We start from the raw sequence: 41,980 nt of genomic DNA, 5'->3' as shown, positions 1-41,980 counted from the left end.
TACCGCTATACTTGCTCATACCAGCCTCCCTGTACGTAAGTTCAACTCGACATTGAATGCTTACTGTACCCCCGGCGTATGCCGGAGGGAGGTTGGCTAGATGATTATCAGGTCCGGCATCGCGCCATAAATTGTTGACTGATTGATGGCTGCGCCAAGTCAAGGCAGATCGGATTGGTGAGGATTAGGGTGGACGAATGACACGTCCACTTCGCCTGGAATTCGCCGGCGCCCTCTATCACGTCACCTCGCGTGGTGATCGTAGTGAAGCGATTTATCGCGATGATGCTGATCGCCTGGCTTGGCTTGATATTCTCGCGCTCGTCTGCAAACGCTACAATTTTATTGTCCACGCGTATTGTCAGATGACGAATCACTATCATGTGCTGATTGAAACGGTGGACGGGAACCTGTCGCTAGGAATGCGTCAGTTGAATGGCCAGTACACGCAGCTTTTCAATCGCCGCCATCAGGTTGCGGGCCACCTCTTCCAGGGCCGTTACAAGGCTATCCTGGTGCAGAAGCAGGGCTACTTGCTGGAGTTGGCACGGTATGTGGTCTTGAATCCGTTGCGAGCGCGGATGGTGAGCTCATTGGGCGCATGGCCATGGAGCAGCCATCACCTGCTGGTGGGCGCGTGCAAGGCGCCAGCGTGGTTTGACCGGGAATGGTTGCTGGGGCAGTTTGGCTCGACCGGGAACGTAGCGGTCCAGCGTTACATCCGCTTCGTGATGGCTGGCATCGGGCGGGACAGTCCATTGCTAGGCGTGAATTACCAACTCATCCTCGGCGACGCCGCTTTTACCGCACGTTACCACCATGGCCCCCCGCATGGCGCAGTGCGTGGCATTTCCAGAACGCAGCGGCGTGCGCTGGGGTGGCCATTGGACGAATATCGGCGTCATTTTCCTGACCGGGATGAGGCGATAGCGCGCGCGTATTTCTCCACCGTGTATACCATGCAACAGATCGCCGATTTTTTCGGCATTTCAATGAGAACCGTGAACCGTGCGGTACAAAAATTCGAGGCGTAGGGTTAGTTTGGCAGATTGCCGGACCTGACCCCCGCCACCTTCAGCCGGGCTGCTGGCGCGCTGCGGCCAGCATGTCCAGCAGTTCTGCCGCCGTCTCGCGCCAGGTGCGCCAGCGGATGGTGTCGGGCTTGGGATGGCGGCCTGCGGCATGCTCGGCCAGCCAGGTACCGACGGCCCGCGCCAGGTCCGCGCCGTCCAGTCCACTGAAATAGCTGGCGCCATCGCGCGCCACTTCGCGGAACACGGGTATGTCGCGCGCCAGCAGCGGCAGGCCGCGGCTGGCCGCCTCGATCAGCGGCAGGCCGAACCCTTCCCCCTCGCTCGGTTGCAGCAGGCAGGCGCAGGCGCCGTACACTTGTTCCAGCGCCGCATCGTCCAGCCCTTGCAGCCAGTGCAAACGCCGTCCCTGCTCGGGGTGCTGCTGCAAGCGCTGCACGATGGTGGGGATGGTGCGGCGGGCAGCGGCCGGCAGCGGCTTCCACCCTTCGTTACCGACGATGACCAGTTGTACATCGACACCGGCCGCCCACAACGATTCGAACGCGGCCAGCGCCTGCAGGTGGCCCTTGCGCGGTTCGATGGTGCCCACCATCAGGAAGCTGGGCCGCGCGCGCAGCGCCGGCAGCAGCGGATGGGGCACGTCGTCCACGTTCGCCTGGCCCGACGTGCCGGCCAGGTCGGCGCCCAGGTGCAGCGCCGTCAGTTGCAGCGGCGCGCGCCGTACGCCCTCGGGCAGCGGGTGGCGTTCCAGCCAGCCGCGCATGTCGTCGGCCACGGCGTGCGAGATGCACACCAGCCGGTCCGCTTCGGCGGCGATGGTGGCCAGCCAGGCGGCGTGGCCGGCGTCGGCGCCGGGCGGGAAGAACTCGGGCCGCAGCACGGGCAGCAGGTCGTACAGCACGAAGCTGACGTGCACGCCGCGCGCGCGCCAGCGCGCATACAGGCCGTCGGCGGCGGCCCCGCCCACCGGGCCGGGCGCGAAGTCGGCGCCGTAATAGACGTCGCCGGCGCGCACGTCGGCCACCGGGTCATGGGTGGCGCGCGCATCAAGGCCCAGCAGGCCGTAGGCGTACTGGCGCGCGTAGCGGCATTGCCAGCGGCCGTCCTCCTGGACCAGGTAGACCGGTTCCACGCGCCAGCCCGGCGGCTGCAATTGCAGCAGTTCCAGCAGCTCGGCGCGCACCACCCGTTCGATGCCGGTGCGCAGGTCGTGGCGGGCGATGGTGGTCACGTCCACCAGCAACTGGCGCGGCGCCAGCGGATCGGGCGCGGCCGCGATGGCGCAGGCCAGCTGGCGCTGCAAGGCGCCGTCGTCGGCCAGGCCGTCCACCTCGGCCAGCGCCCGCAGCAGGGCTTGCCGGCCGGGGCGCACCTTGGCCAGTACTTGCGCGTACAGGGCGGCGCAATGTTCGGGGCTGTGCTCGCGCCGCAGCAGGGCGGCCGCGCGCGCGCCCATGGCCGCGCGCAGGGCGGCGTCGCCATGCAGCGTTTCCAGCGCGGCCGTCAGGGCGGCGGGGGCGAAGGCGTCGTCGAGCTTGAGCACGCAGTCGTCCGGCAGGGCCGCCATCGAGCCGTTGGCGTTGACGATGGTGGGCAAGCCGTAGTTCATGCAGTCGAGCACGGCGGCCGAGGTTTCACCGCGCGACACGGCGCGCAATTGCACGGCCGCGTCGGCCGCCTGCAGGTAGCGCTGGTAGTCGGCCTCGTCGGTCCAGCCGGCGATGCGGATGCGCCGTCCGGCCGCGCCGCTCAACATGGCCGTCAGTTCCAGGCCGTATTCGGAACCGTGGTTGGCGCCCACCAGCACCAGTTCGCAAGCGGGATCGTCATGCAGGCTGGAGGCCAGCCACGCCTGCACCAGCTCGTGCGTGAGCTTGGTGGGGGCGATGAAGCCGAAACTGCACACCAGGTAGGTGCCGGGCCGGATGCCCAGCGCCGTGCGGGCGGCCGCGCGTGCATCGTCCAGCGCCGCTGGCGTGGCGCGCGGCAGCGGCACCACGCTCCAGTCGCGGTCGGCCCGCGGGCCGTACCACTGGCGCGCCAGCACGCGCGCATGGTCGGAGTGGACGATCACGTGGGTGGCATCGCGCAGCACGGGCAGGTTGCCAGGGTAATCGCGCTTGGCCGCTTCGGCCGCGTCGGCGCCGCCACCGAGGCCGGCGCGCAGGGCCGGGTAGCCGTGGGCGGCCAGCGCCTCGCTCCAGGCATGCGGCAGCAGGCCCGATAACTGTTCGTACACCAGCACGCTGCTGAGGAAGAAGTCGTGCAGCACCACCACCCCCGGATGCTGGCGCAGCAGCGGGAACATATGGCTGTGGAACGGGCTGTTGCCGAACTGGTAGAGGATGTGGTCGTAGCCGGCGCCATGGTCGGCGAACCAGTCCACCGTGCGGCGCGGCAGCGCGGCCAGCGCGGGCGGCAGCGTCAGTTGGTCCTGCTTGAGTACCAGTTCGATCTCGAAGTGGTCCATCAACGCTGGCAGCAGCTGGGCCGCGTAGTCGGCGATGCCGGTGCGTTCCGGCGGCAGCGGCGAGACGAAGGCCAGCCGTGGCTTGCGCGCGGGCGCAGGCACGGGAGCGGCGGCGCTGGCCAGTGTCGCCACATGCTGCTCCATGGCGCGCAGCGCGCGCCGGGCCGAGATATCCCACGAGAATTTGGCGGCCTGCTGGCGGCCGTGCACGCGCAGCCGTTCCAGCATGGCCGGGTCGTCCAGCACTTCGGCCAGCTTGGCGGCCATGGCGGCTGGCGAACCGGCGTCGAACAGGGCCTCGGCGCAACCGATCACTTCCGGGATGCTGGTGTTGTCGGCCCCGATCACGGGCGCGCCGCAGGCCATCGCCTCCAGTGCCGGCAGGCCGAAGCCTTCATGTTTGGACGGGAAGATGAACAGGGTGGCGCTGCGGTACAGGGCGATCAGGGTGGCGTCGTCCACGTAGCCGGTCAGCACCAGTTCGTCGGCCGCCAGGCCGCAGCGGCGCGCGTGGGCCAGCAGCGCGGCGCGGTCATGCTCGCCCACCTTGCTGGCCACCAGCAGCTGGTGGGCGCCGCGCACGGCCGGCGGCAGCAGGCTGAAGGCCGTGATCAGGCCGTCGATATTCTTGCGCGCGTCGAAGCCGCCGGGCGCGTACATCAGCATGGCGCGCGTCAGGCCAAAGCGCTGGCGCAGCGCCGCTTGCTCGGCGTCGGCCAGCGGGGCCGGGTGGAACTGGGCGTCCACGGCGGTGGAAATGGCCACCACCTGTTGGGGCGGCAGGGCCAGCGCGTCCAGCGCTTCCTGGCGCGAATAGTCGGAGATGGCCAGCAGCAGGCCGGCCCGTTTGAGCGAAGCGATCTTGCGCTGGTAGTAGTCCTGTTGCGTGGCTGACGGCAGGTAGGCGGCCGGATTGAGCAGCGGGATCAGGTCGTACAGGATGGCGGCCGTGCGTTCGGCCCCGAGGTGGCAGCCGATCGAGGTGACGCTGTCGTCCACATAGCCTTCGAACAGGCTGGTGACGAGCACCATGTCCGGCTCCAGTTCGGCCAGCACGTGTTCGCGCAGCAGTTCGCTGGCGCGCGCCCGCGGGCCGTTGGCAGGCGCCAGCGCGGCCACCGGCACGGCCGGCTCGAACACGCACACGCGCTCGGACGGCACCAGGTCGGCGAAGGCGTGGCGCAGGTCGGGGATGGCGTCGGCCAGCGCGCCGTTCAGCAGCAGCCAGACTTCATGCTCGCCGGCGTTGCGGGCCACGGCCAGCGCCAGCGCCAGCGAATAGCGTCCCACGCCGCGAAAACGGCTTTCCGACTGGGCTCCTTGCAGGTCGATCACGATGCGCATCAGGGTTTCTTCCTCGCGGCCAGCGCTTGTTGCAGTTGTTGATAGGCGTGCAGGGCGCGCGGCGACAGCTGCTGTTCCGATTCGGGCACCGGGGCCGGCGCGCCCGTGTGGGCGGGCTGGTAGGCCAGGCTGTACAGGCGCGCCTGCAGCGCCGGGAAGCGCGCCACCACGGCGCGCACGGCGCGCGCGAAGCGGGGCCGGCGCAGCACGGCCCGCATGGCCGCCAGCAGCAGCGCGCGGGCGCGCTGGCGCGGCGCCAGCCGGAAGCGGAACTGGCGCCACGCGCCGCGCGCCGCGCGGGCCTGGTCGGTGGCCCAGCGCAGCGGCGCCGTGACGCGCCACGAACGGCTGTTGAGCATGTCGATGATGCGCTGTTCCAGCTGTACGCCGCGCGCTTCCAGTTGGCCCAGCCGGGCGCTCAGGTCGGCGTGCAAGGCCGCCTGTTGCTGCGCCAGCTTGTCGGTGGTACCGGCCAGCGATTCCACGCCGCCGGCCACCACGGCCACGCCGCCGCGCAGCGCTTCCAGCTCGCCGTTGGCCTGCGCCAGGCCGCGGTGCAGGCTGGCGCGGTCGCGCTCCTGTTGTTGCTCGTAGCGCTGGGCCAGCTGGCCCAGGCCCACCCCGTAGGGGGCCGCGAACGGCGCGTCGAACGCGGCCAGCACGTGCGGCGCGGCGGCGCGCTGGGCCACCACGGCGTAGTCGGGGCTGACCCCTTCGAGCACCGTGATCAGGCCCAGGGCCGTGGCCTCGTCATGCAGGGCCGGGTCTTCCTGCAGGCGCACCACGCGGTGGCGATCGAAGCCGCCATATTCGACGGCGAATGCCAGCAGGGCCGGCGGCAGCGGGCGCTCATGGGTAGGGTCGAGATAGAAGCTGGACGCGCCCACGGTCAGGTTTTCCGGATTGGGCGTCTCCAGCAGCAGCAGGCCGCCCGGCCGCAGCGCCCGGTGCGCCTCGGCGATCAGTTCCTGCACCAGCGCGAACGGCAGGTGCTCGACCAGGTGGAAGGCCGACACCAGCGCCAGGCTGGCGTCGGGCTGGGCGCGCAGCGCGGCCAGCGCGTCGATCTGTTGCACTTGCAGGCCGCGTTCGCGGCAGGCCGCCAGCATGCCGGCGTCCAGGTCCACGCCGCTGCCACGCAGGCCGCATTCGGCCAGCAGTTCCAGCCACTCGCCGCGGCCGCAGCCGAGGTCCAATGCCGGCGCGCCGAGCGCCGCCAGCGGCAGCAGGAAGGGGCGGTAGGCGCCCAGGCGTTGCTTGATCAGTTCGCGCGAACCGCGGTAGCGGTCCTCGAAGGCGCGGTAAAAGGTCTGGCTCATGTGCTCATCTCTCCGGGCGGCGCGCCATCACAGTTCGTCCACCATCTCGCCGGCGCGGCGGCGGAACAGGCGCAGGCCCAGCGCGCAGCTGACGACGGCCAGCACGGCCACCGGCAGCAGGCTGCGCCAGTGCGGCGCCTGGCCATGGACGAGGATGGTCTGGCAGGCATTGATCACGGCCGCCATCGGGTTCCACACCAGCAGTTCGCGCACGGCGGCCGGCAGCGTGGTCACCGGGTAGACGATGGGGGTGAACCAGAACCAGAATTGCAGCAGGATGGTGAAGAACTGGCCCACGTCGCGGAAGAACACGTTGAGCACGCCCAGGATCATGCCCAGCCCGATGGCGAACAGCACCAGCATGGTCAGCACCGGCACCAGCGCCAGGTAGGCCCAGCCGGGGAAGCTGCCCGACAGCAGCAGAAAGCCCGTGAACAGGCCGAAGATGATGCCGAAGTTGACCAGCGCGTTGAGCACCACGATGATGGGCAGGCAGATGCGGGGAAACTGCAGCTTCTTGATCAGGTTGGCGTGCTCGATGAACACGGACTGGCTGCGCGAGGTGATCTCGGCGAACAGGCCCCAGGTCAGCACGCCGGCGCACAGGTAGATGCTGTAGGCGAACGGCGCGCCGCTGCCGGCCAGGCGGCTGCCCATGACCTGCGAGAAGATCACCGTGTAGACGATGATCATGGCCAGTGGATTGAGTACCGTCCACAGCGCGCCCAGCAGCGAATTGCGGTACTTGGCCTGGAATTCGCGCCGCACGCTGCCCAGCACGAAACCGCGGTAGCGCCACACGCTGGCGAGCAGGGCGGGCATCCTCATGCGCGGCGCACCTGGAAACCGGGCGCGCTGGTGGCGCCGGGCCAGTGGCGGGCCAGCGTCAGGCCGGCGCGGCGCAACGCGCCGAGGCCGAAGCCGGGCGGCAGCGTGAGCAGGTCCAGCACCAGGCCCTCGCCGGTCAGGTCTATCGTGTGGCGCAACTGCCACTGCTGGTCATACACCTGCAACTGGCCGTCGCTGAAGTCGCGCGCGGCGCGCTCGGCCAGGGCCGACACGCCCACGCAGCGCTGCACGCCATCGCTGGCCACGCCGCGCGGGAAGCCGCCCGTCTCGAGCACGAAGCCGTGCTCGCCCAGCAGCCGGCTTTCGGCCGACGAGCAGGTCAGCAACTGGCCTTGTTCCCGCCACATGTTGTGGCCGCAATTGCCCAGCTGGACGCGGCGCACCAGCGCGCGCGTGGCCAGCGAGAACAGCAGCAGTTCGCTGGGGCCGCGGTTGTGCGCCAGCACCCACACGTGGCCGTCCTCGAACATGAAGGAATTGAAGTGGTGCACGTCGCCCTGGTCGCGGCAGGCCAGCGGATACCATTGCTCCCAGCGCTGGCCGTCGTAGATGGCCACCATGTCGTCGTGCGAGGCCGTGGCCCACAGCTTGCCGTCGTGCCAGGCGATCTCGTGCAGGTCGCGCAGCGGGAAGGGCGCCTGCAGCGTGCCGCAGGGGCGCAGCGCGCGGTCGAAGATGAGGATCTCGCCCCGTTCCAGTGCCGGGTCGACGGTGGACGACACCAGTCGCTTGCGCGCGGCCACGTACAAATGGTCGCCGTGGCGGGCCAGGCCGTAATACAGGCCGCGTCCGCTGTCGAGGCGGACGGCGTGGCCGGTGTCGGTGTCGAGCAGCAGCAGGGATTGCGAGGTGGTGACGAGTAAATCCATGACGAAATTGGAGGCAGCGAGGCAACCGGCGATTATAGCGTGAAATGCTGAACAGGCCGCAATGTTGCGTGCCTGCTAAGGTGCGGGGTCAGGTCCGGCATCACGCCACAAACCAAGGTTTGTGGCGTGATGCCGGACCTGACCCCGGACCGTTCAACATGCGGGCGCCTGGCGCTGCAGCTCGCAGATCGGGTCCAGGTTGCACACGCCGCTCCACACGATGGCGTCCAGGTTGCGCAGCACCGTGAAGGCGCTGGCGTCCTGCTGGCGGGCCAGGGTCTGGCGGAAGTCGCCTTCGCCGGCGCCGCCCTCGGCCACGCCGGCCGTGATGGTGTAGTCGCCCGGTGCCAGGCTGGCCTTGAACGAGAACTCGGCCCGCACCGCCTCGCCGGGCGCCACTGGGCCGATGCGCTGGCCCATGCAGTAGGTGTTGGTCATGAACACGGCTTCGCCGCGCGCGTTGCGGATCTGGAAGCCGATGTGGGGATCGGCGTAGCCCTGCGCGAAGCGGCTCTCGACCCGCACCGTGGCCACGCGGTCGCTGACGATGGTGGCGGCCGGCTGGTCGTCCACGTACAAGCCGACGGCGTCCAGCGTGGCGCCGCCATGGGCGAAGGAGCCCACGGTGGACGGGGCGGTGGCGTCGGCCGCGGTGGTGGCGCTCGCCGTGGGCGGCGTGCCGGCTGGTTCGGGCACGGTGGCCGCCTCAGGCGCCGCGACCGGGGCGCTGCTGTCGGCGGGCGCCTGCCGGCTGGCGCTGCCGTCGGCGGCGCGGCCGGCGGCGTCGGAGCCCGGTTCGGCAGTGGCCGTGCGCACCGGGGCCGGCGGCGGCGCCTTGCCTTCGCGCTGGTGCAGCACGTGGGCGTTGTACAGGTCGATCACTTCGCGCGGGCTGCTGTCGAGCGCGACGCGGCCGGCGCTGATCAGGATGGCGCGGTTGCACAGCGAATACACGGCGCCCATGGCGTGCGACACGAACAGCAGCGTGGTGCCGGCCTGGCAGTAGGCACGGATGCGTTCATAGCATTTTTGCTGGAAGAACACGTCGCCCACGGCCAGCGCCTCGTCGATCACGAGGATGTCGGGCCGCACGGCCGTGGCCACGGCGAACGCCAGCCGCACCTGCATGCCCGATGAATAGACCCGCACCGGCTGGTCGATATAGTCGCCGATCTCGGCGAACGCCTCGATGCCCGGCATCAGTGCCGTCACTTCCTCCACGCTCAGGCCGATCAGCTGGCCGGCCATGACGGCGTTCTGGCGGCCCGTGAAGTCGGGATGGAAGCCCATGCCCAGCTCCAGCAGGGCGGCCACCCGGCCGTGGGTGGTGACGGCGCCCGTGGTGGGCTGGGCCGTGCCCGTGATCAGCTTGAGCAGCGTGCTCTTGCCGGCCCCGTTGACCCCGATCAGGGCCACGGACTCGCCGGCCGCGATGTGGAAATCGATATCCTGCAGCACCCACTTGAGGCGGTGGCGCTGTCCCAGGAAAGGCGTGACCCATTCAAGCAGGCGCGACCAGCGGCCCGGGTATTGTTTGTATGCCTTGCCCAGTTGACTGACGTGTATGCTGCCCATGTGTTGAGTGGTGTTCGTGACGGGAAGGGGCCGCATTATAGCATCGGCAACAGCGCCGTCGTCCCGTGCGCGGCTTGCCTGGGGCGCGGCGGCGCTGGTATGATCGGCGCCTGCCGCCATGGGCGGATGTCGCCCGGAAAGGCCCCGATGAGCACCCAGAATATCTTCCTCCAAGCGCCCGCGATCGCGCCCGCCAACCGCGCGCTGCGCCGCCACCAGCGGCCCTGCGTGCTGTGGTTCACCGGCCTGAGCGGGTCGGGCAAGACCACCATCGCCGGCCTGGTCGAGCGCCGTCTGGCCGAACTGGGCTTGCACACCTACCTGCTCGATGGCGACAACGTGCGCCACGGCCTGTGCCGCGACCTCGGTTTCAGCGACGCCGACCGGGTGGAAAACATCCGCCGCGTGGGCGAGGTGGCGCACCTGATGGCCGATGCCGGCCTGATCGTGCTGAGCGCCTTCATTTCCCCGTTCCGCTCCGACCGGCGGCTGGTGCGCCAATTGATGGAACCGGGCGAATTCGTGGAAATCTTCATCGACACCCCGCTCGGCGAATGCGAGCGGCGCGACCCCAAGGGCCTGTACAAGAAAGCGCGCGCGGGCCAGATCGGCAATTTCACGGGCCTCGATTCCCCCTATGAACGGCCGGAACAGCCAGAGCTGCGGCTGGCCACGCTGGAGGAAACGGCCGAGCAATGCGCGCAGCGCGTGCTCGATTACCTGGCCGCCCGCCAGTTGCTGGCGCCCCCGGCCGCCTGAAAAATTCGTATCGGGAGGGTCAGGTCCGGCAATCTGCCAACATGGCATGATGCCGGACCTGACCCCGCCCCTCCGCTCCTCAGCCTTGCGCCAGCTTTTGCAGCGCGTCGGGCTTGATGATGATGAGCCGGTGCGTGCCCTTCTTGATGATGCCCTGCTGCGCCAGCGTCAGCAGCGTGCGGGTGACTGTCTCGCGGCTGGTGTTGATCATGTTGGCGATGTCCTGGTGGGTGGGCAGGTTCTCCACCACCACCTCCTCCTCGGCGCCATCCTTCTTTTCCTTCAGCAGTTCGAGGAAGGTGTAGATGCGCTTGGAGGTGTTGTGAATGCTCAGCAGCGCGCGGAATTCCGAGTCGCGCTGCACTTTCGCGGCCAGGAAGCGCAGCATCTGGTTGGCTACCGACGGCGAATGCGAGAACAGGTGCAGCGCCGTGGCGCGCGGCAGCAGCGCCACCAGCACCGGACTGAGCGCGACCACCGAGGCCGAGCGCATGGAACCGTTGATGACGGCGATCTCGCCGAAGAAGTCACCCGGCGCCAGCATGCGCAGGCCGATGGCGCGCCCATCCTCTGTCACGTCGATCACTTGCAGCTGGCCTGACAGCAGGAACAGCAGCGCGTCGCCGGCCGCGCCTTTTTGCAGCACCACGTCGCGCTTGTTGTACTGGCGGATGCGCAGGTCGGCCCGCACCCTGGCCATGTCTTCCTCGCTCAGGTCGGCCAGCAGCGGGATCTTGCGCAAGTGAATCTGGATGTTGACCGGCTGGTTCGGCTCGCCCGGCTCCCGCCCCTCGGCTGGCGGCACCGTGGCTGGCGTGGCCGGCGCGCCGCCGATGGCGGCGGTGTCGTCGGGAACGGCGGCGGCGGGGGACTTTTTACTGGAGGTCATGCGGGTTTCCAAGAATTTAGTAGTTCAACAGCAGTGGCGCGCAGCAGGCGGCGGCCGCGATGCCGGCCGCGTTCGCGCCCAGGTCGCGCCAGCAGAAGCGCCGTCCCGGCACCAGGTTCTGCAGCACTTCGATCACCCAGCCCGCCACCAGCAGCCCCACCAGCCAGTAGCCCAGTTCGCGCCAGCCGTGGGCCAGCCGCAGCGCCAGCAGCGTGAGCGCGGCGAAGGCGCCAAAGTGCAGCAGTTTGTCGTTCGGCAGCACGGGCAGCCAGCCGCTCGGCGCCAGGCAGCCGGCCGACACGGCGGCCAGCGCCAGTAAAAAGAAAATCAGTTCCCAAGCCATGGTGGCGTTGCTCTTTGCATAAATCGAAGGAGGGTGCCGCGGCTGGCGGTCAGAAACCATCCCAATGCCAGGTCAGCTGCAAGCTGCGGCTATTATATTGAAACAGCGAGATATTTTCCCTGTTCTGGGTCGAGCGCCATTCCAGTTGCAGGCTGTGGTGGGCTGGCAGTTGCATCGACACGCTGGCCGTCAGCAGGCGCGTGTCCTGCCGCCGGACCAGGTCGATCACGTTGGGCGAGTACACGCTCGCGCCGCGCCATACCTGGCGCGTCCAGCCCAGCTGGCCGCTGAAACGTTCGCCCAGATTGCTGTAAAGCAGTAGATTACCATACCAGCCATCGCGGTTGCCCCCCAGCCGGCCCGCCTGGCCATGGTCGGACAGCACACCCACCCCCGCCAGCGCCTGGCGCACGTTGTCGCGGTAGTTGAGCGTGCTGCCCAGTTCCACCGTGTTGGCGTCGTACTTGGTGCGGGTGGGGTAGGTGACGTGGCTCAGGCCGCTCGTGAGCGACCACTCCAGCGCCTCGGGCAAGTCCACCGGCGGCGTGGCGCGCAGTTGCACCTGGGCCTGGCGCTGATAATAGTGGCCGTTCAACTGCAGGGCGCTCAGGCCGGCCGTGGCCCGGCCGCGCCATTGGCCCAGCTGCCATGGCTGCTCCAGCCCCACCAGCGCGGACGTCATGTCCTGCTCGTGCTCGTGGTCGTGGCGGCGCACGCGCAGCTGGGCGAAGCCCAGCAGCTTGCTCTGGCCCAGGTTGCCGCTGTAGTCGGCCGACAGCAGGCTGTAGCCGTCCGCCTTGGGCAGGTATTCGGGCGTCAGCTGCCACTGCAGGTAGTTGGCGCCGCTGCCGGTGCTGAAGAAGGCGCTGCTGGCGCCCTGGTTGACGTTGTTGTCGTAACCGCGTCCGGCCGATAGCGACAGCAGGTCGCGCCGGCCAGGCGGCAAGGGGTGGCAGCCGCGCGCGCGGTGGCCCTGGATCACTTCCACGATGCCTGGCGGCGGCGCGAAGCGCCGTTCGATCTCCACGAACAGGCGCTCGGCTTCGGTGCCGTGTCCCAGCTCGCACTGGCTGATGGCCAGGTCCAGCCAGGCGCCCGCGTGCTGCGGTTCTTTTTCCAGGAAGCGCATCAGCAGCCGGGTGGCGTCGTCGGGGCGGCCGTCGGCCAGCGCCTTCATGGCGCTCACGTACAGTTCCTCCTGCTGCACGGGCGGGAATGGCGGGGCCTCGTCGGCCCGCGCCGCTGGCAGCGATAGCGTGGCCAGCAGCGCGGCCAGCAGGGACATCAGCGGCCGGCGCGTCATGCCACGGGCTCCAGCGTGTAGAGCTGCACGGGCTTTTCCTTGCCGCGCAGGCGGCGTTCGCCCAGGTGGAGGAAGCGGTGGCGGGTGGCGCTGCGCACCGTGCCCTCGCCGATGATCACGTCGTGCGGGAATTCACGGGCGGCCTGCTCCAGCCGCGAGGCCGTGTTGACGCTGTCGCCCACGGCCGTGTAGATGCTGCGGAATGCCGTGCCGTAGTCGCCGGCCATGGCCAGGCCGCTCTCGATGCCGATCCGCACCCGCAGCGGCAGCTTGCCGTCGGCCACCCGGCGCGCGCTCATGCGTGCCACTTCCATGAGGATCAGCTGGGCCGCGTCCAGTGCCAGGTCGGCGTGGTCGGCGATGGGCAGTGGCGCGCCCCAGAACGCCACCAGGCCATCGCCCGTGTATTTGTCGAGTGTGCCGTGCATGTCGAGCACGGGGCGGGTCAGGCAATCGAGGAAGTCGGTGGTCAGTTTGGCCGCTTCCTCCACCGGCAGCGATTCCACCTGGGTGGTGTAGCCTTCCATGTCGGCGATCAGCGTGGTGACCTGGCGCTGCTTGGGCGAGAGCGGGTCTTGCAGGTCGCTGCGCAGCAGTTCATCGACCACTTCCTTGGCCACGTACTGGCGCAGCGTGTGCAGCAGCTGGCGCGACTTGTGTTGCGTGAGCTGCCAGTGGAACGGCACGGCCACGGCCAGCAGGAACAGGTTGGACAGCAGCGGCCCGGCCGTGGAGAACTGGTCGTCGTGCGGCACGACGACATAGGCCAGCACCAGCCACAGCGCGGCGCTGGCGCCCAGCAAGGCCACATTGGTGGCGGCCGACCGGCGCGGCAGGGTGTAGCTGATCAGCTGCACCACGCTCAGGCAGAACAGCAGCGCCATCCATTTGCCGGGCCAGGGCGCGGGCGCGTGGCCAGCCTGGCGCGCCAGCAGGTTGTCGAGCACGGCCGCGTGCACCAAGAGGCCGGCCGTGGACGCCCCCAGCGGCGTGGACAGGCGGTCGCCGATGCTCAGCGCCGAGGAGCCGATCAGCACCAGTTTGCCGGCCACCTGGTCGGGCGTGAAGTTCTGCTCCAGCACATCGGCCGCTTTCAGGCCGGAGTAGGCCGACCAGGCGCGGCTGTAGGGTACGCGCAGGGCGCCCGTGGGCAGCTCGGCGGCGGGCCCGCCGGCGCAGCAGTCGAACAGGGCGCGCGCCAGGGTCGGATATTGTTTGCCTTCAAAGCTGGCGTACATGGGCACCCAGCGCAGCGTGCCGTCGTGGTCGGGCGCCACGCCGATATTGCCGGCGTATGCCGATTGCGCCAGCCCGGCGTGGTTGGCCAGGTAGCCGGTGGCCGGCACGGCGCCAGCGGCGGCCGGCATGCCGCCCACCAGCTGGCCGCCCCGCAGCGGATGAGGCTGATTTGCAAAATCGAACAACTGGGCCAGCACCACGGGGCCGTGGCGGGCCAGCATGGCCAGGCGCGCGTCGCCGTCGGCGTCGGCCGGCTTTTCCTGCAGGATGTCGAGCGCCACGCCGCGCGCGCCGTTGGCCAGCAGGGTTTCGATCAGGGTGGCCAGGCGCGCGCGCGGCCACGGCCACGGCAGGGCCGCCAGGCTGCTCTCGTCGATGTCCACCACCAGGATGCGCTGTTCGGGCGCCGCGCTGGCCCGCAGCCGGATGAAACGGTCACGCAGCCAGTCGTCCGCGAACCCCGTGCCCGAGGGCGCCAGCCACTGCGACCAGACCGTCAGCAGGACGGCGGCCAGCGCGATGCCGGTGCGAAACATGGAGGCGGATGGAATCAAATGGCGCAAGATAGGCTAACAAGTCGGTGCCGGCAAGGCTCGCGTGCCGGAGGCTGGGGCAGGAGAGGGGCGGCACCCCAGTAAAATAGTTGTCAAGTATAACGCTTTGCGGCCGTCAACACTATGGCGAGGGGGCGAAAAAGCGGCCGCCAGCCTGCCCGTATTCTTAATTGTATCCAAATGCAAGAATGTGACGGTAATCACATACTTTGGCGCCAGAATACGGACAATGCAGGGTGAGGGAGAATATATTATGTTGCGTCAGATTTTGGTCTCGTTAAGCGTGGGTGCCGGCTTGCTGTGGTCGGCCGCCGCCACGGCGGGCGAGGCCGGGAAAGTGGTATTTGTCACCGGACAGGTGCAGTTGGCCAAGAAGGCGGCGGTACTGGACGCGGCCGTGCAGGAGGGCGACGAGGTCGCCACCGGCGCCGATGGCTACGTCTATATCAAGACGGTGGACGCCGGCTTCCTGATCCTGCGCCCCAACAGCAAGGCGCGCATCGCCGCCTACCAGGTTGACCAACAACATCCCGGCAACACCCACGTCAAGCTCGAATTGCTGGGTGGCGTGGCGCGCAGCATCTCCGGCACGGCCGTGAAAAAGGCGCGCCAGAATTTCCGCTTCAACACCCCGGTGGCCGCCATCGGCGTGCGCGGCACCGACTTCATCGTCTACACCGACCAGGAAACCTCGCGCGTGGTGGTCGTTTCCGGCGGCGTGGTGGTAAGCGGCTTCTCCGGCGGCTGCGGTCCGGAAGGCAGCGGCCCGTGCGAAGGCAATACCAGCCGCGAACTGTTCGCTGGCCAGTCCGGCCTGCTGCTGCAGGTGCAGCGCGGCCAGAATATTCCGCAGTTGCTGCACAACCCGTCGCTGGCGCCGGACCAGAGCGTGCCGCCGCGCGGCGATGAACCCGTGGGCAAGGTGACGCCAGCGTCCAGTTTGCCGGTAGCGGTGCAGGATGTGAACCTGGATGCGCAAAAGGGCGCCGGCCTGCTCAACGCGGGCAAGTCCGCCAGCGGCAATAACACTGCCCAGACCGGCACCGACTCGGGCACCAAGGTGCCGCCCGCTGAAATCGTGGTCGATCCGGGCAAGCCCGTCGTGCCGCCCGCGCCGCCCAGCCCGCCCGAAATCCTGTGGGGCCGCTGGCAAGCCGTGGCCGACATTCCGCAGGATACGGCGGTCCTGGCGAAACTGCGCGATGGCACATTTGAGAACACCTACACGGCCGGCGGCGCCTATGTGATCGCGCGTCTGAAGAACAGCCAGCTGGTTATGCCCAAGGAAGGCTCGGCGTCGTTCGTGCTGACGGGCAGCGCGGCCACGCTGCAACTGGCGGGTCAGGATCCGGTGGCGGCGGCCATCAAGGATGCCCACCTGGATGTGAATTTTAGCGGCCGCAGTTTCTCCACCGGCCTGACGGTTTATACGCCCGATACGTCGATGGCGGTGGCGGGCCAGGGTTCCATTACGTCGCAAGGCGGTTTGGTCAGCGATCTGGGTTCCAACATGACGATCCGCGGTTATCTCGGTGGTTCCCAGGCCGAGCAGGCCGGTTACGTCTTCAAGACGATTAATAACCCCAAACTGACGGCCGAGGGTGCGACCAGCTGGAAGCACTGATCAGCAAGGATGCGGGACGGCGGGCTGGCATTCGCAAGAGTGCCAGCCCGCTGTCTTGCCAGGGGCGATTCGGCCGGCGCCGGTGGCGGTAATTACAATGCCTTATTAGTTAGTGGTGGCGTTACATGCATCACTATTCATGGTTGGTGAATTAAGCTTGCCTGTTCATCTACCCGATTCACGCCCCCCCCCGTCATATTTCCGCCTCATTGCACAAATTTTGTGCAGCGCATGAGCGTAATCTCAAAAAAAACACAAAATATTACAAAAAAGGGTAGATTCACTGTGCCAATGTGATGGCCGTCACAACATCTGCCCCCCTATCTGGCAATATACTCCCAGTTCTGCAAAAAAGGCATCTTCAGCGTTTGGTACTAAGCGCTGTCTGATGGCAGAGAACCTGGTTTAAACCACAATTTAAAGGAAATCATCATGGCTGTAGCCGCAGATTACACTACCGTAGCGCAAGAACTCTATCTGGCCTATTTCGGTCGTCCAGCCGACGTCGTCGGTCTGAACAACATGACCGCCGCCATGGCAGCTGGCAACGTGCCAACCAACACCGCTGATTTCGTCGCCGCTTACAGCACGAACTCGACCGTCAAGACCCTGGTCGACAGCTTCGGCAACAGCCCCGAATCGGCCAACCTGTACGGCTCCGGCACCACCGCCGCTTTCGTCAACGCCATCTACCAGAACCTGCTGAACCGCGCTCCTGCCGTCTCCGGCCTGCTGTTCTGGGTTAACGCGATCGACTCCGGTACGCTGACCAAGGGCGCCGCCGCCATGAACATCCTGGCAGCCGCAGTCAAAGACGGTGGCGACGCCACCGACCTGGCCAACGTCACCAACAAAGTGACCGTTGCGACCAACTTCACCACCACCATGTCCACCAGCGCCGCTGATATCGTGGCTTACTCGGGCGCCGTAGCCGCTCAAGCCGCTCGCGACCTGCTGAAGACCGTGGTAGCAACCTCCGACCTGACCACCATCCAGTCGTCGATCGATTCGACCCTGGCCACCATCGTTGCTGACAGCATTCCTAGCGTCAACAGCGTGCTGACCACCGGCATCGACAACATCGTTGGCGGTTCGGGCAATGACGTGATCACCGCTGTGATCGACACCACCAACACCCCTGCAGCCTCCACCCTGACCGCGCTGGACGTGATCAACGGCGGCCTGGGCAACGACACCCTGAACCTGAACATCATCAAAGGTCCTGATGCTGGTGGTTCGGTTGCCGCACTGCCTTCGGTGACCGTGTCGGGCGTAGAAAACCTGAACGTGCGTTCCGCTGTCGCCCTGACCGCCAACGTGTCCACCTGGACCGGTCTGACCGCCGCCAATGTGACCCAGGGCACCGACGTGGCCCTGACCGCTGCTGGCACCACCGCTGTCAACGTTGCTGGCACGACCGGCTCCGTCGCTATTGACGGCGGCTCGACCCAGACCGTGACCACCGGCGGCACCACCGTGACCCTGGGCGCGACCACCGTTGCGACCGGCGCCATCGCCGTGACCCACACCGCACAAGCTGCTAACGCGATCCAGATCGACGGCGGCACCACCGTGGCCGTGACCGCTTCGGGCGCCACCACCGGCGCCACCACCGTTGGCATGGGCGGCGCGACCACCGACCAGCCTTCCGGCGCGATCACCATCAACACCACCGGCAAGGCATATGCCGCTGCCGACAATAGCGTCACCCGCGGCGTCATCCAGACCACTGGCGGCACCACCGTGACCATCAACGAAACGGCAACGTCGTCGTCGGCTGCTGCCGCTACCGACACCTCCGTCGTTGGCCACAACGTCGTGCAGAGCGCTGTGACCGTGAACGGCGGCGCGTCGACCACCACCGTTTCCGTGACCCAGTCGGCTGCCGTTGACGGTGTTGACGCAGTGGCTGCAACTGTTGGTGTGAAGCAAATTAAGACCGTGACCTTCACGGCCATGGCTGTAAACGACACCATCGAGGTCGGTGGCCTGACCTTCACCGCCGCCAAGGCGCTGACCGCTGCTCAAGCTGCTGCCGCCTTCGCTAACCTGAGCGCTGGCGCCACCGTTGGCTCCGCACCTGCCGGCAACGGTATTTACTCCGGCACCTTCTCGGCTAGCTACACCACCGGCGCTGTTGTTACCACTGGCACTGTGGTCACTGTGGATGCTACCGCCAAGACCGCAGCAACGGCCGCCACGGCGCTGTCCTTTACCGATGGCGTTGCTGTAGGCAGCCCATCGATCGCCGACAAGACCGCCGGCCTGACCGCTGTTGACGCCGTCACCGGCGTGTTGGGCGTGACCGGCGGCGCAGTGGTCGTGAACGGCGCCATCACCGGCACCGACAAGATCGCTACCGTGACCCTGGACGGTTTCGGCGCATCGTCGTCCGTGACCTCGGACGCACTGACCACCCTGAACCTGGCACACAGCAACGCCGGCGTCACCGTGACCAACACCGCCGCCAGCACCCTGGCACTGGGCCTGAACGCTGTTGGTGACTCCGACGTGACCGCCACCGCCAACCTGGGCGCGACCTACACCGCCCTGAACATCAACGCCACCGGCGCTGATTCCGTGGTGAACGTCACCGCTGGCGGCGTGACCGCGCTGACCGTGGCTGGTGCCAAGGCCGTTGACCTGACCGGTTCGACCCTGGGCGCACTGAAGACCGTGACCGTGACCGGTTCGGCTGGCGTGACCGTGGACGCCTCGGGTGCCAACGTGACCGCTGTGAACACCTCGGCCACCACCGGCACCAGCGCCGTGAAGATCGACGGCACCAATGCAACCTATACCGGTGGCGCTGGCGTTGATAATGTGACCTTGGCAAACACCACTGTTGCTAAAGCCATCGACACGGGCGCTGGCGATGACTCCGTCACCCTGTCCTCCGGCACGCACTCGCTGACCGCGAACGTTAGCGGTGGCGCAGGTACTGACACGCTGGTGATGGACGCAGCCGATGCTGCATTCGTTACGCTGAACAACTCCTTCCAAACCAAGATCGACGGTTTCGAGAAGCTGAGCCTGAACAAGGCTGCTGCAGTTGCGACGGTTGACCTGGCCAACATGGACGGTATTAGCTATGTTGTGAGCGCAGGCGCAGCTACGGCCGCAGGCGCGAACACGACGTATGCTAGCGTCAAGTCCCTGCTGACCGCCGGCGATACCATCGCCTTCACCTACAATGGCAGTGCCAAAACCGCGACCATTGGTGCGACCGCTGGCGCTACTGCTACCATCGCTGAAGTTCAGTCCGCTATCGATGCGCAAGTTGGTTCGGGTAAGGTGTCCGCTGCGTTCGCCACGAATGACCTGGTGCTGACCGCTGTTGGCGACGCTGCCCACGACACCCTGACTGGTGGCAACTACGCCAACGCGGGTGGTACGCTGGCAACGCTGGATGGTGCCGATACTGCTGGCACCGCGTACTCGACCGCCTGGACCGGCGGCGTGGCGAAGCTGGCTACCGGTGAAAAGATTCTCTTCACCTACGATGGCACGCAGTATGAGGCGACGGTCACGATCGCCGGTGCTTCTGCGACTGCAGGCGAACTCGACGCGGCTATCGCCGCTGCTGTGGACAAAGCTACCGGCTTGGTCACCTTCGGTGCTGGCAAGGTAACGGCAACGCTGACGAATGCTGGCGCTGACATCACCTTCACCGCTGCCGCGCCATATCATACGTTGGTCGGCGGTGCACTGGATGCGGTTGGCGACAACGTCGCCGCAACTGACACCGCAGGTGCAGCCGCCTACAGCGTCTACGCAAGCGAAGTTGCGCTGTTGACCAAAGGCGACACCATTGCCTTCACCTACAATGGCACCGTCTACACGGCTACGGTTGGCGTCACGGCTGGCGCTACGGCGTCCGCCGCCGAAGTACAAGCTGCGGTTGATGCGGCCGTTGGCGCTGGTAAGGTCGGTGTGACCTTCACCAACGCCGGTGCTGACCTGACGCTCACTTCGGTTGACCATTCCAAGACGCTGGTCGGTGGTAACTTCACCGATGTTGGCGGTACTTACGCCACGACCGCAGGTAGCGACGCTGCTGGCACGGACACCACGCTGACGCTGAACCACATGGCCAACAACGGCACGCTGGAACTGACTGGTCTGGGCGCTGGCGCGATCGTTACCATGACCGACGCGACCGGCACCGCCGACACGTTCAACATTGTGACCAAAGTTGGTACTGCTGACCTGAACTTCGGTACTGTTGCCGTTGCCGGTGTGGAGACTGTCAACGTCACCGCTACCGACACCAGCACCACCGCTGCGATCAACACCTCGACGCTGAGCATCACCGACGCCGCCGCCAAGACCATCAAGGTCGTTGGCAACGCCAACGTGTCGCTGTCGCTGGATGGGACCGACGTGGCAGTGACCTCGATCGATGGTTCGACCATGACCGGCAAGCTGGTTGCCGCAACCGTGGCAGGTGCTACCGCTGCTGCAACCATCAAGGGCGGTTCGGCAGCCGACACGCTGACTGCTAACCACAGCGGCGACGTGCTGCTGGGTGGCGCAGGCAACGATACCCTGATCGTCCACGGCGGTCTGGTGACCCTGACCGGTGGCGCTGGTGTTGACACCTTCAACGTGGCATTCGCTACGTCGAACGTCAACAGCTACGCAACCATCACGGACGCGACCTCGGGCGAAACCCTGGTGTTCGCTGGTACCGCTGGCAATGCGGCAACGGGCGCTGAGCACTTCCTGGCATCGAAAGTTGCTCTGGCAAGCACCGCAGTGTTCCAGGATTACGCCAACGAGGCCGTGCACCTGAGCAGCGCGCACGATGTGTCGTGGTTCCAGTTTGGTGGCGACACCTACGTGGTGGAGAACGTCTCGGGTGGTGCTACCTTCTCGAACGGTAGCGACATCATTGTCAAGCTGACCGGCGCAGTCGACCTGAGCACCGCTGCCTTCAGCAATACCGCTCACACCATCACGCTGGGCTAATCAAGCCAGTCTGGTGGCAAGCTGAATCGCAGCCCTGTTCCTCCGGAACGGGGCTGTGACCGGCGAAACCGCCAAACGAACTTGGTTCCGGCAACGGACCGAAACCCCACAAGCTGTTCATCAGCTTGTGGGGTTTTTTTCATGGGCGCACGTCCTGAACAGTGCGCGCTTATCAACTGTTCAATAACAGTTGTCATTTAGTAGCGTTTATAATGGCGAGTCGCTGTGCTCGGCAGTACTTGCACAGGCACCCGGTCGCCAGCCTGCTGGCTCCAAATACCAAATAAAATTACCAAGGGAAGACTATGGCCGCAGCAGACTACACCGCCCTCGTACAGCAAATCTACATCTCCTATTTCGGCCGTCCGGCCGACCTGATCGGCCTGAAGAATGTATCGGCGCAGCTGGACGCGCTGCACGCGCCGACTGACCTGGCTGGCCTGCTGACGGCCAGCAAGACCAACGCCGCGCTCGCGACCCTGATCAATTCGTTTGGTACCAGCACTGAATCCGTCAGCCTGTACGGCACGGACACCCTGGCGTTCGTGAGCGCCGTGTTCGTCAACGTGCTGAACCGTGCAGCCGATTTCTCGGGCTTGTTGTTCTGGGCCGGCGAGATCGACGCGGGGCGCCTGAGCAAGGGCGCGGCGGCCCTGAACATCGCGCTTGGGGCCATGCAAAACACGAGCGCGCAGGGCTTGCTGGATGCGGCCGTGCTGGCCAACAAGACGACCATCGCCACCAATTTCACCAACGCGCTCGACACCACCGACGAAATCCTCGCCTACCAGGGGGCGGCCGCGGCCACGGCCGCCCGCAACATGCTGTCCACCGTCACCTCGACCACGGTGCCGGCCGACTTCCAGAGCACCGTCACCAGCACCCTGTCCTCGCTGGTGTCCAGCGCCACCACGGCGAAGGCGACCACCTACACCCTGACCAAGGGAATCGACGCCTTCACCGGCGGTTCGGCCGACGATATCTTCAACGGCGTCATCGATGGCACCACCAACGCCGTCGCCTCGACCTTCTCGGCGCTCGACACCATCAAGGGCGGCCTCGGCAACGACACCCTGAACTTGAACGTGCTGAACGGCAATGGCGGCGCCAACACGGCCGTGGCGGCCTTGCCCAACGTGACGGTGGATGGCGTCGAAAAGGCCGTGATCCGCGCCGCCGTCGGCCTGACGGCCGATGTTTCCGGCTGGACCGGCCTGACCAATGTGAGCGTGACCCAGGGCAAGGCTGTCACCCTGGTGGCCGCCGGCACCACTGACGTCAGCGTGAACGGCGCGGACGGCGCCATTTCCCTCAACGGCGGCGCGGACCAGACCGTGAGCACGGCTGGCGTCAACACCGACGTGACGCTGGGCTACACCACGGTGGGCACGGGCGCCGTGTCGGTCAGCCACAGCGCCCAGGGCAGCGGCAATATCAGCATCGATGGCGGCACCAGCGTCAGCGTGACGGCCGGCGAGGCAACCACGGGCACCATCAACATCGGCCAGGGCGGCGACGCCACCGACCAGCCTTCCGGCGCCATCAGCGTGACCACCGTGGGCAAGGCTTACCTCGCCACCGATACGGCCGTCGTGCGCGGCGCGATCCAGGTCACGGGCGGTACCAGCGTCACCATCAACGAGAAGGCCACCTCATCGGACGCCGCCGCCGCGACCGACATCAGCCTCGTCGGCCACACCGTGGTACAAAGCGCCGTCACTGTGACGGCCGGCGCCGCCACCACCAGCGTGTCGGTGACGGAGACGCCGGAAGTGTCGGCCGTGGACGCCGTGCCGGCCACGGTCGGCGTCAAGCAGGTCGACACGGTGACCTTCGTCGCCATGGCGGCCACGGAAACCATGACCGTGGGCGGCCTGACCTTCACGGCCGCCAAGGCGCTGACGGCGGCGCAGGTGGCCGCCGCCTTCGCCAACCTGAGCGCGGGCGCCATCGCCGGCGCCGCGCCGGCCGGCAATGGCAGTTACACGGGCGTGTTCTCGGGCAGCTACAGCACCGGCGCCGTGGTCACCACCGGCACCGTGGCCACCGTGGATGCGACCGCGACGGACGCTGCCACCGGCCACACCCCGATCGCCGTGTACGACACGGCCAATGCAGGCGACGTGGCCGCCGTCAACAAGACGGCCGGCCTGACCAACGTGGACGCCAAGACGGGCGTGCTGGGCGTGCGCAGTGGCGCCGTGACCATCAACGGCGCCATCGCCGGCGCCGACAAGCTGGCCAGCGTGACGCTCGATGGCATCGGCGCGGCCTCGTCCATCACCTCCGACGCGCTGACCAGCCTGACGCTGGCCCACAGCAACGAGAACGTCACCGTCACCAACAACGGCGCCACCGCGCTGACCATGTACCTGAACGGCCTGGGCGCGTCCGGCCACGTCAGCTCGGTCGCGCTCGGCTCGACCTACACCTCGCTCGTCATCAACGCCACCGGCGCCGACTCCTATGTGGACTTGACGGCCGGCGGCCTGACCACGGTGACCATCGGCGGCGACCATGCCCTGGACCTGAGCAATTCGACCATGGGCAACGTGCAAACCGTGAACGTGACGGGCGCCGCCAGTGTGACCGGCGACGCCACCGGCGCCGGCATGACGGCCGTGAACACCAGCGCCACCATCGGCACCAGCGTGGTGCAGTTGGATGCCACCCGCACCACCTACACCGGCGGCGTTGGGGTGGACATCGTCACCCTGACCACCACCGCGCCGAGCAAGGCCATTACGCTGGGCGCCGGTGACGACACGCTGGCGCTGGCCACGGGCACCACCACCGCCAGCGCCGTGCTGGATGGCGGCGCCGGCACCGACACGCTGGCCATGGCCTCGGCCGACGCGGCCAGCGCCTCGACCGGCACCGCGTTCGCCGACAAGATCACCGGCTTCGAGCACCTCAAGCTGGGCGCCGTGGCCAACGCGGCCAGCGACAGCGTGAACCTGGCCAACCTCGATGGCATGAGCTACGTCGTCAGCGCCGGCGGCGTGGGCACGGGCGCGCTGACGCTCACCCACATGGCCAACGGCGGCACGCTGGAGCTGACGGGCGCGGCCACCAGCACCACCGTGACCATGAGCGACGCCACCGGCACGGCCGACAGCTTCAACGTGATCACCAAGGTGACGGCGGCCGACACGTCGTTTGGCGTGGTGGCCGTGGCCGGCGTGGAAACGGTCAATGTCAGCGCGATCGACACCGACGTCACCGCCACCGGCTACGGCGTGCAGCACGCCGGACTGATCCTCACCGACGCGGCCGCCAAGACCGTGCACCTGAGCGGCAACGCCGGCCTGGTGCTGGCCCTCGATCCATCCGATGTGGCGCTGACCCTGATCGACGGCAGCGCCATGACGGGCAGCCTGCAGACGGCGACGGTGGCCGGCGCGGCGGCCGCAGCCGTGCTCAAGGGCGGCGCCGGCGACGACGTGCTGGGCGCCCTGCACGCTGGCGACACGCTGGTTGGCGGCGCCGGCGCCGACATGCTGGTGGCCAGCGCCAGCCTGGTCACGATGACGGGCGGCGCGGGCAACGACCTGTTCGTTATTGCCACGCCGCCGGGCAACGTCAACGCCTACGCCACCATCACCGACGCCACCGCCGGCGACATGATCGGCCTGGCGCAAGTGGGTTCGGTCACCTTCGCCCAGACCAAGCTGGCGCTGGGCGCGACGGCCGTGTTCCAGGACTATGCCAACGCGGCGGTCACGGGCACCAGCCAGGGCGACACCGTCTGGTTCCAGTTTGGCGGCGATACGTATATCGTGCAGCATGCCTATGCATCGACGGAGGCGGCGTTCATGAATGGCACTGACCTGATCGTCAAGCTGACCGGCCTGGTCGACCTGAGCCATGCATCGCTCAGCGCCGACCACGCCACGCTGCTGATCGGCTGACGCCACCGCACCCCCCGACGCCCCCGCGCAACCAGGCCCCAGCCTGGCGGCGCGGGGGCGTCGCTTTGTGATACCGTCTATCGTTTACCACCCCGTCCAGTACCACCCGCTGTCATGCCGAAAACCGATCAGCCGTCCGGCGCCACCCAATCCACCACCCTGCCGGACGACGGCGCGGCGTTACTGCGCAGCGTGCAATTCGTCGATGCCGAGTTGCGGCGCCTGGAACACCAGGCCGCCATCCTGCGCACCGCCCGCCATGCTTATGGCGAACGGCTTACCGCGCTGGGCATCGCTGTCCCCGCCGGGCACGCCGGTGCCGCGCCGGCCGTGCCGCAGCCGCTGAGCGAGGCGCCAGCCACCGCCGCGCCGCCGCAGGCGCCCAAGGTGTTGCTTGTCACGCACGATTGGAGCACGCTGGCCGAAATGGCCTGGCTGGCCAAGCAGGCGGGCTGCCAGGTTCACGTGCTGTGCCCGCACAACAATGCGGCCATCAAGAATAGTTTCCATGATCGCTGGTTCGATTCGGGGCCGACACTGGACACCTTGCTGGCCGCGTTGCGCGCGCTGGCGGGGCAGCGGTCGTACCAGTACATCCTGATCGGCGATGATCCCATCCTGTGGCGGATCTACCGCGATCGCCTGGAGGATTTGTGGCCCCTGTTGCCTATCCTGGACCACGCCGCGCTGCCCATGCTGGGCAAGGCAGGCTTCGCGGCGCTGTGCCGCGACCACGGCGTGTCCAGTCCCCGGTTCGAAGTGGTCACGCGGGCGGCCGAAGCGCCGGCCGCGTTGCAGTCGCTGGGATTGCCGGTGGTGGTGAAGGAAAACTATTCCAATGGCGGCGCCGGCGTGCGCATCTTCCGGGACGCGCCGGCGTACGCGCAATGCATGGCCGCGTACGATTACGCGGAGCCGCTGCTGGTCCAGCAATTCATCGATGGCGAGCTGCTCAGCATGGACGCCTTGTTCAAGCGCGGCAAGTTGCTGCAATACGCATGCGCGGTGGACGTGGAGCCGACGCTGGGGCCTTCGACCAAACGGCGCTATTTCCCCAATGATGAACCGATCGGCGCGCTGCTGCGCCGGCTGGGGCAGGCCGCCACCTTGCATGGCTTCGCCAACATTTCGATCCTGCGCGAGCGCGACAGCCAGCGCTGCTACCTGATCGAGGCCGATCCCCGGCCCACCAAGTGGGTGAGCTGCACCCGCTGGTTCGGCCATGATATCGTGGCGGCGTTCCGGGCCTTCCTGGCCGGCGATGACGCAGACGTGGAGGTGCCCGAGGCCGATTACGCGGCCGTCGATTGCTGGGAAGTGGAATATTTCCCCAACCATCTGGCCAAGCTGCTCAACGAGGGGCGCACCCAGGAAGCCATCCTGCACCTGCTCGATTTCAAGCGCAACGCCCGCCACACCATTTACGATCCGGTCCTGCTGGAGGAAAAAATGGATTGCATCCGCCGCGGCTTGCGGTTCACCTAGGCGATCATGGCGACGGAATGATACGGTGATATGCCGTACCATGTCGCCATGGGGGACTACACTATGTCGGATACCATCGCCACTGCCCGGCTCGAGGCAAGCATCAGCGCGGACCTGCACGCCATGCTCAAACGTGCCGCCCAACTGCAAGGACGGAGCGTGACGGATTTTGTGATCGCGGCGGTGCAGGACGCCGCGCAGCGGGCCATTGAACAGGCTGAAGTCGTGCGCTTGTCCTTGGCTGACCAGCAGTGCTTTGCGCAGGCGATGCTGTCCCCGCCTGAGCCGGCGCCCGCCTTGAAACGTGCCTACGCGCGACGCAAGAAGCTGTTGCGCACACAATGACGCGCGCGGCATTCCGGCTTGAACCGCTGGGCGCCGCACATGACCGTGCAGTATTCGACTGTGGCGCGGCGCCGCTGGATCGCTACTTGCGCGAACAAGTCATGCAGGATGTGCGTCGTCATATCGCCGCATGTTTTGTTGCTCTGACGGATCAACATCACATCGCCGCGTACTACACACTGGCGGCCGCCAGTATCGCATTGAACCAACTGCCAGCTGAGCTTGCCCGAAAATTGCCACGTTATCCTGCTGTGCCCGCTGTGCCCGCTGTGCGCTTAGGGCGCCTGGCCGTTGACCGGAGATTCAAGGGGCGGGGCTTGGGCGGAGCGTTGTTGCCCGACGCGATAGATCGCACGCAACGTGCCGAGATCGCCGCATTTGCGTTGCTGGTCGACGCCAAGGATGAGGCGGCAGCCGCGTTTTACCGCCACCATGGATTCATCGCGTTTTCCCAGTCGCGCCGGACATTATTTTTGCCGTTGGCCAACCTTAGCGCCCATTGAATCCATCTGTGTCGGCAGCAGATAGCGCGACAGATTGCGTGACGGACGCGCGGCGCGCGATTTTCTGTCCTGTCATGTAAAAAATGTGACGAGCATCACATTTCGCGGTGGCTTTGGTCTATAATCTCTCGCCAGACGTGAATTTCCCGACGTATAAGATTTCGGCGATGTGCGATGGGCCATCCCCAGCTTCATCACCGTGACCAGCACAAGTGACCCCATGAAAAAACTTCTCAATCCTCAAAATGAAATCCAGCAGGTGCTGCAGGGTTTTAGGCGCACCTTCTACACGGTGGGCACGTTCAGCGCGATCACCAACCTGTTGATGCTGGTGCCATCGCTGTACATGCTGCAGGTGTATGACCGGGTGCTGGCCAGCCGCAACGAGATCACGCTGCTGATGCTGACGCTGATCATGCTGGGCGCCTACCTGGCCATGAGTGCGCTGGAAATGGTGCGCAGCTTCGTGCTGGTGCGCGTGGGCGCGCGCTTCGACATGCAGCTCAACAAGCGCGTCTACACGGCCGCGTTCGAGCAAAACCTGAAGCGCGCCGGCGGCAACGCGGGCCAGGCGCTGCAGGACCTGACCAATATCCGCCAGTTCCTGACCGGTAACGCCCTGTTCGCGTTCTTCGACGCGCCCTGGTTCCCCGTCTACCTGATCGTGATTTTCCTGTTCGAGCCATCGCTGGGCGTGTTCTCCCTGTGCGGTACGGCCTTGCTGGTGCTGCTGGCCTACGTGAACGAAAGGGTGTCGCACAAGCCGCTGGCCGAAGCGAACACCATGGCCATCGCCTCGTCCAATCTGGCCACCAACAACCTGCGCAACGCGGAAGTGATCGAATCGATGGGCATGCTGCCCAACCTGATGGGGCGCTGGTTCAAATTGCATGGCCGCTTCCTGCACCTGCAGGCCGAGGCCAGCGAGAAGGCGGGCATGGTGGGCGCCGTGACCAAGTTCGTGCAAGTGTCGCTGCAGTCGCTGGTGCTGGGTTTTGGCGCCATGCTGGTGATTGAAGGCAAGATCAGTTCGGGCATGATGATCGCCGCCTCGATCCTGGTGGGCCGCGCGCTGGCGCCGGTGCAGCAGGTGATCGGCGTGTGGAAAAGCTGGAGCAGCACCCGCAGCGCCTACGAGCGCCTGACCAATCTGCTGGAGACCAATCCGGAGCGTTCGGCCGGCATGCCATTGCCCGTGCCCCAGGGGCAACTGAGCGTGGAGACGGTGACGGCCGCGCCACCGGGCACCCAGACGGCCGTGCTGAAAGGCGTGAACTTCGCCATCGCGCCGGGCGACGTGCTGGGCGTGATCGGCCCGAGCGGTTCGGGCAAGTCGACGCTGGCGCGCCTGCTGGTGGGCGTGTGGCCGGCCATGATGGGCAAGGTGCGCCTGGACGGCGCCGACATCTTCCAGTGGAACAAGGGCGAGCTGGGGCCCCATATCGGCTACCTGCCACAGGACATCGAACTGTTTGGCGGTTCCGTCAGCGAGAACATCGCGCGCTTTGGCGATATCGACGCGGACAAGGTGGTGCAGGCGGCCAAGCGGGCCGGCATCCACGAGATGATTTTGCACCTGCCCAAGGGCTACGACACCCTGCTGGGCGACGGCGGCGCCGGTCTGTCGGGCGGCCAGCGGCAGCGCCTGGGCCTGGCCCGCGCCATGTACGGCGACCCGGCCCTGATCGTGCTCGATGAACCCAATTCCAACCTGGACGACGTGGGCGAACAGGCGCTGGTGCAAGCCATCAACGATCTGCGCCAGCGTGGCAAGACCATCGTGCTGATCACCCATCGTACCAGCGTGATCGGCGTGACCAACAAGTTGCTGTTGCTGCGCGAAGGCGTGCTGGAAATGTTCGGCCCGACCAAACAGGTACTGGCCGCGTTGCAGGAAAACACACAGCGCGCGCTGCAGGCCCAGCAACAGGCCCAGCAACAGGCCCAGCAGCAGGCGCAGGCGGAAGCGCAGGCGCAACTGGCGCTGGCCCAGCAGCAAGCGGGCCAGGCCCAGGCGGCCCAGGCGGCGCGCGTGGCAGAGGCGGGCGGTGCGCAAGCGGCCGCCGACGTAGTGAAGGAACAGGAATGAGCATGAAGAACCTACTGAAAGACAAGGCCGAGGCCACCGAAGTCATCGCGCACGATGTCACGCCACTGACGGTCAATACCGACGAGCGCGCGTACAGCAAGCTGGGCTGGCTGATCGTGCTGCTGGGCGTGGGCGGCTTCCTGCTGTGGGCCATCTTCGCGCCGCTCGACAAGGGCGTACCCGTCAGCGGCACGGTGGCCAAGGAAAGCAACCGCAAGGCGGTCCAGTACCAGCCAGGGGGCACGGTGGACGAAATCCTGGTCAAGGATGGCGACGTGGTCAAGGCGGGCCAGACGCTGGTGCGCATGAACGATGTGCAGCCCAAGGCCCAGTATGAAGTGGTGCGCGCCCAGTACCTGACGGCCCGCGCCGCCGAGGCGCGCCTGCAGGCTGAGCACGCCGGCAAATCGACCATCACCTTCCCGGCCGACCTGCTGGCCGCACGCAACGAGCCGCAACTGGCCAGCGCGATGGCGCTGCAAAGCCAGCTGATCGCTTCGCGCCAGATGGCCATCCGCAGCGAACTGGCCTCGTTCGACGAGAACGTGGCCGGCCTGAAAAGCCAGTTGAGCGGCCTGGAGCAATCGCGCGACAGCAAGAAGGAGCAGCTCAAGTTCCTCAAGGAGCAGCTCGACAACCTGCGTGACCTGGCCAAGGACGGCTATGTGCCGCGCAGCCGCCTGCTCGATGGCGAACGCAGCTATGCGCAACTGGTGGGCTCGATCGCCGAGGATATCGGCACCATCGGCCGCACCCAGCGCCAGATCGCCGAGGTGGGCCAGCGCCGCAACCAGCGCGCGCAGGAATACCAGAAGGAAGTCGAGACGCAACTGGCCGACGTGCAGCGCGACCGTGAAATCAACGAGAGCAAACTGGCGGCGCAGAAGTACGAACTGGGCAATGTCGAAGTCAAGGCGCCGGCCGACGGCGTGGTGGTGGGCTTGAATGTGTTCACCAAGGGCGGTGTGATCCCGGCCGGCTTCCGCATGATGGACCTGGTGCCGACCGATGACCCCATGATCGTGGAGGCGCAGGTGGCCGTGAACCTGATCGACAAGGTGCGGGTGGGCTTGCCGGCTGAACTGATCTTCTCGGCCTTCAACACCAACAGCACGCCCCACATTCCCGGCGTGGTGACCCAGGTGTCGGCCGACCGCACGGTGGACGAGCGTACCGGCAACCCGTACTACAAGATCCGCGCCAAGGTCACGCCGGCCGGCCTGAAACTGATCGCCACCCACAAGCTCGATATACAGCCCGGCATGCCGGTGGAACTGTTCGTCAAGACGGGCGAGCGCAGCATGATGAGCTACCTGCTCAAGCCGGTCTTCGACCGCGCCAAGACCTCGCTGACGGAGGAATAAGTGCTGAACCGAATCCAGACCCGGCCGCGGCTGACAACGATGCTGCGGGCCATCTGCGGCGCGCTGCTGCTGCAGGGCGGCGGCGCCCACGCGATGAATTTGCAGCAAGCCTACGACGCGGCCCTGCACAACGACCCGGCCTACCGCGAAGCCTACCAGGACAGCCTGGCCGGCGCCGAATACAAGGCGCTGGGGCGCAGCGGCCTGCTGCCGCAGCTGTCGGCCAGTTATTCGGCCAACAAGATCCGGGCCGACCTGACGGCGCCCAATGTGTTCGGCCAGATCACCACCACGCACCCGGTGTACTACAGCCATGCCGACGCGCTGCAGCTGCGCCAGGTGCTGTTCAGCCTGGACGCGCTGGCCCGCTACAAGCAGGGCGTGGCGCAAAGCCAGTACGCCGCCTCGCAGTTTTCCAGCGCGGGGCAGGAACTGGTGGTGCGGCTGGCGGGCACCTATTTCGACGCCGCCCTGAGCGCCGAGCAGGTGGCCCTGGCGCGCGCCCAGCGCGACGCCCAGCAGGAGCAGTACCGGACCAATGAACGCCTGTTCGCCAAAGGCGAGGGTACCCGTACCGACATGCTGGAAACCCAGGCCCGGCTGCAGCTGTCGGAAGCGCAGCTGATCGAATCGCTGGACAACCAGCAATCGTCGATGGCCGCGCTGGTGTCCATCGTGGGCGAAGCTGTGCCGTCGGTGGAGATGCTCGGTGACAGCTTCCATGTAAAGCCCTTGCAACCGGCCACGCTGGCCGACTGGAAGGAACTGGCGCTGGCCCACAATCCCGACTTGCAGGCGCAGCGCTACGCGATCGAGGCCAGCGTGCAGGAAGTGAACAAGAATCGCGCCGGCCACACGCCGCGCATCGACCTGGTCAGCAGCCTGAGCAAGACCAAGTCCGACACCCTGACCACGCTGAACCAGGATGCCACCTCGCGCAGCATCGGCGTGCAGATCAACATTCCGCTGTATTCGGGTGGCGCGGTCAGCGCGTCCACGCGCCAGGCGGCGGCCGGGCTGGAAAAAGCGCGCGCCGAGCTGGACCTGCGCACGGCCAAGGTGATGGTGGAAGTGGGCAAGCAGTTCGGACTGGTCAACAGCGGCATGGCCCGCATCGCCGCGCTGGACCGCGCCGTGGAATCGGCGCAATTGCTGGTCAAGGCCACCGAGCAAAGCATCAAGGGCGGGGTGCGCATCAACCTCGATCTGCTCAACGCCCAGCAGCAGCTCTACACCAGCAAGCGCGACCTGGCGCAGGCGCGTTACACCTATCTGCAATCGCTGCTGCGCCTGCGGGCGGCGGCCGGCACGCTGGGCGCCGACGACGTGCGCGACGCGGCCAGTTATTTCCACTGAGCCGGATGGGAGCGCGCGCGATGCATGAGGAAGAGGAAGTGACGGTTGATGGCGTCAGCTACCGCGTGAGTGAGCTGAGCGCGGCGGCGCGCGAGCAGGTGACCAGCCTGCGCTTCGTCGACGCCCAGATGACGGAGTTGCACTCGAAGCTGGCCGTGTTCCAGACGGCCCGCAACGCCTACGAGGCGGCCTTGCGGGAGCTGCTGCCCCGCACGCATCAATAAACGGCGGGGTCAACAGCGGGGTCAGGTCCGGCAATCGGCCATTTTGGCGTGATGCCGGACCTGACCCTGCTACTTTGCTGCTACTTTGGTCCTACTGCGACTTGCCGTAGCAAGCAGGGCACGACTTCTCATACACGTACTCAGGCGACAGCTGCTGGCGCGGCGTGACGACGGCGCGGCAGTTGAAGCACTGCACGGTTTCCGTCGGTTCCAGCTTGGGGTTCAAGGCCGTGCGGTAGTCGAAGACGAAGCAGTCACCCGTGTAGTGCTCGCCGCCCACTTCCTCGAAATACTTCAGGATGCCCCCTTCGAGCTGGTAGACGTTGTCGTAGCCGATGTTCTGCATGTGGATGGCGGCCTTTTCACAGCGGATGCCGCCGGTGCAGAAGGTGACCACGGTCTTGCCGGCGAAGTCGTCCTTGTGCTCGGCAATCACTTGCGGGAATTCCGTGAACTTCTTGATGCGGTAATCGACCGTGTTGTTGAAGGTGCCCACGTCCACTTCGAAGTCGTTGCGGGTGTCGACCATGACGACGGGCTGGCCGTTGTCGTCCACGCCGTTGTCGAGCCAGCGCTTGAGCGTGGCCGCTGCCACGAACGGCGCGCGGCCTTCTTCGGGCTTGATCAGCGGCATGCGCATGGTGATGATTTCGCTCTTGATCTTGACCAGCATGCGCTTGTGCGACTGCTCGGCCGAATAGCTGTATTTCACTTCCAGGTCGGCGAAGCGGGCGTCGGCGCGCACCCAGGCCAGGTATGCCTCGATGTTGGCGGCCGTGCCGGACAGGAACATGTTGATGCCTTCCGGGGTCAGCAGGATGGTGCCTTTCAGACCCAGGCGCTGGCAGATATCCTGGTACTGGGGGCGCATCGCTTCCGTGTCGTCGAAGGTGATGAACTTGTAGGCGGCGATGTTGACGAAGGCGGCAGCGGCGGCGTTGGCGGCGGCATGCGCTTCAGCTTGTAAGGCGGTATTAGCGGACATGGTGGTGGGCAGCGAAAAACGGGAAAGCCGATATTATACGCGCCGCGCTTGATCTGATGCAGTGCTTGCTTAAAAAAGAGGCGAGAGCCGCAGCCGTCTTGCCGTGCGATGTGGCATTGTGCGTTACCTGACCGACAACGGCCGCACTTACATCGCCAGCATGCGCCGGGCAATGAAGCCGGAGCGCGACTCGCCTGCGGCTTGTGCGGCGCGGTCGATACGGCGCAGTATGCGCGAGGGCAGGGTGATGTTGACTCGCTCCGTTTTGTCGGACAGTTGAGCCAGGTCGATTTCCAGCACGGCCCAAATCCAGCCCGCATATTCCGGCGCGTTGTAGTGTTCGCCGATGGGGCGCGGCTCGGGAATGGTGCCGCCATCGTCTATCCTCGTTTCGAGCCAGAGGTCGATTGCCTCGCGGGCATTGTCCAGGGCTTGATCCAGCGTGTCGCCGGCGGAAAAGCAGCCGGGTAAGTCCGGCACGACGACACTAAAAGCGTGTTTCTCGTTCCCAGGTTCAATTGCGATTGGATATTTCATGTCGATTCCTGCTGCAAACCGGCTTGTTTCAGCAATTTGTTGACCAGCCCGACGCCCAGATCTTTCTTCGGATGGGGAACGGTGACGTGACCGGGGCGTTCGGGGTGAACATAGATGTGATGAGAGCCTTTGATGCTCCTGAGTCGCCATCCCGCGCGCTCCAACCGTTTGATCAGGTCCGCGCTGTTCATGTTATGTGTATTATACGCATAAAATCCCATGATCGCGTAGAAGCGCATGGCTGTGGGGCGGACTGGCTTACGTGTGGTTCACTGTGCCGTAGATCGACAGGCTACGCCAGCAAATCGGGCCGCATATGAGCGGCCGCAATGAAAGGGGCGTTCCCGTTCAAACGCTGACCGCACCCCCGCAATCAATTCTCGGCCCCGGCCGCCGCACGGTAAAATAGCGGGTTATTGAACCAGCTTTGAGCGGCGTATGAACATGGTAGCAAACGAACAAGATGTGACGGTGGCCCCGGCCGCTGCCCCTGCCGGCCCCGACTTTGTCCACCTGCGGGTGCACTCGGAATATTCCATCGTCGATGGCCTGGTGCGCATCGACGACCTGGTGTCGGCCGCCGCCAAGGACAAGCAGGCGGCGCTGGCCGTCACCGACCTGTCCAACATGTTCGGCATGGTCAAGTTCTACAAGGCCGCGCGCGGCAAGGGCATCAAGCCCGTGGTCGGGGTGGATGTGTGGATCACCAACGACGATAACCGCGACAAGCCCTCGCGCCTGATGCTGTACGCGAAAAACCGCATGGGCTATTTGCAGCTGTGCGAGCTGCTGTCGATGGCCTGGCTCACCAACCAGTACAAGGGCCGCGCCGAGATCCGCACCGAGTGGCTGATGGAGCTGACGGCCAAATCCTATCCGCTGCTGCCCGGCGAAGATCCGGCCAATGGCCTGATCGCCCTGTCCGGCGCCCATTTCGGCGACGTCGGCATGGCCATCGAGAATGGCAACCCGGAGCTGGCCGAGCGCCACGCGCAGAAGTGGGCCGCCATCTTCCCCGGCCATTTCTACATCGAGATCCAGCGCGCCGGCCAGGCCAACCAGGAGCAGCAGGTGCGCCATGCGGTGGCGCTGGCGGCCAAGCTGGGCTTGCCGGTGGTGGCCACCCATCCCGTGCAGTTCCTGTCGGCCGACGAATTCATCGCCCACGAGGCCCGCATCTGTATCGCCGAAGGCGAGATGCTGGCCAACGCCAAGCGGGTGCGCCGCTTCAACGAGCAGATGCGCTTCCTGTCGCAGGCCGAGATGCGCGCGCTGTTCGCCGACCTGCCGGCCGCGCTGCAAAACTCGGTGGAGATCGCCAAGCGCTGCAACCTCACGCTCACGCTGGGCAAGCCGCAGCTGCCGAATTTTCCCACGCCGGGCATGACGATCGACGAATTCCTCGTGGCCGAAACCAAGAAGGGCCTGGAGGAACGCCTGGTGCACCTGTTCCCGGACCCGGAAAAGCGCGAGAAGGAACGGCCGCGCTATGAGGCGCGCCTGGCGTTCGAGAACGAGACCATCATCAAGATGAAGTTCCCCGGCTACTTCCTGATCGTGGCCGAGTTTATCCAGTGGGGCAAGAACAACGGCGTGCCGATCGGCCCCGGCCGGGGGTCGGGCGCCGGCTCGCTGGTGGCTTACTGCCTCAAGATCACGGACCTCGATCCGCTCAAGTACAACCTGCTGTTCGAACGTTTCCTGAACCCGGAACGGGTCTCGATGCCCGACTTCGATATCGACTTTTGCCAGGAAAAGCGCGAACTGGTGATCCAGCACGTGAAGGATCTGTACGGCCGCGACGCCGTGTCGCAGATCGCCACCTTCGGCACCATGGCGGCCAAGGGCGCCATCCGCGACGTGGGCCGGGTGATGGACTTCGGCTACAACTTCTGCGATGGCGTATCGAAGCTGATTCCTTTCAAGCCGGGCAAGCCGGTGACGATCGCCGACGCGATCGAAGAGGAACCGATGCTCAAGGAGCGCCAGGAGAACGAGGAGGAGGTGCGCCAGCTGCTGGACCTGGCGCAGCAGGTCGAAGGCATCACGCGTAACATCGGCATGCACGCCGGCGGCGTGCTGATCGCGCCGGGCAAGCTGACCGACTTCTGCCCGCTGTACACCCAGTCGGGCGACACGGGCGTGGTGTCGCAGTACGACAAGGATGACGTGGAGGCCGTGGGCCTGGTCAAGTTCGACTTCCTGGGCCTGACCACGCTGACCATCCTGGACCGGGCCGTGCGCTACATCAAGCAGCTCGACCCGGCCGATGCCGACTTCGACCTGGCCAAGCTGCCGCTGAACGACCGGCCCTCGTATGAACTGCTGACCAAGGCCAAGACCGTGGCCGTGTTCCAGCTTGAATCGCGCGGCATGCAGGGCATGCTGAAGGATGCGCGGCCCGACCGCTTCGAGGACATCATCGCGCTGGTGGCGCTGTACCGTCCCGGCCCGATGGACCTGATCCCCGACTTCTGCAAGCGCAAGCACGGCGAGAAGTTCGATTATCCCGATCCGCGCACGGAATCGATTCTGTCCGAGACCTACGGCATCATGGTCTACCAGGAGCAGGTGATGCAGATGGCGCAGATCGTCGGCGGCTACTCGCTGGGCGGCGCCGACATGCTGCGCCGCGCGATGGGTAAAAAGAAGGCCGAGGAGATGGCCGAGCACCGCGCCATCTTCCGCGCCGGCGCCGCCAAGGACGGGCTGTCGACGGAAAAGGCCGACGAGATCTTCGACCTGATGGAGAAGTTCGCCGGCTACGGCTTCAACAAGTCGCACGCGGCCGCCTATGCGCTGCTGTCCTACCACACGGCCTATTTGAAGGCGCACCATCCGGCCGCGTTCATGGCGGCCAACATGTCGCTGGCGATGGAGGACACGGAGAAGGTCAAGATCCTGGTGGAGGACGCGATCGACATCTGCGGCCTGACCATCCTGCCGCCCGATATCAACCTGTCGCAGTTCCGCTTCACGCCGGACGGCCCGCCGCCGTCCGTGACGGGCAAGAAGGTGACGCAGATCCGCTACGGCCTGGGCGCCGTCAAGGGCGCGGGCCAGAACGCGATCGAAGCCATCATCGCCGCGCGCGAGGCGGGCGGTCCGTTCACCAGCCTGTTCGATTTCTGCAAGCGGGTGGACAAGAAGCAGATCAACCGCCGCACCATCGAGTCCTTGATCCGCGCGGGCGCCTTCGACTGCCTGGGCGTGGACCGGGCCATCCTGCTGGCCTCGGTCGGTTTCGCCATGGAGTGCGCCGAGCAGGAAGCCCGTTCCGCCAACCAGGTGAGCCTGTTCGGCGGCGACGACAGCGACCTGGTGGCGCCGCCCGAATACGTGAAGTGCGCGCCGTTTACGGACCGTCAGAAGCTGGCCGAGGAAAAAACGGCGCTGGGCTTCTACCTGTCGGGCCACATGTTCGACTCGTTCGCGCCCGAGGCGCGCCGCTTCGCGCGCACCAAGCTGTCGGAACTGGAACCGTCGCGCGAGCCGCGCATGCTGTGCGGCGTGATCACGGGCATCCGTCCGCAGATGACGCAGCGCGGCAAGATCCTGATCGTCACACTGGACGACAAGAGCGCCGTGCTGGAAGTGACCGTGTATTCCGAGGTGTTCGAAGAGAACAAGAAGATGTTCAAGGAAGACGAATTCCTGGCCGTGGTGGGCAAGGTGTCGGAAGACCGCTTCTCGGGCGGCCTGCGGATTTCGGCCGAGAAGGTGTTCGACATCGTCACGGCGCGGGTGCAGTATGGCCGCCAGCTGGGCTTGTCGCTGCCGGCCACGCTCGACAGCCGCAAGATCGCCGACGTGCTGGCGCCGCACCGCCACGAGCAGGGCTTGCCGATCGCGGCCCGCATCACGCCGCAGGGCGTGTCGTGCGTGCTGCAGTTCGGCGACGACTGGCGCGTGGCCCCGTCGGACGAGTTGCAGCTGGCGCTGCAGCAGGTGCTGGGCGCGCGCGAGGTCGCGGTCGAGTACTAAGGGTCAGACGCCCGGCCTTGGCGCCGGGGTCCGACCTTGGGCGATCATCCCTTGCCGTTCAATCCCGTGATGGCATAGCCCTTGTCGCGGATCTGCGCCAGCGGATGGGCGATGTGGTATTGGGGCAGGGTGTCGGCGCCGTCCTCATCCACTTCCACCCGTTGGGCCGCTGGTTGCCAGTCGGTGCTGATGGCTTCCTGGGGGATGGCTTTGTCTTCGGGGACGGCCAGGTAGGAAAAATTGCCGTTGTGTTCGGCTCGGCGATAGATATCCACGCGCATGTCGCTCCTCCTTGATGGGCAAGGCGGCAACAGGCCAGGGCTACGATCCGGGCCGACCGCCATTGCCTATGTTACAGGAAATCGGGGCCCGTGGCCGTTCCAGCCGGCCAGGCAACCATGCGATGCGCGGACCGGTTCAGGCCAGGGCCGAGTGGTAGCCCGCGTCCTGGGCGAGCTCGACCGCGGTTTCCTCGCTGAAGTCGCGCACTGGCGCGCCGGTCACGGGCATCAGGCGCGGCGCCTGCAGGCCCGCTTGCAGGATCGCGGCCAGCGCCTGCAGTGTTTCGTGGCGCTTGCGGTATTCGGAACGCTTTTTCGAGGGGATGGTGGCCATGTCCGGCTCGGCCAGCGGGGCGCAGGCCAGCTGGTAGTCGCCATCCGGACGCAACTGGGCGTCCAGTTCCTGCCACAGGGCGTCGTAGTCGGCATGGACCTTGCCCTTGCGCAGGGCCGTGCGGGCCGTGCGGTTGGCGTTGCCCACCAGGCGCAACTGGTCGCAGCCGTAGGCATGGCCCAGCTGGCGCAGCAAATACACCATCAGGTTCTTGGGACGCAGGCCGTGCAGGTCGCGGGTCGCTTCCTTGATGCGCTGCTGGCCATCGTCATCCTGCGGGCCCTGCATGCAACCGACGCCCAGCGCCATGCCGCGCTCGCCCTGGAAGAACACGAACGAGGTGGAAAACACCCGTTCACCGTCTTGCAGCAGGCGCAGCATCAATTCCCCCTCGCGCTCGAGCGGCGCCACGGCGTGCATTTCCAGCTGGTAGCGGCGGCCCGACTTGCCTTCCACGTCGCCCAGGATCATGGGCGCGCGCGCGGCGCGCACCGTCAGCGGGCCCAGGCCGTGGCGCAGCACGAAGCGGTAATGGTCCTCGATTACCGTCAGGCGCTGGGCGCAGTTGAGGGCGTCGCTCAGGTAGGGGCGGTAGACCTTGTACACCATCATCGGGTAGATCTGCACCAGCTCGCGGTACAGCGGATGCGAATTGAGCAACTGCAGCCAGCCGACGGTGGTGCGCCGGTTCAGGCTGGCCCGCAGCGACAGCTTGAGCGAGTCGCGCAGCCAGGACAGGGCGCCGTCCCGGGCGGCCAGGCCCGTGCGGAGGGTGATTAACTGCGCCATCGGGGCGGAAGCCTGCGTCGTCATGGGAAAGAGGGGGGACGGAATACGGAATCGTGCATGGTATGCCTTGTGTAACGTATTGTAAATTAGCAAAATCTCTTACGGTTTCCCCTTAATCTTTGCCAGCCGGGCGGGCGGCCATGGCGCCCGCTGCGCAGCAGGATTTCGAGATCCGCATAAGGGAAACACGTAGTGTCTTTCCCTAGTGTGTTTTGACAAAATGCCATGCATAATGCTACATAACGTTACAAGCTCTTTCCATGCGCCAATTTTCGCTCCGCTACCTGCATACTCCGGCGTTCATCGCGCTGTACCTGCTGTTCGATTGGGCCACCTACCTGTATCCGTTGTATGGCCTGAACATCACGCCCTGGAATCCCGATCCGGCCCTGGGCCTGGTGTTCTGGCTGCGTTATGGCCGGCGCGCGGCGCTGCCGCTGTTCCTGGCCCTCTTGGGCGGGGAGGTGCTGGTGCGCGGCATGGCGGCCGGGCCGCTGGTCACGCTGGCCGGCGCCCTGTGGCTGACGGCCGCCTACGGCCTGATGGGCGCCATCTTGCGGCGCGACTTTTCCAGCGTCGACATGTTCGACAACCGCGGCCGGCTGTTCCATTGGGTCAGCGTGGTGGCGGCCGGCACCCTGTTCAACGGCATCGGCTATATCGCGCTGCTGTCGGCGGCCGGGCTGGTGCCGCCGGCCCAGTGGGGGCTGGCGCTGATGCGTTTTGGCATCGGCGACACGGTGGGCATCCTGGTGTCGATGCCGCTGATCTGGATGCTGGCCAGTGGGCACGGGCGGGCCCGGCTGCGGCGCATCCTGGTGCGCGGCGAGACGCTGGCCTACCTGGCGCTGGCCATGGTGGTGCTGTACGCCGTGTTCGGCTCCATCGCCAGTTCCGAATTCAAGCATTTCTATTTCCTGTTCCTGCCCGTGATCTGGGCCGCCTCGCGCCAGGGCCTGTATGGCACGGCCCTGATCGTGTTCGTGCTGCAGACGGGCATCATCGCACTCGTCAAATGGCATGGCGCGCGCGACCTGGCCGTGTATGAATTGCAGATGCTCGACGCGATGCTGGCGCTGGTGGGTTTTTTCATCGGCATCGTGGTCGACGAGCTGCGCAAGGTGGCGGCCGACTTGCGCCAGTCGCTGCGGCTGGCCGCGGCCGGCGAGATGGCCGCCGCCCTGGCCCATGAGCTGAACCAGCCGCTCACGGCCCTGTCGGCCTATGGCAAGGCGTGCGAGCATTTGCTGGAACGGGGCGGCAACGAGGCCTTGCTGCGCGACGCCATCGGCCGCATGTTGGTGGAGGCGGGACGGGCCGGCGACGTGGTGCGGCGCCTGCGTGATTTTTTCCGCACCGGCGCCATGCGCTTCGAGACCGTGTCGGCGGCCGCCCTGGTGCAGGGCATCGCGGCCCAGTTCCAGCTGCCGTTCCGCCAGCATGGCATCGTGCTGACGGTGGACGTGGACCCGGCCCTGATGTTGCGGGCCGACCGGGTGCAGGTGGAGCTGGTGTTGCGCAACCTGTTCGACAACGCCAGCGACGCCGTGCTGGTCCGGCCGGCCGGATCGCGCCGCGTCAGCGTGACGGCCGCGCCGGCGCCGGACGGGCGGCTGCGCCTGAGCGTGGAGGATAGCGGCACGGGCGTGTCCGAGGCGCTGGCCGCGCGCCTGTTTGAACCATTCGTGTCGTCCAAGGCCAGCGGGCTGGGACTGGGCCTGGTGCTGAGCCGGGCCATCGTGGAAGCCCATGGCGGCCGCCTGTGGGCCGAGGTGGGCGGGCACGGCATATTCCGTTTCGATCTACCCATGGCGGTGCCGGGAGAACAACTTGCCACATAATCTGACTGTTTTCATCGTCGATGACGATCCGGCCGTGCGCGATGCGCTGGGCCTGTTGCTGGGCGTGCGCGGCTACCGCACCGCCGTGTTCGCCAGCGGCGAAGCGTTCCTGCAGGCGTGGCGGCCGGACTGGGCCGGCTGCCTGTTGATCGACATCCGCATGTCCGGCATGGACGGGCTGGCGCTGCAGCAGGAACTGGCCGCGCGCGGCTGCACCATCCCCGTCATCATCGCCACCGGCCATGGCGACGTCAATTCAGCGCGGGCCGCGTTCAAGGCCAACGCCATCGACTTCCTGGAAAAGCCGTTCGACGACGCCAAGCTGGTGGCGGCCATCGAGGAGGGCTACGCGCGCGAGCGGGCCCAGCGCGGCGCCCGGCAGGCGCGCGCGCGCGGCGCCGACCTGTTGCGCGACCTGACGCCGCGCGAGCGCGAAGTGATGCGGCTGGTGGTGATGGGGCAGCACAACCGCGAGATCGGCCCGGCGCTGGGCATCAGCGTGCGCACGGTGGAAGTGCACAAGGCGCGCCTGATGGCCAAGCTGGGGGTGGACAACGTGGCCGACCTGGTGCGCATCAGCCTGGCGCAGGGCGAGTAGAACGGCGGGGGCAGAACGGCGGGGTCAGGTCCGGCAACGGGGCAGAACGGCGGGGTCAGGTCCGGCAACGCGCCATTTTTGGCGCGTTGCCGGACCTGATAATCATCTAGCCAACCTCCCTCCGGCATACGCCGGGGGTACAGTAAGCATTCAATGTCGAGTTGAACTTACGTACAGGGAGGCTGGTATGAGCAAGTATAGCGGTATCGATC

At 66.3% G+C, this 41,980-nt stretch carries 29 protein-coding genes; 15 read left to right on the top strand and 14 right to left on the bottom strand.

The annotated features are described in order from the left end of the window. Positions 1–197 precede the first annotated feature (197 nt). Positions 198–1,034 carry a transposase gene (locus tag H3H36_RS25045; RefSeq protein ID WP_182220775.1) on the top strand — a complete coding sequence of 279 codons (837 nt, stop codon included), beginning with the start codon at positions 198–200 and terminating at the stop codon, positions 1,032–1,034. A gap of 40 nt (positions 1,035–1,074) precedes the next feature. Here H3H36_RS25045 and H3H36_RS25040 read toward each other — a convergent pair whose 3' ends face one another. From H3H36_RS25040 to H3H36_RS27600, 5 genes are all read right to left on the bottom strand, one after another. After that, positions 1,075–4,848: a glycosyltransferase gene (locus H3H36_RS25040; protein WP_182220774.1), complete on the bottom strand. Its 3,774-nt coding sequence runs from the start codon at positions 4,846–4,848 to the stop codon at positions 1,075–1,077. Beyond that, positions 4,848–6,167, bottom strand: coding sequence for a class I SAM-dependent methyltransferase (locus tag H3H36_RS26760; protein WP_220459853.1), 1,320 nt, complete (start codon positions 6,165–6,167; stop codon positions 4,848–4,850). The genes H3H36_RS25040 and H3H36_RS26760 overlap by 1 nt, the downstream gene beginning before the upstream one ends. 27 nt (positions 6,168–6,194) lie before the next feature. Then, the gene (locus H3H36_RS25030; RefSeq protein ID WP_311196693.1) at positions 6,195–6,995 is read right to left on the bottom strand and encodes an ABC transporter permease; all 801 of its coding nucleotides are present in this window, start codon (positions 6,993–6,995) and stop codon (positions 6,195–6,197) included. Next, the gene (locus H3H36_RS25025) at positions 6,992–7,885 is read right to left on the bottom strand and encodes a hypothetical protein (protein WP_182220773.1); all 894 of its coding nucleotides are present in this window, start codon (positions 7,883–7,885) and stop codon (positions 6,992–6,994) included. The genes H3H36_RS25030 and H3H36_RS25025 overlap by 4 nt, the downstream gene beginning before the upstream one ends. Before the next feature lie 153 nt (positions 7,886–8,038). Continuing rightward, positions 8,039–9,460: an ABC transporter ATP-binding protein gene (locus tag H3H36_RS27600; protein WP_182220772.1), complete on the bottom strand. Its 1,422-nt coding sequence runs from the start codon at positions 9,458–9,460 to the stop codon at positions 8,039–8,041. Positions 9,461–9,607: 147 nt separating this feature from the next. On the opposite strand from H3H36_RS27600, the gene cysC reads away from it, so the two are divergent. Then, the gene (cysC, locus tag H3H36_RS25015; RefSeq protein WP_375539621.1) at positions 9,608–10,219 is read left to right on the top strand and encodes an adenylyl-sulfate kinase; all 612 of its coding nucleotides are present in this window, start codon (positions 9,608–9,610) and stop codon (positions 10,217–10,219) included. A gap of 79 nt (positions 10,220–10,298) precedes the next feature. Here cysC and H3H36_RS25010 read toward each other — a convergent pair whose 3' ends face one another. From H3H36_RS25010 to H3H36_RS24995, 4 genes are read right to left on the bottom strand one after another with little or no spacing between them, the layout of a single operon-like run. Further along, positions 10,299–11,108 (bottom strand): Crp/Fnr family transcriptional regulator, encoded by an 810-nt coding sequence (locus H3H36_RS25010; RefSeq protein WP_182220770.1) that lies wholly within the window; start codon positions 11,106–11,108, stop codon positions 10,299–10,301. Between the two features lie 16 nt (positions 11,109–11,124). Then, positions 11,125–11,451 (bottom strand): VanZ family protein, encoded by a 327-nt coding sequence (locus tag H3H36_RS25005; RefSeq protein WP_182220769.1) that lies wholly within the window; start codon positions 11,449–11,451, stop codon positions 11,125–11,127. 49 nt (positions 11,452–11,500) lie between these two features. Continuing rightward, positions 11,501–12,754 (bottom strand): tetratricopeptide repeat protein, encoded by a 1,254-nt coding sequence (locus H3H36_RS25000; RefSeq protein ID WP_182220768.1) that lies wholly within the window; start codon positions 12,752–12,754, stop codon positions 11,501–11,503. Then, on the bottom strand, positions 12,751–14,529 hold the full coding sequence (locus H3H36_RS24995) for a CHASE2 domain-containing protein (protein WP_182220767.1): 1,779 nt from the start codon (positions 14,527–14,529) through the stop codon (positions 12,751–12,753). Before H3H36_RS24995 ends, H3H36_RS25000 begins: the two co-directional genes overlap by 4 nt. 271 nt (positions 14,530–14,800) lie before the next feature. Between H3H36_RS24995 and H3H36_RS24990 the strand changes: the two genes are divergently transcribed. From H3H36_RS24990 to H3H36_RS24945, 10 genes are all read left to right on the top strand, one after another. Then, positions 14,801–16,171 carry a FecR family protein gene (locus H3H36_RS24990; protein WP_182220766.1) on the top strand — a complete coding sequence of 457 codons (1,371 nt, stop codon included), beginning with the start codon at positions 14,801–14,803 and terminating at the stop codon, positions 16,169–16,171. 432 nt (positions 16,172–16,603) lie between these two features. After that, positions 16,604–21,142: a beta strand repeat-containing protein gene (locus H3H36_RS24985; RefSeq protein WP_182220765.1), complete on the top strand. Its 4,539-nt coding sequence runs from the start codon at positions 16,604–16,606 to the stop codon at positions 21,140–21,142. A gap of 305 nt (positions 21,143–21,447) precedes the next feature. Beyond that, the gene (locus H3H36_RS24980) at positions 21,448–25,053 is read left to right on the top strand and encodes a beta strand repeat-containing protein (protein ID WP_182220764.1); all 3,606 of its coding nucleotides are present in this window, start codon (positions 21,448–21,450) and stop codon (positions 25,051–25,053) included. A 114-nt stretch (positions 25,054–25,167) separates the two neighbouring features. Beyond that, positions 25,168–26,538: an ATP-grasp domain-containing protein gene (locus H3H36_RS24975; RefSeq protein WP_182220763.1), complete on the top strand. Its 1,371-nt coding sequence runs from the start codon at positions 25,168–25,170 to the stop codon at positions 26,536–26,538. A gap of 63 nt (positions 26,539–26,601) precedes the next feature. Then, positions 26,602–26,883 (top strand): type II toxin-antitoxin system TacA family antitoxin, encoded by a 282-nt coding sequence (locus H3H36_RS24970; protein ID WP_182220762.1) that lies wholly within the window; start codon positions 26,602–26,604, stop codon positions 26,881–26,883. Then, entirely contained in the window at positions 26,880–27,386 is a 507-nt protein-coding gene (locus H3H36_RS24965; protein WP_182220761.1) for a GNAT family N-acetyltransferase, read from the top strand. Before H3H36_RS24970 ends, H3H36_RS24965 begins: the two co-directional genes overlap by 4 nt. Positions 27,387–27,606: 220 nt before the next feature. Continuing rightward, positions 27,607–29,475 (top strand): type I secretion system permease/ATPase, encoded by a 1,869-nt coding sequence (locus tag H3H36_RS24960; RefSeq protein ID WP_182220760.1) that lies wholly within the window; start codon positions 27,607–27,609, stop codon positions 29,473–29,475. A gap of 2 nt (positions 29,476–29,477) precedes the next feature. Next, positions 29,478–30,839: an HlyD family type I secretion periplasmic adaptor subunit gene (locus H3H36_RS24955; RefSeq protein ID WP_182220759.1), complete on the top strand. Its 1,362-nt coding sequence runs from the start codon at positions 29,478–29,480 to the stop codon at positions 30,837–30,839. Then, complete coding sequence (locus tag H3H36_RS24950; protein WP_311196692.1) at positions 30,840–32,195, top strand: TolC family outer membrane protein; 1,356 nt, start codon at positions 30,840–30,842, stop codon at positions 32,193–32,195. 20 nt (positions 32,196–32,215) lie between these two features. Beyond that, entirely contained in the window at positions 32,216–32,419 is a 204-nt protein-coding gene (locus H3H36_RS24945) for a DUF6447 family protein (RefSeq protein WP_182220758.1), read from the top strand. Between the two features lie 91 nt (positions 32,420–32,510). On the opposite strand, the gene H3H36_RS24940 is transcribed toward H3H36_RS24945, so the two are convergent. From H3H36_RS24940 to H3H36_RS24930, 3 genes are all read right to left on the bottom strand, one after another. Then, the gene (locus H3H36_RS24940; protein WP_182220757.1) at positions 32,511–33,404 is read right to left on the bottom strand and encodes a sulfurtransferase; all 894 of its coding nucleotides are present in this window, start codon (positions 33,402–33,404) and stop codon (positions 32,511–32,513) included. Between the two features lie 147 nt (positions 33,405–33,551). After that, a complete protein-coding gene (locus tag H3H36_RS24935; protein ID WP_182220756.1) occupies positions 33,552–33,941 on the bottom strand; it encodes a type II toxin-antitoxin system HicB family antitoxin in 390 nt (129 codons plus the stop codon). Continuing rightward, on the bottom strand, positions 33,938–34,132 hold the full coding sequence (locus H3H36_RS24930; RefSeq protein ID WP_182220755.1) for a type II toxin-antitoxin system HicA family toxin: 195 nt from the start codon (positions 34,130–34,132) through the stop codon (positions 33,938–33,940). The genes H3H36_RS24935 and H3H36_RS24930 overlap by 4 nt, the downstream gene beginning before the upstream one ends. Positions 34,133–34,379: 247 nt before the next feature. On the opposite strand from H3H36_RS24930, the gene dnaE reads away from it, so the two are divergent. Beyond that, entirely contained in the window at positions 34,380–37,925 is a 3,546-nt protein-coding gene (gene dnaE / locus H3H36_RS24925) for a DNA polymerase III subunit alpha (RefSeq protein WP_182220754.1), read from the top strand. A gap of 44 nt (positions 37,926–37,969) precedes the next feature. On the opposite strand, the gene H3H36_RS24920 is transcribed toward dnaE, so the two are convergent. Further along, positions 37,970–38,206, bottom strand: coding sequence for a DUF6139 family protein (locus tag H3H36_RS24920; RefSeq protein WP_182220753.1), 237 nt, complete (start codon positions 38,204–38,206; stop codon positions 37,970–37,972). Between the two features lie 136 nt (positions 38,207–38,342). Continuing rightward, the gene (locus H3H36_RS24915; protein ID WP_182220752.1) at positions 38,343–39,329 is read right to left on the bottom strand and encodes a VirK/YbjX family protein; all 987 of its coding nucleotides are present in this window, start codon (positions 39,327–39,329) and stop codon (positions 38,343–38,345) included. Between the two features lie 260 nt (positions 39,330–39,589). Between H3H36_RS24915 and H3H36_RS24910 the strand changes: the two genes are divergently transcribed. Further along, positions 39,590–41,170 (top strand): sensor histidine kinase, encoded by a 1,581-nt coding sequence (locus tag H3H36_RS24910; RefSeq protein ID WP_182220751.1) that lies wholly within the window; start codon positions 39,590–39,592, stop codon positions 41,168–41,170. Then, positions 41,160–41,768: a response regulator transcription factor gene (locus tag H3H36_RS24905; protein WP_229220098.1), complete on the top strand. Its 609-nt coding sequence runs from the start codon at positions 41,160–41,162 to the stop codon at positions 41,766–41,768. Before H3H36_RS24910 ends, H3H36_RS24905 begins: the two co-directional genes overlap by 11 nt. Positions 41,769–41,980 lie beyond the last annotated feature (212 nt).

The sequence above is a fragment of the Rugamonas fusca genome (assembly GCF_014042365.1).
Classification (GTDB): domain Bacteria; phylum Pseudomonadota; class Gammaproteobacteria; order Burkholderiales; family Burkholderiaceae_D; genus Rugamonas; species Rugamonas fusca.
The sequence above is the reverse complement of the archived record's forward strand: the minus strand, read 5'-3'. Positions and strand labels throughout refer to the sequence as shown.

Bases quoted from the DNA above. Each gene is read 5' to 3' on its own strand.
- H3H36_RS25000 (WP_182220768.1), bottom strand. From the start codon at position 12,754: ATGACGCGCCGGCCGCTGATGTCCCTGCTGGCCGCGCTGCTGGCCACG.
- H3H36_RS27600 (WP_182220772.1), bottom strand. From the start codon at position 9,460: ATGGGCAGCATACACGTCAGTCAACTGGGCAAGGCATACAAACAATAC.
- H3H36_RS24955 (WP_182220759.1), top strand. From the start codon at position 29,478: ATGAAGAACCTACTGAAAGACAAGGCCGAGGCCACCGAAGTCATCGCG.
- H3H36_RS25025 (WP_182220773.1), bottom strand. From the start codon at position 7,885: ATGGATTTACTCGTCACCACCTCGCAATCCCTGCTGCTGCTCGACACC.
- H3H36_RS24960 (WP_182220760.1), top strand. From the start codon at position 27,607: ATGAAAAAACTTCTCAATCCTCAAAATGAAATCCAGCAGGTGCTGCAG.
- H3H36_RS25040 (WP_182220774.1), bottom strand. From the start codon at position 4,848: ATGCGCATCGTGATCGACCTGCAAGGAGCCCAGTCGGAAAGCCGTTTT.
- H3H36_RS24965 (WP_182220761.1), top strand. From the start codon at position 26,880: ATGACGCGCGCGGCATTCCGGCTTGAACCGCTGGGCGCCGCACATGAC.
- H3H36_RS24915 (WP_182220752.1), bottom strand. From the start codon at position 39,329: ATGGCGCAGTTAATCACCCTCCGCACGGGCCTGGCCGCCCGGGACGGC.
- H3H36_RS24995 (WP_182220767.1), bottom strand. From the start codon at position 14,529: ATGTTTCGCACCGGCATCGCGCTGGCCGCCGTCCTGCTGACGGTCTGG.
- H3H36_RS24980 (WP_182220764.1), top strand. From the start codon at position 21,448: ATGGCCGCAGCAGACTACACCGCCCTCGTACAGCAAATCTACATCTCC.
- H3H36_RS24970 (WP_182220762.1), top strand. From the start codon at position 26,602: ATGTCGGATACCATCGCCACTGCCCGGCTCGAGGCAAGCATCAGCGCG.
- H3H36_RS24945 (WP_182220758.1), top strand. From the start codon at position 32,216: ATGCATGAGGAAGAGGAAGTGACGGTTGATGGCGTCAGCTACCGCGTG.
- H3H36_RS25030 (WP_311196693.1), bottom strand. From the start codon at position 6,995: ATGAGGATGCCCGCCCTGCTCGCCAGCGTGTGGCGCTACCGCGGTTTC.
- H3H36_RS25010 (WP_182220770.1), bottom strand. From the start codon at position 11,108: ATGACCTCCAGTAAAAAGTCCCCCGCCGCCGCCGTTCCCGACGACACC.
- H3H36_RS24990 (WP_182220766.1), top strand. From the start codon at position 14,801: ATGTTGCGTCAGATTTTGGTCTCGTTAAGCGTGGGTGCCGGCTTGCTG.
- H3H36_RS24935 (WP_182220756.1), bottom strand. From the start codon at position 33,941: ATGAAATATCCAATCGCAATTGAACCTGGGAACGAGAAACACGCTTTT.
- cysC (WP_375539621.1), top strand. From the start codon at position 9,608: ATGAGCACCCAGAATATCTTCCTCCAAGCGCCCGCGATCGCGCCCGCC.
- H3H36_RS24910 (WP_182220751.1), top strand. From the start codon at position 39,590: ATGCGCCAATTTTCGCTCCGCTACCTGCATACTCCGGCGTTCATCGCG.
- H3H36_RS24985 (WP_182220765.1), top strand. From the start codon at position 16,604: ATGGCTGTAGCCGCAGATTACACTACCGTAGCGCAAGAACTCTATCTG.
- H3H36_RS25045 (WP_182220775.1), top strand. From the start codon at position 198: ATGACACGTCCACTTCGCCTGGAATTCGCCGGCGCCCTCTATCACGTC.
- H3H36_RS24920 (WP_182220753.1), bottom strand. From the start codon at position 38,206: ATGCGCGTGGATATCTATCGCCGAGCCGAACACAACGGCAATTTTTCC.
- H3H36_RS24940 (WP_182220757.1), bottom strand. From the start codon at position 33,404: ATGTCCGCTAATACCGCCTTACAAGCTGAAGCGCATGCCGCCGCCAAC.
- H3H36_RS24975 (WP_182220763.1), top strand. From the start codon at position 25,168: ATGCCGAAAACCGATCAGCCGTCCGGCGCCACCCAATCCACCACCCTG.
- H3H36_RS24930 (WP_182220755.1), bottom strand. From the start codon at position 34,132: ATGAACAGCGCGGACCTGATCAAACGGTTGGAGCGCGCGGGATGGCGA.
- dnaE (WP_182220754.1), top strand. From the start codon at position 34,380: ATGAACATGGTAGCAAACGAACAAGATGTGACGGTGGCCCCGGCCGCT.
- H3H36_RS26760 (WP_220459853.1), bottom strand. From the start codon at position 6,167: ATGAGCCAGACCTTTTACCGCGCCTTCGAGGACCGCTACCGCGGTTCG.
- H3H36_RS25005 (WP_182220769.1), bottom strand. From the start codon at position 11,451: ATGGCTTGGGAACTGATTTTCTTTTTACTGGCGCTGGCCGCCGTGTCG.